Source organism: Halopelagius fulvigenes (assembly GCF_055398025.1).
This window is the reverse complement of record NZ_AP043846.1, coordinates 114,507-169,514: the sequence shown is the minus strand read 5'-3', so window position 1 is coordinate 169,514 and position 55,008 is coordinate 114,507. Positions and strand designations below refer to the sequence as shown.

At 66.7% G+C, this 55,008-nt stretch carries 55 protein-coding genes, 2 tRNA genes, 3 rRNA genes and 1 pseudogene (2 of these 61 running past the window's edge); 37 read left to right on the top strand and 24 right to left on the bottom strand.

Features of this window, described 5'->3' with window-relative positions; translation table 11 throughout:
* On the bottom strand, positions 1 to 640 hold the 5' portion of the coding sequence (locus tag ACZ522_RS05155) for an RNA methyltransferase (protein ID WP_379694389.1). It extends 173 nt beyond the left edge of the window; the window shows 640 of its 813 coding nt (coding positions 1-640); its start codon is at positions 638 to 640; its stop codon lies off the left edge, out of view.
* A complete protein-coding gene (locus ACZ522_RS05150) occupies positions 641 to 1,246 on the bottom strand; it encodes a hypothetical protein (protein ID WP_379694391.1) in 606 nt (201 codons plus the stop codon). It lies immediately after the preceding gene.
* 158 nt (positions 1,247 to 1,404) lie between these two features.
* Here ACZ522_RS05150 and folP point away from each other — a divergent pair, with 158 nt between their 5' ends.
* The gene (gene folP, locus ACZ522_RS05145; protein ID WP_379694393.1) at positions 1,405 to 2,547 is read left to right on the top strand and encodes a dihydropteroate synthase; all 1,143 of its coding nucleotides are present in this window, start codon (positions 1,405 to 1,407) and stop codon (positions 2,545 to 2,547) included.
* Positions 2,548 to 2,737: 190 nt separating this feature from the next.
* Positions 2,738 to 3,415 (top strand): 6-hydroxymethylpterin diphosphokinase MptE-like protein, encoded by a 678-nt coding sequence (locus ACZ522_RS05140; protein ID WP_379694395.1) that lies wholly within the window; start codon positions 2,738 to 2,740, stop codon positions 3,413 to 3,415.
* A 6-nt stretch (positions 3,416 to 3,421) separates the two neighbouring features.
* On the opposite strand, the gene ACZ522_RS05135 is transcribed toward ACZ522_RS05140, so the two are convergent.
* A complete protein-coding gene (locus tag ACZ522_RS05135) occupies positions 3,422 to 4,516 on the bottom strand; it encodes a DUF8054 domain-containing protein (protein WP_379694396.1) in 1,095 nt (364 codons plus the stop codon).
* 317 nt (positions 4,517 to 4,833) lie between these two features.
* Here ACZ522_RS05135 and ACZ522_RS05130 point away from each other — a divergent pair, with 317 nt between their 5' ends.
* From ACZ522_RS05130 to ACZ522_RS05115, 4 genes are all read left to right on the top strand, one after another.
* Positions 4,834 to 5,469: a DJ-1/PfpI family protein gene (locus ACZ522_RS05130; RefSeq protein ID WP_379694398.1), complete on the top strand. Its 636-nt coding sequence runs from the start codon at positions 4,834 to 4,836 to the stop codon at positions 5,467 to 5,469.
* Positions 5,470 to 5,539: 70 nt separating this feature from the next.
* Positions 5,540 to 6,187: a superoxide dismutase gene (locus ACZ522_RS05125; protein WP_379694400.1), complete on the top strand. Its 648-nt coding sequence runs from the start codon at positions 5,540 to 5,542 to the stop codon at positions 6,185 to 6,187.
* 244 nt (positions 6,188 to 6,431) lie between these two features.
* Positions 6,432 to 7,031 carry a superoxide dismutase gene (gene sod / locus ACZ522_RS05120; RefSeq protein ID WP_379699567.1) on the top strand — a complete coding sequence of 200 codons (600 nt, stop codon included), beginning with the start codon at positions 6,432 to 6,434 and terminating at the stop codon, positions 7,029 to 7,031.
* 203 nt (positions 7,032 to 7,234) lie between these two features.
* Complete coding sequence (locus ACZ522_RS05115; RefSeq protein WP_379694402.1) at positions 7,235 to 7,540, top strand: DUF5827 family protein; 306 nt, start codon at positions 7,235 to 7,237, stop codon at positions 7,538 to 7,540.
* Positions 7,541 to 7,546: 6 nt separating this feature from the next.
* Here ACZ522_RS05115 and ACZ522_RS05110 read toward each other — a convergent pair whose 3' ends face one another.
* Positions 7,547 to 8,125: an MBL fold metallo-hydrolase gene (locus ACZ522_RS05110; RefSeq protein WP_379694405.1), complete on the bottom strand. Its 579-nt coding sequence runs from the start codon at positions 8,123 to 8,125 to the stop codon at positions 7,547 to 7,549.
* A 112-nt stretch (positions 8,126 to 8,237) separates the two neighbouring features.
* Between ACZ522_RS05110 and thyA the strand changes: the two genes are divergently transcribed.
* From thyA to ACZ522_RS05085, 5 genes are all read left to right on the top strand, one after another.
* The gene (gene thyA / locus ACZ522_RS05105; RefSeq protein WP_379694407.1) at positions 8,238 to 9,239 is read left to right on the top strand and encodes a thymidylate synthase; all 1,002 of its coding nucleotides are present in this window, start codon (positions 8,238 to 8,240) and stop codon (positions 9,237 to 9,239) included.
* The gene (locus ACZ522_RS05100; protein ID WP_379694409.1) at positions 9,239 to 9,823 is read left to right on the top strand and encodes a dihydrofolate reductase; all 585 of its coding nucleotides are present in this window, start codon (positions 9,239 to 9,241) and stop codon (positions 9,821 to 9,823) included. Before thyA ends, ACZ522_RS05100 begins: the two co-directional genes overlap by 1 nt.
* Positions 9,820 to 10,017: a DUF4177 domain-containing protein gene (locus tag ACZ522_RS05095; protein ID WP_379694412.1), complete on the top strand. Its 198-nt coding sequence runs from the start codon at positions 9,820 to 9,822 to the stop codon at positions 10,015 to 10,017. The genes ACZ522_RS05100 and ACZ522_RS05095 overlap by 4 nt, the downstream gene beginning before the upstream one ends.
* 131 nt (positions 10,018 to 10,148) lie before the next feature.
* On the top strand, positions 10,149 to 10,475 hold the full coding sequence (locus ACZ522_RS05090; protein WP_379694415.1) for a DUF7344 domain-containing protein: 327 nt from the start codon (positions 10,149 to 10,151) through the stop codon (positions 10,473 to 10,475).
* A gap of 125 nt (positions 10,476 to 10,600) precedes the next feature.
* Positions 10,601 to 11,236, top strand: a complete 636-nt coding sequence (locus tag ACZ522_RS05085) for a class I SAM-dependent methyltransferase (RefSeq protein WP_379694417.1) — start codon at positions 10,601 to 10,603, stop codon at positions 11,234 to 11,236.
* A gap of 61 nt (positions 11,237 to 11,297) precedes the next feature.
* On the opposite strand, the gene ACZ522_RS05080 is transcribed toward ACZ522_RS05085, so the two are convergent.
* Complete coding sequence (locus tag ACZ522_RS05080; RefSeq protein ID WP_379694420.1) at positions 11,298 to 12,740, bottom strand: cation:proton antiporter; 1,443 nt, start codon at positions 12,738 to 12,740, stop codon at positions 11,298 to 11,300.
* 41 nt (positions 12,741 to 12,781) lie between these two features.
* On the opposite strand from ACZ522_RS05080, the gene ACZ522_RS05075 reads away from it, so the two are divergent.
* From ACZ522_RS05075 to ACZ522_RS05065, 3 genes are all read left to right on the top strand, one after another.
* On the top strand, positions 12,782 to 12,961 hold the full coding sequence (locus ACZ522_RS05075) for an HVO_2922 family protein (RefSeq protein WP_379694423.1): 180 nt from the start codon (positions 12,782 to 12,784) through the stop codon (positions 12,959 to 12,961).
* Positions 12,962 to 13,078: 117 nt separating this feature from the next.
* A complete protein-coding gene (gene psmA, locus ACZ522_RS05070; RefSeq protein WP_379694425.1) occupies positions 13,079 to 13,825 on the top strand; it encodes an archaeal proteasome endopeptidase complex subunit alpha in 747 nt (248 codons plus the stop codon).
* Positions 13,826 to 13,968: 143 nt separating this feature from the next.
* Positions 13,969 to 15,159 carry a metal-dependent hydrolase family protein gene (locus tag ACZ522_RS05065; protein WP_379694428.1) on the top strand — a complete coding sequence of 397 codons (1,191 nt, stop codon included), beginning with the start codon at positions 13,969 to 13,971 and terminating at the stop codon, positions 15,157 to 15,159.
* Between the two features lie 22 nt (positions 15,160 to 15,181).
* Here the strand turns inward: ACZ522_RS05065 and ACZ522_RS05060 are convergent, their stop codons facing one another.
* Positions 15,182 to 15,397 (bottom strand): hypothetical protein, encoded by a 216-nt coding sequence (locus ACZ522_RS05060; protein ID WP_379694431.1) that lies wholly within the window; start codon positions 15,395 to 15,397, stop codon positions 15,182 to 15,184.
* Positions 15,398 to 15,548: 151 nt separating this feature from the next.
* Positions 15,549 to 15,767 carry a hypothetical protein gene (locus ACZ522_RS05055; RefSeq protein ID WP_379694433.1) on the bottom strand — a complete coding sequence of 73 codons (219 nt, stop codon included), beginning with the start codon at positions 15,765 to 15,767 and terminating at the stop codon, positions 15,549 to 15,551.
* A gap of 119 nt (positions 15,768 to 15,886) precedes the next feature.
* Between ACZ522_RS05055 and ACZ522_RS05050 the strand changes: the two genes are divergently transcribed.
* Entirely contained in the window at positions 15,887 to 16,240 is a 354-nt protein-coding gene (locus ACZ522_RS05050) for a hypothetical protein (protein ID WP_379694436.1), read from the top strand.
* 25 nt (positions 16,241 to 16,265) lie between these two features.
* Here ACZ522_RS05050 and ACZ522_RS05045 read toward each other — a convergent pair whose 3' ends face one another.
* A complete protein-coding gene (locus ACZ522_RS05045; RefSeq protein ID WP_379694439.1) occupies positions 16,266 to 17,297 on the bottom strand; it encodes a DMT family transporter in 1,032 nt (343 codons plus the stop codon).
* Positions 17,298 to 17,520: 223 nt separating this feature from the next.
* On the opposite strand from ACZ522_RS05045, the gene ACZ522_RS05040 reads away from it, so the two are divergent.
* A complete protein-coding gene (locus ACZ522_RS05040; protein ID WP_379694442.1) occupies positions 17,521 to 18,315 on the top strand; it encodes a helix-turn-helix transcriptional regulator in 795 nt (264 codons plus the stop codon).
* Positions 18,316 to 18,428: 113 nt separating this feature from the next.
* Positions 18,429 to 18,503: transfer RNA gene (locus ACZ522_RS05035), tRNA-Glu, on the top strand.
* A 210-nt stretch (positions 18,504 to 18,713) separates the two neighbouring features.
* Here the strand turns inward: ACZ522_RS05035 and ACZ522_RS05030 are convergent.
* The 3 genes and pseudogenes from ACZ522_RS05030 to ACZ522_RS05020 all read right to left on the bottom strand — a co-directional run.
* Positions 18,714 to 18,949 (bottom strand): annotated as a pseudogene (locus ACZ522_RS05030) (AAA family ATPase); the annotation flags it as partial.
* 10 nt (positions 18,950 to 18,959) lie between these two features.
* Positions 18,960 to 19,373, bottom strand: coding sequence for a dCTP deaminase/dUTPase family protein (locus ACZ522_RS05025; protein WP_379694444.1), 414 nt, complete (start codon positions 19,371 to 19,373; stop codon positions 18,960 to 18,962).
* A gap of 102 nt (positions 19,374 to 19,475) precedes the next feature.
* Positions 19,476 to 20,291 carry a DUF7839 domain-containing protein gene (locus ACZ522_RS05020; RefSeq protein ID WP_379694447.1) on the bottom strand — a complete coding sequence of 272 codons (816 nt, stop codon included), beginning with the start codon at positions 20,289 to 20,291 and terminating at the stop codon, positions 19,476 to 19,478.
* A 147-nt stretch (positions 20,292 to 20,438) separates the two neighbouring features.
* On the opposite strand from ACZ522_RS05020, the gene cbiT reads away from it, so the two are divergent.
* The 11 genes from cbiT to ACZ522_RS04965 are packed head-to-tail and all read left to right on the top strand — an operon-like array spanning position 20,439 to position 29,464.
* Entirely contained in the window at positions 20,439 to 21,053 is a 615-nt protein-coding gene (cbiT, locus tag ACZ522_RS05015; protein WP_379694450.1) for a precorrin-6Y C5,15-methyltransferase (decarboxylating) subunit CbiT, read from the top strand.
* Complete coding sequence (locus tag ACZ522_RS05010) at positions 21,050 to 21,910, top strand: cobalt-factor II C(20)-methyltransferase (protein WP_379694453.1); 861 nt, start codon at positions 21,050 to 21,052, stop codon at positions 21,908 to 21,910. Before cbiT ends, ACZ522_RS05010 begins: the two co-directional genes overlap by 4 nt.
* A complete protein-coding gene (locus ACZ522_RS05005) occupies positions 21,907 to 22,773 on the top strand; it encodes a cobalt-precorrin-4/precorrin-4 C(11)-methyltransferase (RefSeq protein ID WP_379694455.1) in 867 nt (288 codons plus the stop codon). Before ACZ522_RS05010 ends, ACZ522_RS05005 begins: the two co-directional genes overlap by 4 nt.
* 9 nt (positions 22,774 to 22,782) lie before the next feature.
* Positions 22,783 to 23,763 carry a cobalt-precorrin 5A hydrolase gene (gene cbiG / locus ACZ522_RS05000; RefSeq protein ID WP_379694458.1) on the top strand — a complete coding sequence of 327 codons (981 nt, stop codon included), beginning with the start codon at positions 22,783 to 22,785 and terminating at the stop codon, positions 23,761 to 23,763.
* Position 23,764: 1 nt separating this feature from the next.
* Positions 23,765 to 24,682 carry a precorrin-3B C(17)-methyltransferase gene (locus ACZ522_RS04995; protein WP_379694460.1) on the top strand — a complete coding sequence of 306 codons (918 nt, stop codon included), beginning with the start codon at positions 23,765 to 23,767 and terminating at the stop codon, positions 24,680 to 24,682.
* A 2-nt stretch (positions 24,683 to 24,684) separates the two neighbouring features.
* Positions 24,685 to 25,665 (top strand): precorrin-3B C(17)-methyltransferase, encoded by a 981-nt coding sequence (cobJ, locus tag ACZ522_RS04990; RefSeq protein WP_379694463.1) that lies wholly within the window; start codon positions 24,685 to 24,687, stop codon positions 25,663 to 25,665.
* Positions 25,655 to 25,927, top strand: coding sequence for a ferredoxin (locus ACZ522_RS04985; protein WP_379694465.1), 273 nt, complete (start codon positions 25,655 to 25,657; stop codon positions 25,925 to 25,927). The genes cobJ and ACZ522_RS04985 overlap by 11 nt, the downstream gene beginning before the upstream one ends.
* Positions 25,920 to 26,636, top strand: a complete 717-nt coding sequence (locus ACZ522_RS04980; RefSeq protein WP_379694468.1) for a cobalamin biosynthesis protein — start codon at positions 25,920 to 25,922, stop codon at positions 26,634 to 26,636. Before ACZ522_RS04985 ends, ACZ522_RS04980 begins: the two co-directional genes overlap by 8 nt.
* A complete protein-coding gene (locus ACZ522_RS04975) occupies positions 26,633 to 27,859 on the top strand; it encodes a CbiX/SirB N-terminal domain-containing protein (RefSeq protein WP_379694470.1) in 1,227 nt (408 codons plus the stop codon). The genes ACZ522_RS04980 and ACZ522_RS04975 overlap by 4 nt, the downstream gene beginning before the upstream one ends.
* 5 nt (positions 27,860 to 27,864) lie before the next feature.
* Positions 27,865 to 28,236 carry a DUF3209 family protein gene (locus ACZ522_RS04970; protein ID WP_379694472.1) on the top strand — a complete coding sequence of 124 codons (372 nt, stop codon included), beginning with the start codon at positions 27,865 to 27,867 and terminating at the stop codon, positions 28,234 to 28,236.
* Positions 28,229 to 29,464 carry an outer membrane protein assembly factor BamB family protein gene (locus tag ACZ522_RS04965; RefSeq protein ID WP_379694474.1) on the top strand — a complete coding sequence of 412 codons (1,236 nt, stop codon included), beginning with the start codon at positions 28,229 to 28,231 and terminating at the stop codon, positions 29,462 to 29,464. Before ACZ522_RS04970 ends, ACZ522_RS04965 begins: the two co-directional genes overlap by 8 nt.
* Before the next feature lie 97 nt (positions 29,465 to 29,561).
* On the opposite strand, the gene ACZ522_RS04960 is transcribed toward ACZ522_RS04965, so the two are convergent.
* The 4 genes from ACZ522_RS04960 to ACZ522_RS04945 are packed head-to-tail and all read right to left on the bottom strand — an operon-like array spanning position 29,562 to position 33,187.
* Positions 29,562 to 29,921, bottom strand: coding sequence for a (2Fe-2S) ferredoxin domain-containing protein (locus ACZ522_RS04960; protein WP_379694476.1), 360 nt, complete (start codon positions 29,919 to 29,921; stop codon positions 29,562 to 29,564).
* Complete coding sequence (locus tag ACZ522_RS04955; RefSeq protein ID WP_379694478.1) at positions 29,921 to 30,685, bottom strand: CbtA family protein; 765 nt, start codon at positions 30,683 to 30,685, stop codon at positions 29,921 to 29,923. Before ACZ522_RS04955 ends, ACZ522_RS04960 begins: the two co-directional genes overlap by 1 nt.
* Before the next feature lie 2 nt (positions 30,686 to 30,687).
* On the bottom strand, positions 30,688 to 30,876 hold the full coding sequence (locus tag ACZ522_RS04950; protein WP_379694481.1) for a CbtB domain-containing protein: 189 nt from the start codon (positions 30,874 to 30,876) through the stop codon (positions 30,688 to 30,690).
* A 58-nt stretch (positions 30,877 to 30,934) separates the two neighbouring features.
* Complete coding sequence (locus ACZ522_RS04945; protein ID WP_379694483.1) at positions 30,935 to 33,187, bottom strand: ATP-binding protein; 2,253 nt, start codon at positions 33,185 to 33,187, stop codon at positions 30,935 to 30,937.
* 34 nt (positions 33,188 to 33,221) lie between these two features.
* Between ACZ522_RS04945 and cobN the strand changes: the two genes are divergently transcribed.
* The 4 genes from cobN to ACZ522_RS04925 all read left to right on the top strand — a co-directional run bounded on the left by cobN (position 33,222) and on the right by ACZ522_RS04925 (position 39,688).
* Positions 33,222 to 37,214: a cobaltochelatase subunit CobN gene (gene cobN / locus ACZ522_RS04940; protein WP_379694486.1), complete on the top strand. Its 3,993-nt coding sequence runs from the start codon at positions 33,222 to 33,224 to the stop codon at positions 37,212 to 37,214.
* Positions 37,204 to 37,938: a precorrin-8X methylmutase gene (locus tag ACZ522_RS04935; RefSeq protein WP_379694488.1), complete on the top strand. Its 735-nt coding sequence runs from the start codon at positions 37,204 to 37,206 to the stop codon at positions 37,936 to 37,938. Before cobN ends, ACZ522_RS04935 begins: the two co-directional genes overlap by 11 nt.
* On the top strand, positions 37,935 to 38,696 hold the full coding sequence (locus ACZ522_RS04930) for a cobalt-precorrin-7 (C(5))-methyltransferase (protein ID WP_379694490.1): 762 nt from the start codon (positions 37,935 to 37,937) through the stop codon (positions 38,694 to 38,696). The genes ACZ522_RS04935 and ACZ522_RS04930 overlap by 4 nt, the downstream gene beginning before the upstream one ends.
* Positions 38,697 to 38,899: 203 nt before the next feature.
* Entirely contained in the window at positions 38,900 to 39,688 is a 789-nt protein-coding gene (locus ACZ522_RS04925) for a CbiX/SirB N-terminal domain-containing protein (RefSeq protein WP_379694493.1), read from the top strand.
* 138 nt (positions 39,689 to 39,826) lie between these two features.
* Here ACZ522_RS04925 and ACZ522_RS04920 read toward each other — a convergent pair whose 3' ends face one another.
* Together ACZ522_RS04920 and ACZ522_RS04915 are read right to left on the bottom strand one after the other, a co-directional pair.
* Entirely contained in the window at positions 39,827 to 40,183 is a 357-nt protein-coding gene (locus ACZ522_RS04920) for a hypothetical protein (protein ID WP_379694496.1), read from the bottom strand.
* Positions 40,184 to 40,228: 45 nt separating this feature from the next.
* Positions 40,229 to 41,419, bottom strand: a complete 1,191-nt coding sequence (locus ACZ522_RS04915; protein WP_379694498.1) for a redox-regulated ATPase YchF — start codon at positions 41,417 to 41,419, stop codon at positions 40,229 to 40,231.
* Positions 41,420 to 41,535: 116 nt separating this feature from the next.
* Between ACZ522_RS04915 and ACZ522_RS04910 the strand changes: the two genes are divergently transcribed.
* Together ACZ522_RS04910 and ACZ522_RS04905 are read left to right on the top strand one after the other, a co-directional pair.
* Positions 41,536 to 41,877 (top strand): hypothetical protein, encoded by a 342-nt coding sequence (locus ACZ522_RS04910; RefSeq protein WP_379694500.1) that lies wholly within the window; start codon positions 41,536 to 41,538, stop codon positions 41,875 to 41,877.
* The gene (locus ACZ522_RS04905; RefSeq protein WP_379694503.1) at positions 41,874 to 42,377 is read left to right on the top strand and encodes a hypothetical protein; all 504 of its coding nucleotides are present in this window, start codon (positions 41,874 to 41,876) and stop codon (positions 42,375 to 42,377) included. Before ACZ522_RS04910 ends, ACZ522_RS04905 begins: the two co-directional genes overlap by 4 nt.
* A 48-nt stretch (positions 42,378 to 42,425) precedes the next feature.
* Here ACZ522_RS04905 and ACZ522_RS04900 read toward each other — a convergent pair whose 3' ends face one another.
* The 5 genes from ACZ522_RS04900 to ACZ522_RS04880 form a co-directional block, all read right to left on the bottom strand.
* Positions 42,426 to 43,640: a hypothetical protein gene (locus ACZ522_RS04900; protein WP_379694505.1), complete on the bottom strand. Its 1,215-nt coding sequence runs from the start codon at positions 43,638 to 43,640 to the stop codon at positions 42,426 to 42,428.
* 257 nt (positions 43,641 to 43,897) lie between these two features.
* A 5S ribosomal RNA gene (rrf, locus tag ACZ522_RS04895) occupies positions 43,898 to 44,019 on the bottom strand.
* A 125-nt stretch (positions 44,020 to 44,144) separates the two neighbouring features.
* Positions 44,145 to 47,064 (bottom strand): 23S ribosomal RNA (locus ACZ522_RS04890).
* Between the two features lie 211 nt (positions 47,065 to 47,275).
* Positions 47,276 to 47,347: transfer RNA gene (locus ACZ522_RS04885), tRNA-Ala, on the bottom strand.
* 103 nt (positions 47,348 to 47,450) lie between these two features.
* Positions 47,451 to 48,922 (bottom strand): 16S ribosomal RNA (locus tag ACZ522_RS04880).
* Together the 16S, 23S and 5S rRNA genes with 1 tRNA gene alongside form the textbook arrangement of a ribosomal RNA operon.
* 759 nt (positions 48,923 to 49,681) lie before the next feature.
* On the opposite strand from ACZ522_RS04880, the gene ACZ522_RS04875 reads away from it, so the two are divergent.
* Both ACZ522_RS04875 and ACZ522_RS04870 read left to right on the top strand, forming a co-directional pair.
* Entirely contained in the window at positions 49,682 to 50,242 is a 561-nt protein-coding gene (locus ACZ522_RS04875) for a TATA-box-binding protein (RefSeq protein ID WP_092534543.1), read from the top strand.
* A gap of 105 nt (positions 50,243 to 50,347) precedes the next feature.
* A complete protein-coding gene (locus ACZ522_RS04870) occupies positions 50,348 to 51,166 on the top strand; it encodes a helix-turn-helix transcriptional regulator (RefSeq protein ID WP_379695405.1) in 819 nt (272 codons plus the stop codon).
* Positions 51,167 to 51,423: 257 nt separating this feature from the next.
* Here the strand turns inward: ACZ522_RS04870 and ACZ522_RS04865 are convergent, their stop codons facing one another.
* Positions 51,424 to 52,644, bottom strand: coding sequence for an orc1/cdc6 family replication initiation protein (locus ACZ522_RS04865; protein ID WP_092534549.1), 1,221 nt, complete (start codon positions 52,642 to 52,644; stop codon positions 51,424 to 51,426).
* 1,368 nt (positions 52,645 to 54,012) lie between these two features.
* Between ACZ522_RS04865 and ACZ522_RS04860 the strand changes: the two genes are divergently transcribed.
* Positions 54,013 to 54,489, top strand: a complete 477-nt coding sequence (locus ACZ522_RS04860) for a hypothetical protein (RefSeq protein ID WP_464391830.1) — start codon at positions 54,013 to 54,015, stop codon at positions 54,487 to 54,489.
* Positions 54,490 to 54,525: 36 nt separating this feature from the next.
* On the opposite strand, the gene ACZ522_RS04855 is transcribed toward ACZ522_RS04860, so the two are convergent.
* A protein-coding gene (locus ACZ522_RS04855; protein WP_379695409.1) for a hypothetical protein crosses the window boundary here: on the bottom strand, positions 54,526 to 55,008 show its end. 489 nt of this gene lie beyond the right edge of the window; 483 of the gene's 972 nt are visible here — the last part of the coding sequence; its start codon lies beyond the right edge, outside the window; it ends in the stop codon at positions 54,526 to 54,528.

The following is a 55,008-nucleotide window of genomic DNA, read 5'->3' as shown; positions in this document are numbered from 1 at the left end:
GCATCATCCGCATCGTCTTCGGGCGCTTGTGGTCGCGGTGTTCCACGGAGTCGAGGAAGTCAGAGAAGAAGTCGTAGAACCGGTCGATGTCCGCCTCGTCGGCGCGTTCGCGTTCCACGTCGGGCAGTTGCGTCTCCTCGACGGTGAGGCTCCGGAGTTCGTACATGAGCACCGTCGCGGCCTGTCCGAGGTTCAAGACGGGGTACTCCGAACTCGCGGGGATGGAGCACACCTCGTCGAGTCGGGCCAGTTCCTCGTTGTTGAGGCCCTTCCCCTCCCGCCCGAAGACGAGCGCCGTCCTCGTCTCGACGGTTTCGAGGCTCTCGCGCACCTCGACGGGCGTCTTGTACGGGAAGCGGACGTGTCGGCGACTGTCCTCGTTCGTTATCGCCGTCGTGCCGATGGTGTGGTAGTTCTCGACGACTTCCTCGAAGGTCACCTCCTCGGCGTTCGGGAGGACGTCCTCGCGGGCGTGGCCGGCGAAGCCGTACGCCTCGCTGTCGCGGTCCATCTCCGGCGGGTTCACGAGTTTGAGGTCCGTGAGCCCGAAGTTCTTCATCGCGCGCGCGATGGTTCCGATGTTACCGGGCGTCTTCGGTTCGACGACGACGACGACGGGTTTGTGTTGGCGCGGCGGCATCTACTTCGTCGGGTACTCCTGGTCGAAGTCGATGTCGGAGTCGTCTAACTCCTCGACCGAGTCGTCCTCGTCCGTCTCCTCGCCGGGTTCCTCGTAGGTGACGGTTCCCGTCTTGAGGTTGATGCGCTTTCGCTTCCCGCCGTAGTTCTCGTTGAGTCGGCGGTTCAGTTCCTCGGGGTCCGGCGGCGACGGGAGTTCGCTCGGGTCCGTCTCGACGTGTTCGAGGCCGCCGTACCCCTCGGGGGCGCGGCCGCCGTCGGCGAACCACTCGTGGAACTCGTCGCGGAACTCCTCGGCGCCGCGGAACTCGCGGCCCCCCGCCTCGCGGTACCAGTAGAGGAAGTCCGCCTCGTGGTCGTCGCAGAGGAGTACCTCCTCCATCGGTTCGCCGTAGACGATGGCGGCCTGATTGCAGCGACGCTTCTCCTCCTCGCCGTGGACGAGATAGCAGGCGTCGCACGGTTTCCCCATGAGGTAGCTGAGGCGGATGAGTCGCCGCCGCACGTCCTCGGGAACCTCGTCGAGCGGTTTGAACTCCTCGCCCTCGGTGAACACCTCGGACTCCTCGAAGCGCCACCCGCGGAGTCCGATGCTGACCTTCGCCATGGACCGAACGTAACCGACGGACGGATAAAAAGAGCGTGACTTCCCCGCCTTGACGCGTTCGAGACGCCCCTCGCCGAGGCTTCGCGGTTCCCGGCCCGGCGGCCCGCGGAGCGACCGGGACCGTGCGGACTATGTAACCGCCGTCCTTCCGCCCGGGTATGCAGAACGTCGACGCGGCCGGACTCGGCATCGGCGACGACTACCCGCCCCGAATCATGGGCGTCCTGAACGTCTCCGAGGAGTCGCCGTACGACCCGAGCGTGTTCAACGACGCGGGCGAGGCCGCCGAGTACGTCGACGCCGAACTCGTCGCCGAGGGTGCGGACATCGTGGACGTGGGCCTCGAATCCGCGAACAAGCGGTTCGAGGTGCTGTCCGCCGAGGAGGAACTCGAACGACTCGACACGGCCCTCGACGTCGTAGAGAGCGTCTCCGGCGACGCCGTCTTCTCCATCGAGACGCGCTACCACGAAGTCGCGGAAGAAGCCCTCTCGCGGGGGTTCGACATGGTGAACGACATCTGCGGGTTCGCCGACCCGGAGATGCCGCGCGTCTGCGAGGAGTTCGACGCCGCGGTTGCGAAGATGGCGAGTCCGCCGGACCTCGAACGCCCGGGGGCCGTCGAGGACGTGGACGACATCTACGAGGCGTTGACGATGAACGGCCTCACGGACAAGACCATCGTGGACCCCGCCTTCGGCGGGTGGTCCGAGGGAAAGACGCTCGAAGACGACCGGGAGGCGTTCCGCCGCCTCCGGGAGTTCCGCGGACTCGACCGGCCGATTCTCGTCTCCATCAACCGGAAGAACTTCCTCCGGGAGTTCGCCGGGCGTTCGACCGAGGAGGCGTTGCCGGTGTCGCTGGCGGCCACGTCGATGGCCGTCGAACGCGGCGCGCACGTGATCCGGACCCACGACGTCCGGGAGACGCGCGACGCCGCCCTCATCGGCGAGGCGTTCGCCCGCGAGAGGGTGCGCGTCGGCGGCGACGTCGAAGTCGAGGAACTGGACGCGACGACGCCCCGAGAGGTCGAACGCCACCTCGAACGCCTCGGCGTCGAGGACGACATGGCGGGCGACGCCGTCGTCAGGGTCTTCGAACTCGACGGCCTCTCCGCCGCCGACGAACGGACCGTGGCCGCGGCGGCGTCCGACGGCGGCGCGACGTTCGTCCGCGGGAGCGACGGCGGCGCACTCCTGTTCGGGACGCCGGACGCCCTGCGGGCGACGCGCGCGGCGGCGGACTCGCCCTCGGACGCGGCGGATGCCGCACTCGACGCCGTCGTCTCGGAGGCGAGGTGAGTATCGTGCCAGAGAGTGCCGCGGAGAACCCCCGACAGACGGGCGTTCGTCCGGGGTACGGAGAGGTAGTTAAGAGAAAACTTATGCCGGACGGACGTAAAACGCACCACTGGACGCCGGAAGGGCATACGGGTAGGGGTACTTGGTGCCATTCCGGCCCACACCGTATTATACTCGGAGAGCGGTAGCCGTGCGGTTCGAAGCGTGGGAACCCGTCTACGAGTCGATTCTCGCGGAGTTCGGGTACCCCCGGAGCGGCGACGAACGCGCCAGAGACGTTCTCGCCGAGTACGCGACGCCGTTCGACGTCGAGAGGCTCGACTGCACCGGTCGGACCGTCGCCGTCGTCGGCGCGGCGCCCTCTCTCCCCGACGACGTCGAACGCGTCGGCGACGCCGACCGGGTGTTCGCCGCCTCCACCGCCGCGGACGCGGTTCGAGACGCCGGGTTCGACGTGGACCTGATGGTGACGGACTTGGACAAGAACCCCGAGACGGCGCGGGAACTCACCCGCGAGGGGACGCCCGTCGCGGCCCACGCCCACGGCGACAACGTGCCCGCGGTGCGGGAGTGGGTTCCGACGTTCGACCCCGCGCACGTCCTCGCGACGACGCAGGCGGCCCCGGTCGATTCCGTCTACAACTTCGGCGGGTTCACCGACGGCGACCGCGCCGCGTTCGCCGCCGACGCCTTCGGCGCGGACGAACTCCGGTTTGTCGGGTGGGCGTTCGACGACCCCTCCCTCTCGGCGTCGAAGGCGCGGAAACTGCGGTGGGCGGAGCGTCTGCTCCACCTGTTAGAGCGTCTCCGGGGGGAACGGTTCGCGGTTCTCGACGGTCGGCGCGACGCCATCGACCCCCTCCCGTGACCGTAGCTACAGTTCGACGTCCGCGTCGGCGGGGGCGGTCCGGGGGTCGATTTTCCCGTCGTCGAGTTCGGCCGCGAACACGTCCGCGCCGCAGGCTTGGCACGTCAAGGCGAGGACGGTGGCGCCGTCAGGCGAAGCCCGACTGCTTGCCGAACTCCGTTCGGCAACGTCATCGGACGCAGTCTGAGGGGCTGACGAGACGCGTCGCGTCTCGTCCGCGTCGCCGAGAGAATCTCGGCGGCCCGTCGGACGTTGTCTGTCCGCGTCGCCGGTTCGCGACGGTCGGCGGTCGATGCTGAGCGATCCGTCGCAGGCGGGACACCAGTCGAGACAGAGTCTGAGCGCCGCGAGGACGCGCGTCCGCATCGCCGGCGAGAGCGACCACCACTTCGGGAACGCCGACCGGAACTCCGCGACGGCGGTCACGTCGGCGACGAACGCCGCCCGCGACGGCCAGTTACCCGCGCGTTGGCCGCGGACGGAGGCGACGAGCGCGGGTCCTTCGGGGTCCCACTCCAACTCCACGTCCTCCTCGGGGACGCGGAGCAGAGACGCGAGGGCGGCGGCGTCGCCGTCCCGCCCGTCCATGTCGACGATTCGACGCCGCCACTCCGACTCGAAGTCGCGCGCGATACGGGGTAACTCGGCGGCGTCGTGTCCGCGAACTGCCGCCTCGTAGGCCGCGGCGTTCCGCACGCCGGCGTCGTCTGCGAGCAGTCCCGCCTCTTGGAGGAGTCGTTCGGCCGAGACGTCGCCAGCCTCCGATTCGCTGCGGGCGGCGGACTCGTCGGCCGTCCGACCGCCGGTCCGTCGCCGGAACGTCGCCGAGAACGCACGAATCTCCCCGCCCCGGAACGCCGGCGGGCCGGACGTCGCGTACACCGCCGCGAGCGTCGCCGTCAGGAGGAACGAGAGGACGACACCTTCGAGGGGCCACCGCGCGACGAGTCCCACGACGACGCCCGCGACGACGGCGAATGTCGCCACCGCGAGCACGATAACGCGAGGGTCTTTCCGACGCCTCACCGCCGTCGCTGTCGACCGAATCGACCCGAACAGGGACGCGGTGTGCCGCGCCACGTCGTCGATAGTTCTGTGCACTACGTCTACCCCAGAAGCGTTTCCCGCCGATAGGTATGAACTGCATACCCACGATTCCCGATACGTCACCCGATTTTTGTCGGTCCCTATCGGTTCTTAACGGCGACCGAACCGAGATACCGGCCGCTAATCCCGCGCTATCGGGGCGGTAAAGTTCATCCAACTTGATGGATGCTCGATACGAGCATCCGCGGCGCGGGGAGACTGCCGAGACGTTAAGAAGATACCGACTGTTTCAGGCGGGAGTGCGGTTCGAGGCGGCCCCTGGCGAGGGGGGTAGCCGAACCCGATTTACCCCTGCGGGACGATTCGGAGTCGTGTACAACGTTCGCATCCTGCTCTACGACGGGTTCGACGAACTGGACGCCGTGGGGCCGTACGAGGTGTTTCGGACCGCCGCCGGGTTCGGCGCGGACTGCGACGTGCGACTCGTCACCCTCGACGACCGGGAGACGGTCACCGCGAATCACGGACTCGAGGTGGCCGTCGACGGCCAACTGAACCCCGAAGCCTCGGTATCGACCGACCTCATCCTCGTGCCCGGGGGCGGGTGGAGCGACGCCACGGAACCCGGGGCGGGGATGGAGGCGAAGAAAGGGGACATTCCGGGGGCACTCGCGGCGTTCGCGGAGTTCGGGATGACCGTCGCCGGCGTCTGTACCGGCGGGATGCTCTTGGCCCGCGCGGGCCTCCTCGAGGACCGTCCGGCGATCACCCACCACTCCGCCCTCTCAGACCTCGAAGACGCCGGGGCCGAGGTTCGAGACGCCCGGTTCGTGGACGACGGCGACGTACTCACCGCCGGGGGCGTCACCTCCGGCATCGACCTGGCCCTCCACGTCGTCGAACGCGAGTTCGGGAGCGACATCGCCGCCAAAGTCGCCCGCGAGATAGAGTACGACCGCCGCAAGGAATCGTCGAGCGCGGTCGAAATCGAACGAACGGACGGCTGAAGCGACTGTTTATCGACCGTGAAAGTGACCCGAAAGTATAACTTGGCTAACATTTAACCGGGTGTCTGTCGTGGGTTCGTTCGAAGCACCCATGGCCACCTACGAACTTCCGGAACTCCCGTACGACTACGACGCGCTCGAACCGGTCATCGACGAGCGAATCATGGAACTGCACCACGACAAGCACCACCAAGGCTACGTGGACGGTGCCAACTCCGCGCTGGAGCAGCTCGAACAGATGCGCGAGAGCGGAGACATGGGGGACGTAAAGAGCGTAAAGCGGAGCCTCGCGTTCAACCTCTCGGGGCACGTCAACCACACCATCTTCTGGGAGAACATGAGTCCCGACGGCGGCGGCGAACCCGGCGGCGAACTCGCCGACGCCCTCGACGAGCAGTTCGGCGGGTTCGAGCAGTTCAAATCCGACTTCGCGGCCGCCTCGAAGGGCGTCGAAGGGTCGGGTTGGGGACAGCTCGTCTACGACCACGCCGCCGACCGACTGCTGGTCGTCGCGAACGAGAACCACCAGAACCAACAGGTGTCCGCTTCGACGCCGCTTCTCGTCCTCGACGTCTGGGAGCACGCCTACTACCTCCAGTACGAGAACAACCGCGGCGAGTACGTCGATAGCTTCTGGGACGTCGTCAACTGGGACGACGTGGCCCAACGGTACGACGAGGCGCGGAACGCCGACGTGGTCGGTCAGCACACGCACTGAGGCGGCCCGCCGATTTTTTCGGACTGGTCGGGAAACCGCTCCGAGTTTTACGTCGAGAACAGCGAGTCCGTCGGCGGTGCCCCTTTCGGTTCGACGGACCAGCGTACCCTCCGAGTCGCCGCGTCCCTCCCGCTACCGAACTGGACCGACCCCCGGTATCGATGCCCCCTCGTTGGTACTCGGTACCATACGGCTTCTCAAACTTTATCAGAATTGTCAACGTACAATCGGGCGAGGTCTTACTATGAGCTACGAACTCGATCCTCTCCCGTACGATTACGACGCGCTCGAACCGCACATCTCCGAGCAGGTGCTGACGTGGCACCACGACACCCACCACCAGGGCTACGTCAACGGCTGGAACTCCGCCGAGGAGACCCTCGAACAGAACCGCGAGGACGGCGACTTCTCCTCGTCGCCCGGTGCGATTCGCAACGTCACCCACAACGGGTCGGGGCACATCCTCCACGACCTGTTCTGGAACTCGATGTCGCCGGAGGGTGGCGACGAACCCTCGGGCGAACTCCGTGACCGCATCGAGGAGGACTTCGGCTCTTACGACGCCTGGAAGGGCGAGTTCGAGGCCGCTGCGGGCAACGCCGGCGGCTGGGCGCTTCTCGTCTACGACTCGTTCTCGAACCAACTGCGCAACATCGTCGTGGACAAACACGACCAGGGCGCGCTGTGGGGTTCGCACCCGATTCTGGCGCTGGACGTCTGGGAGCACTCGTACTACCACGATTACGGGCCGGCCCGCGGCGACTTCGTCTCGAACTTCTTCGAGGTCGTCGACTGGGACGAACCCTCCGCGCGCTACGAGCAAGCCGTCGAACTCTTCGAGTAGACGACTCCGTACACCCCGATTTTTCTTCGCACCCCGTCCGCTAGCGTCGGCTCTCTCGTCCGCTAGCCGTCGGAGACGGAGACCCAGACGAGGCGCTCTTTCGGACGAACCATGCCAACAGGGCTCTATCGACCCCTGTTAACGGTTGTGATTCCTCGGGGTGGAGCGGCGGGATTTTCCGCGCGGCCGGAGAAGGAGTGATCATGCCCAGACCGAAAGACGACTTCGAGACGCTCTACCCGTACCGCCTCTACGAACCCCGCGAGGTCCTCGACGAGGAGATGATGTACACGGTGTCCGAAATCGCCCGCCTGCTTCAGGGCCTCCCGGCGGACGCCGAGTTAGACGCCGACACCGAGGACCGCGTCGTGGCGTGGACGATTCCGTGGCTGATGAAGCACGCGGACGAACTCGTGATCAACGACCCCGTCGGCGACGAACCCGGCTACTTCGGCGTCGTCTCCGAGGACCGCGAACCCGACGAGATTCCCGAAGGCGCGGACGAGTAGTTACAGTCAGCCCATCCGCGCCGCCCGGCCCGCGAACTCGATGTCCTCGACGGCCCGGTCCTCGACGCTCGGGCCGTGGCCGGTGTGCATCACGTCGAGGTCGGAGCCGACCGTCTCGCGGACGCGGTCGATGCTCTCTATCAGCGTCGGGCGGTGTCCCTCCGCTAAGTCCGTCCGGCCGAAACTCCCGTTCGCGAATATCAGGTCGCCCGCGAACAGCGTCCGCGCCTCCCGCGAGTACAAGCAGAGGTGGTCGTCCTTGTGTCCCGGCGTGTGGAGGGCGAGGTAGTCGTCGTCGCCGATTTCGACCGTCTCTCCGTCCGCGATTTCGTTCTCGACGAGGGGGTGGTCGGGGTCGAATCCCCACGTCTCGACGCCGAACGCCTCGCGGACGGCCTCGACGTTGCCGACGTGATCGTCGTGCGTGTGGGTGAGATAGATTCGGTCGAGTTCGTCCGCGTGCTCTCGAATCGCGGCGACGACGTCGAAGTTCGCGCCGGTATCGACGAGCGCAGTCGTCTCGCCGGTGACGAGGAAGGCGTTGCTGGTGAAGGCGTTGACGCCGCGGGCGAGGTTGGTAATCACGTCCGTCGCTACGGGCGAGAGGGATTTCGGTGTTCTGTCTCTCGGACGCATCTCCGCTTCCTCGATTTTTAATAGGAGTGGGAGGTACCTCTCGACAGACCTTGGGGGCACCATGAGACAGTATCTCGACTTAGTGACGGACGTTCTCTCCGGCGGGCAGTACAAACCGAACCGAACGGGCGTGGACACCATCTCGGCGTTCAGCCAGCACTACGAAATCGACCTCGCGGAGGGCTTTCCGCTCCTGACGACGAAGGATCTCTCGGGCTTTCGCTGGAACTCGCTCATCCACGAGTTCGTCTGGTACCTCTCCGGCGAGGAGCACATCCGGACGCTCCGCGAGGAGACGGGCATCTGGGACGCGTGGGCCGACGAGGAGGGCCGCCTCGACACCGCCTACGGGCGGTTCTGGCGGCGCTTCCCCGTCCCCGAGGAGGGCCTGCCCGGCGAGGCGTGGCCCGAGGACGACCACCGCTGGATGAACGACGACGAACGCACGTTCGACCAGATCCAGTACGTCCTCGACCAACTGCGCGAGAACCCTAACTCCCGCCGCCTCGTCGTGAACGCGTGGCACCCCGCCAACGCCGCCGTCTCCACCCTGCCGCCGTGTCACTACTCGTTCGTGTTCAACGCGCAGGGCGACCGGTTGAACCTCCACCTCACCCAGCGTTCGGGCGACACCGCGCTCGGCATCCCGTTCAACATCGCCGCCTACTCGCTTCTCCTGACCGCCGTCGCCCAGCGAACCGGCTTCGAACCGGGGACGTTCGCCCACACCGTCGTGGACGCGCACGTCTACTGCGGCGAGGGCGAACGCGGCGCGTGGTACGCCGACCACCTCTCGGGCCTGCAGGCGCGTCTGGCCGACGTGTCGGACCGCTCCGAGTACCTCGACGTGCGGGACTGGTTGGTCGAGTCCGCCCCCGCGGAGCCCGACGATGCGCGAGACTACGACCACGTGCCCGGACTCCTCGAACAGTGCTCGCGGACGCCCCGCGAACGCCCGACTATCGAGGTGGCGGACAAGCCCCTCGACGAACTGACGTACGACGACATCGAACTCCGCGGCTACGACCCCGCGGAGGGCATCCGGTTCGCGGTGGCGGAGTGATGACCGCGGACGACTCCGGCGAGGCGGACGCCGGGAGGCCCGACGCCGGCGACGTCGAGTACGTCCTCGTCGCCGCGGTGGCGAACAACGGCGTCATCGGGCGCGACGGCGGCATGCCGTGGCACCTCCCCGAGGACATGGAGCACTTCAAGCGGACGACGACGGGCCATCCGGTCGTCCTCGGGCGGAAGACGTACGAGAACGTCGTCGAGGCCCTCGGCGAGCCGTTCCCCGGGCGGACGAGCGTCGTCCTCTCGACGCAGAATCTCGACTTACCGGACGGTGCGGTTCCGGCGAACTCCGTCGAGGAGGCGACGGCGCGCACGGAGTCGGCCGCCGCGGAGATGGGCGTCGAGACGGCGTACGTCGTCGGCGGCGCGGCCGTCTACGAGGCGTTCCTCCCGCGCGCGGACCGCATGGTGCTGACCGAACTCCGCGACGACTACAAGGGGGAGACGACGTTCCCCGAGTTCGACGAGAGCAGGTGGGAGGAAGTCGAACGCGACGAACGGGAGGCGTTCGACTTCGTCACCTACGAACGGGCGGACCGGTCCGACCGGACCGACGGGGGCGACGACCGATGAAGTGGGAGTACAAGATAATCAGAACGTCGGACGGCGGCCTGTTCAGCGGCGACACGGGACCGATGGAGGGGGCCCTCAACCAGTTAGGCGACGCGGAGTGGGAACTCGTCGCCACCCTCTCGGACGGCCGTTCGACGGCCGGGGCGAACGGCGCGACGGCGCTGGTGTTCAAGCGACCGAAACCGGACGCGTGACGCCGGATCGGGGCGAACCGACCGGGAGCGCGTCTCTTTCGTCCGTCGCACCGCGTTCGTCGCAGCGCGGCAGTCCCGGACCAAAGTATAGAGGCGCTACGTTCACGTCGGAGAACGGCGTCTCGGGCGGCATGTCCCGTTCGTCGTCCGTTCGAGACGTCGGTGAACCCCGGTACCGCCCCGCCACGCCGCGGCAACGAAACGTCCTCGCCGTCCTGCGCCGGGCGACGCCGCCGCTTTCGCTCGACGAACTCGCCTTCGGCGTCGCCGCCCTCGAAGGCGCGACGGCCGACGGACCGCTGAGCGAAGCCGACAGAACGGCGCTGGAGCTGTCGCTCCACTACGACCACCTCCCGCAACTGGACCGCGCGGGCGTCGTCGCGTACGACGCGGCGAACCGCGTCGTCACCGACCGACGGCGGGCGATGCCCGTCGGCGGGTGGGAGACGCGGAAGTAACCGTCCGAACCTCTGACGCTCCGCCCCTCCGGGTACCCTCCCCCGTTCGCGTTCTTCCGCCGTCCGCCGTCCAATCTCCACCGCCCAACGACGACACTTTACGTGTGGCGTCCGACCGAGTACGAATGGATGCCGACGACGTTCGGCGGCGGTGGGAAACGCTCTCCGGGGAGTACTCTCCGGACTACTACGCGTATTACGGCCCGAACGAGACGAGCGAACGCCTCCGCGAGGTGCTCGATTCGGCCGTCGGCCCCGAGGGGTCCGTCTTGGAACTCGGGTGTAGCGCGGGGCGACACCTCGCGCACCTCCGCGAGAGCGGGTACCGGAACCTCTCGGGCATCGACGTGAATGAGGACTCCTTCGACGTGATGGCCGAGGAGTACCCCGAACTCGAATCAGAGGGGTCGTTCTACGCCGACTCGATAGCCGAACGCGTCGGCGAGTTCGACGACGGGGAGTTCGACGCCGTCTACTCGGTGGAGACGCTCCAGCACGTCCACCCCGACGGGGAGTGGGTGTTCGAGGAGATAGCCCGAATCGCGGACGAACTCGTCGTCACCGTGGAGAACGAAGGCGGCGGAAGTGGAAGCGACGGCGCGTCGTCGGCCGGCGGCGACGGCCCGGCGGTGAACTACGTGGACGAGGAGATGCCGCTGTACTACCGGAACTGGCGAAAGATATTCACCGACCTCGGCCTCGCGGAGGTCGAAACCGTCGCGCTGGAGAGAGACACGTTCAGGGCGTTCCGACCGCAGTGAGGGGCTGACTCGGCGGCGCATTCCGCGACGCGTCCGGCCGAGCACCGGCGTTTCGAGGCCGTTACGGGTGTGCCTCGCCCTCGGCGACGGCGCTTTCGCCCCCTTCCGTCCACCGGTCGAACGCGTCCATCACCGGACTCGAACTCACCCCGTGCAGGACTATCGACAGGAGGACGACGAACCCCACCAACGCCCACAGTTCCTCGGCCGCGACGGCGAGTTCCCGTTCCCGGAACGACGCCTCGGCCAACGCGTGCGAGAGGTAGTAGAACGACCCGATGCCCCGGATGCCGAAGAAGGAGACGATGGCCCGTTCCGGCCACGAGGCGGGGGTCCCGACGAAGCTGAGAGCGCCGGCGAGCGGTCGGACGAGAAACAGGAGAGCCAGACCGACTAGCGCCTGCGGGACGGTCAGCGGCCAGAGCAGTCCGCCGGCGATGGCACCCCCGAACAGCAGGAGCACCGTCGCCATCAACACTCGCTCCGTGAGGACGGCGAAGTCGTGAAGCTCCACGTAGTAGTCGTGCTCCCACTCGAAGCGTCGAAGCGAGAGTGCGGCCACGAAGACGGCGATGAAGCCGTACCCCCCAAGCAGTTCGGTCGCCCCGTACGCGATGAACGTCGTCGCCAACGCTTCGACGCCCGCCATCACGTCCTGCCCGTGCAGCATCTCGGCGACGCTCTCCGGAATCGGCAGGCGGAACAGGAACCGGGCCATGACCTGTCCGATCACGTACCCGAGGACGAGCCCCGCGCCGATCTTGTAGAGGACGTCGACGAGGAACCACTCCAACAGCCACGAGTTCCCGTCAGCGAGCGATGCGCCTGCGACCGAAGCCCCGGCGACGGCGATAGCCAAGTTCGTGAGCGGGAACGCCAGCCCGTCGTTGAGGCCGGCTTCCGAGGTGAGCGCGAACCGGACCGACCCCCACCTGTAGCGCGGGTCAGCCTCCTCCTCTAACTCCGTCAGCGGTGCGCCGGCCTCGATTCCGGACGCGAGCACCGGGTCGGTCGGCGCCAGGACGGCCCCGAGCAGGATGGCCGTGGCCGGCAGGAGGCCGAGGAATCCCCACGCGAGAACCGCCACCGCAGCGGCCGTAAGCGGCAGTGCGACGCCGAGTAGCCGCCACGTCGCCGCCCACGACCACACGGAGAAGGGGCGGTCTATCTTCAACCCCGCACCCATGAGCGATATCAGGACGACGAGTTCGGTGAGCCGTTCGGTCAGATAGGAGTTCGCGACCGGGTCGAGGGCGGGCGCGCCGGGAACGGCTGCGAAGAGGAGCGTCCCCGAAGCGACGTACACGAGGGGAAACGACAGGGGTTGGTGTTCCAACAGCCGCGGCAGGACGGCGGTCCCTAACAGTGCGATGCCGACGAACAGGAGACCGATTTCGTACGCTGCCATGAGTTCTCTGAGGAGTCCGGCGACGGACGGGCAAAAGCCGTCGCCCTTGCATCTGAGGTACCGCGAGCGTCGTTCCGAGTCGTCTTGCGTCGTCACCGCCGCCGACGTTTTAGTTCGCCCGGGTCGAACGGCGAGGCGTGTCAGCGACGTTCGAGCTCTACGAGGACAAGGCCGGGCAGTACCGGTGGCGACTCGTCCACGACAACGGGAACGTAATCGCCGACAGCGGAGAGGGGTACGCCTCGAAGCAGAAGGCGAAACAGGGCATCCGGAGCGTGAAGTTGAACGCGCCGGAGGCGACCATCGAAGAGCTGTGACGACCGGTCGAGCGGGGAATCGCCGTGACGGTCGCTGCAGCGCCGATTCGCGGCGAGATGCGGTAATATCGTGTTCCGGTGGTGGCTTTATCAGTGCCCGGACCGGATAAGTAAGCGATGAACCGTAACGACCAGCAGGCGTACGACCGAGGGACGTCTCTGTTCTCCCCCGACGGACGTATCTATCAGGTCGAGTACGCCCGCGAGGCGGTCAAGCGTGGCGCATCGAGCGTCGGCGTGCGGACGACGGACGGCGTGGTCCTCGCCGCACAGCGACGGACGAGTTCGAGCCTCATGGAGACCGAGAGCATCGAGAAGTTGCACAAACTCGACGAGTACCTCGGCGCGGCGAGCGCGGGTCACGTCGCCGACGCCCGGCAACTCGTCGACGACGCCCGGACGGAGGCCCAGCGGAACCGACTCCGCTACGGCGAACCCCTCGGCGTCGAGACGCTGACGAAGTCGCTCTCGGACGACATCCAAGAGAGCACGCAGATCGGCGGGACGCGCCCGTTCGGCGCGTCGCTTCTCATCGGCGGCATGAACGGCGAGGGCGCGGACGCCGCGCCGCGCCTCTTCCAGACGGACCCCTCCGGCGCGCCCCAGGAGTGGAAGGCCGTCGCCATCGGCGCGAACCGCGGGGACATCCAGGAGTTCCTCGAAGACGAGTGGGACGACAACCTCTCCGTGGACGACGGCGTCACGCTGGCCATCCGCGCCCTCCTCGTCGGCGAGGAGGAACTGTCGGCCGACGAAATCGCCATCGCCACCATCTCCAACGAGGGGTACCACGAGGTCGAGGAGGACGACGTGGCGGCCATCGTCGAGGAGTTCGGCGGTTCCGACGAAGACGAAGACGAGTAATCGCGACGGACGGCGAACTCCGTGCGACAGGTGCGAACGCGGCTTTCGACCCGTCGGACCGGTCCGGCGACGCGCTCTCTTCTCCGACCCGCGCTACCGCTACCCGGAGGTTTACGCGGGGCGGTGGCGAACCGACGGCAGATATGACTAGCCTGTACGTACTCGCCGGCGGCCGCGTCGCGGACGCGAACGGAACGCGCGACGCCGACGTCGCTCTCTCGCCCGAGGAGGGTCGAATCGTCGCGGTCGGCGACGACGCCGACGACGCGGCCGACGACGCCGACGACGCGGAGACCGTCGACGTCTCGGGGAAGGTGGTCGCGCCCGGTCTGGTGGACGCGCACGTCCACCTGATGATGGACGGCCGCCCGGACGTGACGACGGCGAACGCCGAGAGCCGAGAACTCCTGAGTTACCGCGCCGCCGCGAACCTCCGCGCAAACGTCGAGGCGGGCGTCACCGCCGTCCGCGATTTGGGTGCGCCCGGAACGCTCGCACTCGACGCCGGAACCGCCGTCGAAACGGGCGTCTTGGACGGTCCCCGGGTCGTCGCCTGCGGCGAGAACGTGGTGATGACCGGCGGGCACGGCCACCGGTTCGGCCGGGAGGCCGACGGGGCGGACGAGGTGCGGAAGGCCGTCCGCGAGCAACTGAAACACGGCGCGGAGGTGGTCAAGTGCATGGCGACGGGCGGCGTCCTCACCGAGGGCGCACAGACCGGCGCGCCGGAACTCACGCCCGAGGAACTCGAAACGCTCGTCGAGACGGCGTCGGCGAAGAACGTCCCGACGGCGGCGCACGCCCACGGTCAGCGGGGGATTCAGAACGCCGTCCGCGCGGGGATAACGAGCGTCGAACACGCGACGTTCATGGACCGCGAGACGGCCGAGTTGCTGGCCGAGGAGGGGACGTACTGGGTGCCGACCGCCAGCGCCTTGGAGGGTATCGTCGAGAACGGCGTCGAAGGGGGAATCCCCGAGGAGGCCGTCGAGAAGGCCGAAGACGCCCGGGAGCGGTTCGAACGCGCGTGGGAACACGCCCTCGATGCGGGCGTCACCGTGGCGATGGGCACCGACGCGGGCACGCCGTTCAACTTCCACGGCGAGAACGCCCTCCGGGAGATGGAACTGATGTGCGAGTACGGCATGTCGCCGGAGGCGGCGTTGGAGGCGGCGACGGTGACCGGCGCGGAACTGCTCGGACTCGACGACGCCGGCCTCGTCGAACCGGGCTACCGCGCCGACGTGGTCGTCCTCGACGCCGACCCGACGGAAGACACCTCGGCGTGGCGCGAGTCCGAGGCCGTCTTCGTCGCGGGCGAACGAATCGTCTGAAAAAAGGAGCGCTCCGCGGCGTTCAGTACGTCGTGTCTCTCTCTCTGTCCGTCTCCTCTCGTCCGGTCCTCTGATCGCGGGTGCCGTACCATCCGGCCAACCACGCGACGGCGGCGACCAGAACCAGCACCATCCCCACGAACGACGTCGTCGGTTCGGGGAAGAAGAACAGCAACGCTCCGATGACTAGCAGTTCTGCGACGCCTACTGCACCCCAGTACCTCGTCCAGTCAACCATATTACAACTATCCCGACAGACGGTGAAAGGGATAGTGGCCGCTGAGTAGACTGTCAGCACGATCGATACGTACGGATGAGAACGAGTTCGAATCGGTTCGCCGAGCGTCGGTCGGCACCGCTTGACGTCGGCGATACGACGCGTGCGCCGCTCAGTAGGTCGTTTCGGTCTCCGCGTACTCGTCGTCGTACTCGTCGCCGTCGTTATCGTCGCCCCTGAGCCACCCCGCCAACCAGACGACGACGGCGGTCGCAATGAGGGCGATTCCGATGATCGACGTCGTCGGCTCCGGGAAGAAGAAGAGCAACGCGCCAATGACTATCAGTTCGCCAACGCCTATCGCAGCCCAGTATTTCTTCCAATCTACCATATCAGTATGTTAACGGGGCGACAGTAAAATGGCTAGTGGCCGCTGTAGAGAATGTGTCTCTGTGCGATAGTTCTCATTGATGCGTACGTTTTTTATCAACTGAAATAACATTCGAGGCGATGCGTCCCCGCTTTCCCTCCGGCGACGAGTTCGCCGTCTCCCTCGGCGTCCTCGTTCACTTCGCCTTCGACGATACGGTCACCACCGGGTCCGTTCTCGGCTCTCTCATCGCCTTCGCCAACGACCGGTCGTTCGAGGTGACGGTCATCGAGTCGGGACTCGTCGTCGGCCGGCGCGGTTCGAAGGGTAACTCCCTCGTCCCGTGGCGTCGCGTCCGCGCCGTCGACGTGGACGGCGACACCGTCCTCGTCCGTCGAACGTTCCCGCGGTTCACCGCGTACCGGTTCGACCGGTCGGTGGACGACGACGCGAGGGAGGTAGCGGACGTGCTCCGCCGGTGTCGTCGGCGGTGAGAAGAGAGTCGGGCGCGTACGGCGTTCAGTCCGAGTCGAAGACTCTGCCCCGGCGTTCCTCGGCCGCGTCCCGCCGTTCGTCCGACGGGGCGCGGTTGACGAACATCGCAGGGAGATGCCGCCGCGAGGAGACGGACACCGTTTGGCGCACCTTCGCGCGAAGGCCGTCCGCGTCCACGGACTCGCTTCCGAGCACCGCGAACCCCGCGAAGATGACGCCGAACCCGGCGAGCGCCGAGAGCGGGATGGCCTCGCCGAGGAACGCCGCCCCGCCGAGCGTCGCCACGACGGGCACGACGTAGAACACGAGGTTCGCCCGGATGGCCCCGGTTTCGTCGATGAGGCCGAAGTAGGTGATGTACGCCACCGCGCCGGCGAAGATGCCGACGTACGCGAGTGCGAGCACCGCCGTCGGCGTCCACGAGATGGCCGCCGCCGACTCGCCCGCCGACCAACTGAGGAGGTGACAGAGCACCGCGGCGAACGGGAGGCCCCACGCGGTGCGGACTGTACTCGACAGGCCGCCGTCGGCCCATCGGATGAGGACGCTCCCCAGCGCGCCGGCGACAGCGCCTGCGAGCAGGATCGCCTTGCCGAACCCGCCTGCGAGGAGGTTCGCCGGGTCGGGGTTGACGACGAGTCCGACGCCGACGAGGGCGAGAATCATCCCGGCGACGCCGCGCGCCGAGAGGCGTTCGTCCGAGAGGAGGGCCGCCGCGAACACCGGCGTCAGAACCGGGTTGAGGCTGAACACGATGGAGGCGACGGCGCTCGTGGCGTACTGCTGGCCGACGAACAGGAGCGCGTTCGTGAGGCCGATGGCGAGGACGCCCGTCGAGAGGATGCCCACCGCGTCGCCGCGCGTCCGGGGGAGCAGTCCGTCGCGCGAGGTGGTGAGAATCGCGTAGCTCGCGAGTGCGACGGCCGCCACGTCGAACCGGAGGGCGACGAACAGAAGCGGCGGGAAGTAACCGAGTCCGGCCTTCGCCGCGACGAACGTCCCGCCGAAGAGGAGACTCGTCAGGGCGAAGAAGGCGAGCGTGCGGCGGTCGGCCACTTACGCCCACCCCCCGTCGATTCCGAGTGCGTGCGCCGTACCCGCAGAGAGGGGCACGTGAGAGGGAAGAATCATCTTACTCTCCGATAGGGGCCTCACGCTTATAGTTTAATTCAGAAATCCTTTCACGGTAAGAAATATCGCGAGCCCGCGACAGCGGTTCGGGGGATGAAACGCTTTCACGGTGCGAAAGTGGTTTACCACGACGGGCACCAGGGGCCGTATGGAATCCGCGCTGGAGGAGATAGAGTTTCTCGCGCTCTCGTCGAACCGAGTCGAGGTACTGCGCCTGCTCTCCGACGGCCCGCGGACGCGGAACGAACTCGCGTCGGAGACCGGCGCGTCGCAGGCGACGCTCGGGCGGATCCTCGGCGACTTCGAGGAGCGGTCGTGGGTCCGACGCGAGGGGAGCAAGTACGAGGCGACGGCGACGGGACGACTCGTCTCGCGGGGGTTCACCGACCTCTTGGAGATTCTGGAGACGGAGGGAGAACTCCGCGGCATCGTCCGCTACCTGCCGACGCGGGCGATGGACTTCGACCTCAGACACCTCGCGGACGCCACCATCACCGTCCCGAGCGAGACGCGGCCGAACGCGCCGGTCCAGCGCGTCCTCGACCTGTTGGACGACGCCGACGAGGTGCGGGCGTTCTCGCACGCGTTCAACGAACAGAGCCTCACGGTCGTCCAAGAGCGGACCACCGCGGGCGAACAGACGTTCGAAGCCGTCCTCTCGCGGCACGCCGTTTCGGCCCTCGCGGAGGACTCGACGCTGCGACGGCGACTCGAATCGCTCCTCGACGCCGACGCCGCGGAGATTCGCACCCGAAACGAGGACATCCCGCTCGCCGTGACTATCGTCGACGATGTGGTTCACCTGCTGGTTCGCGACGGGAGCGGCGTCCTTCGCGCGTCGGTGGACACCGACGACGAGACGGTTCGCTCGTGGGCGCGGGACACCTTCGACGAGTACTGGGAGTCGGCGTCTCCGCTCGACCGAGACGAGTTCTCCTCGTAACCGCCTCCGGCCCTGTCCCGGCGCGTGCCGGTCCGTCGCTCGTCACGGTACGGCACGGTCGTCTCGAAACGGAACCGTTTTACACATCCCACCAATATCCAGAAGTGCAAGACGCTCCGTTGGTGTAGTCCGGCCAATCATCTTGCCCTCTCACGGCAAGGACCAGGGTTCGAATCCCTGACGGAGCATTTTCTGAACGTAGTGAAGAAAGGCGCACGGAAGGGATTCGAGCAGCGAGCAGCTCCGCTGCGAGCGAGTTCGAATCCCTGACGGAGCACTCCTTTCCCTTTCTCGTCGCGCGATTTGCTACCGCTGACTAACCAGAGGTACATCTGATGCGTCAGCACAATACGATTCGACGGAAAACTAGGGTCGCTGCTGTACTGCAATTAGTATCCTTCTAAGTAGTACGGGACGCCGCCGAACACCCCCATGTGAGAACTCGTTCATCCGCGGTATAGCCGTCGTCGAAGAACTCCATCGCGGCGTCGAACGGGAGCTGTCGAATGTCGAGCTTGAGCGACGAACGTCCGTACAGCGGGCTGTTTCCGAGCAGCGCGGCCTCTTCCATCATACTGATCGACGACCCGACGAGAACGAGCGTCGCAGCCGAGTGATCGAACATGGCCTGCAGCTGTTCCCCCCTATAGGGGCAGGAGCGCCGATATCCGCGCGTTCTCCTTGAGTCGGAGTCCCTCCCCGCCGACGGTCAGGGGAGTAACGGGTAGTTCCTCGATCCGAAGCGTCGGGTGGGATCCCCCGCGTTCGACGACCTCAGTCCGCGGTTGGAGAAGCGCCGCCCCAGACAGCGACTCGTTGTACTCGATCAGGTAGGTTCCCGAATCGAGGTGCCACCACTGGTAGTCGTCGTCTTCGTTGCGCCAGATCCGGCGGTGCGGTTCCCGATCAGCGGGTTCGAGTTCGCCTCCCCCGAAGTCGACCCGACCCGGCTTCCGGATCTCGTAAATCTCCGTCACTGTGAGATCGATCCCGCCGTCGTCGCGCACCTGTGTGGGCTCGTGAACGATACCCTCGACCGCGTCGACAAGGTCACTCATACCCCGAATTGGTTCCCCGACGACAAAAACGTCGATACCGCTGGACCCCGCAAATCTGCGCTCTCTCGAAGACGTTAGACGGTCGTTCGTCCCCCTCGAAACTCACTCTTCGGCGACGTCTACGACCTCGTAGCTGACGTTCTGTTCGCGGAGTTTGTCCGTGTGCGTCGAGAGCACGTCCGTCGCGGCCAACAAGAGGACGCTGAGTCCCTTCGCGGCCGCCTCCTGAACGGCGGCGGCGCTCCCGAATCGGACGTCGGGTTCGACGTTCGCAACTTCGGCCGCGGCGAGCGCTTCGACGCCGGCGACGGCGACCATATCGTGCTCGTCGGCCATCTCCGCGATTCGCTCGGGGGCGACCGCCGAGCTGCCTCCGTCTCGGACCTTCGGAATCGCGACCACCGTCACGGTCCCGAGGTCGTAGTCGACGACGCCGTCGAAGTTCGTAATCCCCACGTCCTGACCCGGGCCCGCGTCCGTCACCGCAACCGCGGTTGCGCTCCCGGTGTTGCCGGACACGGCGCGCAGGACCCCGTCTCGCATCGTCAGCGAGACGGTCTCGCCCTCCTCGATCTCCGTCGTGGCGAGCGCGGTCTCGATTTCGACCTGTCCGATGACGTCCTCGGAGACGTGCTGGACGAAGTGGCGCAGTTCGTCCGTCTGCGAGATCAACCAATCGACGCCCTCCTTGGTCACCTCGTAGCGGCCGCGGCCGTGTTTGTTGACGTACTTGTGTTCGATCAAGTCCTGCAGATAGTCGCTCACGGCCTGCGCGGTGATTCCGATAGCGTCGGCTATCTCCTTTTGGTTCACGGCGGGCTGCCGTTTCGCGATCTGTACCAGAATCTGATACCGGGTCGCGTTCCGTTTGCTCCGGAGAACGCCGAACTCCTCGGCGTCGTCTCCATTCTTCGGCATTGCCCCATCTCAGAGACGGAAACTAAAGTAATTTTGCCTTAGTTCGGCCTGAATTGAGGAGACGGGTTCGCTACGGCCAATTAAGCAAGTTAGTTTTCTCTAAAACAACCAAAATTGTTTTACGCTCCACGATAGTTGTGTCCGTCGATGGCGAACGTATCGCTTCCGCACGACGCGAAGGCGGGTCCGACGAAACCGGAGGTCAGGGCCGTCCTTCTGGACAAGCTCGACCTCGGTCCGACCGACCACTTCGCGGAGGTGGGCTCGTGTACCGGCGCCGTCACCATCGAGGCGGCGCGACGCGCCGGGCGGGTCACAGCGCTCGAACGAAAGCCGAACCGAATCGAAACCACCCGAAAAAACCTCGCCGCCAACGAGGTGACCGCGGACGTGGACCTGCGTGAGGCCGAGGCGCCGGAGGGGCTTCCGGAGGACGCGGACGTTCTGTTCCTCGGCGGGAGTCGGAACTACGAGGCGGTTCTCGACCGCGCGGTCGAGACGGGCGTCGGCCGCGTCGTGATGAACGTCTCGCGGCTCGAAGTCGCCGGGGCCGCCGCCGAGGCGTTCCGCGAACGGAACCTCCTCGAAGAGGTCGTCCAGTTTCAGGTGAGTCACGGCTACGAACTCGCCGGCGCGACGGGCTTCGATTCGGAGAACCCGGTGTACATGCTGGTCGGGGGGACGGACGACGTCGCGGCGGACGACAGGGAGCGACGCTCCGGTCCGCAGACGGCACGACGCCCCGACGGGAGAGGGCGATGACGCTCTACGGCGTCGGACTCGGCCCGGGCGACGCCGACCTCGTGACGGTGCGCGGGCGTCGCGTGCTTGAAGCGGCGGACGTCGTGTACTCGCCCGGACGCCTCTCTCGATCGGTGGCGGCCGAGTACGTCCCCGAGGACCGAATCGGCGACGTCGACTTCCCGATGACCCACGACGAGGACGAACTCCGGCGGGCGTGGAAGGAGGCCGCCGCGGAGATTGCACCGCGCGCGCGCGACGGGACCGCCGCGTTCGTCACGCTCGGCGACCCGAACGTCTACTCCACGTTCGGCCACCTGCGGCGGACGCTCTCGGCGTTCCACCCGGCGGTCGACGTCGACGTCGTTCCCGGCGTCAGCGCCGTGACCGCCTTCACGACCGCACTCGGCGTCGAGATAGCGTCCGGGGCGAGCGTCGCGCTTCGCGAGGCCGCCCGCGGTGCTGCCCCCACGGGTCCGGACCGGATGGTGCTGTTCAAAGTGACCGACGTTCCGACGACGCACGAACGACTCACCGACGCCGGGTACGACGTGGTGTACGGCCGGCGACTGTACATGGAGCAGGGCGAGACGGTCGTGACGGACGACCCCGAGACCCTGAGCGAACGCGACTACTACACGCTGGCCTACGCGGAGAGACGCGGCGTCGACTCGGAGCCTGCGACGGCGACGTTCGACGACCGAACGCGGGAGGGCCGGTCGGACGGGGGGACGGCGACGACGGACGGCGGACCGCGAGATGCGTCCGAACTGGAGCGAGGCCGAACCGCGAGTCGGCCGCCGACTGCCGTCGAACGGGAAGAGATCGCCGAAGGCGAGGCCTGCGGCGACGAGACGGCGGAGGGTCCGTCGCGATGACCGATCCCCAAGACGCCATCGACGCGGCGGCGGACGCCCGAGCGACGGAGCGGGACCCCCGAATCGACGAGCGAACCGCCGGCGAGGTGCAGGAGGGCGTTCCGTTTGTCGGTGCGGGACCGGGCGACCCCGGACTGCTCACCGTCACCGGCAAGGAGTTGGTCGAGTCGGCCGACCTCGTCGTCCACGCCGGGTCGCTGGTCAACGGCGAACTGCTCGACGAGTACTGCGCGGACGCGGAGCGGGTGTCGAGCGTCGGCAAGGACTTGGAGGAACTGGTACCGCTGATGCGGGACGCCTACGAGGCCGGACGGAGCGTCGTCCGCCTCCACAGCGGCGACCCGGCCATCTACGGGGCGGCGCTCGAACAGATGGACGCGCTGGAACACGAGGGCGTCCCGACGTACGTCGTGCCGGGCGTCACCTCGGCGTTCGCGGCCAGCGCGACGCTCCGGACGCAGCTCACGCTGAACGGCGTGGCCAACCACGTCGCGTTCACCCGTCCGCGGGGGAAGACGCTCGACCCCGAGGACGACCACATCGGCGAGTTCGTCGAGATGGGCGACGTGACGACCTGCATCTACCTCGGAACCCACGCGGTCGGCGAGACGATGGACCGCCTCCTCGACGACGGCCGCGACCCCGAGACGCCGGTCACCGTCGTCTATCACGCGTCGTGGCCGGACGAGGAGGTCATCGAGGGGACTATCGGAACCATCGGCGAGCGACTGGCGGAGGCGGGGTACCGCGCCTCCGCGCTCGTCATCATCGGCGACGCGGCGCGGAAGGCGGGGTACGAACGCTCCTACCTGTACGGGGACTGGGCGAATCGCGGTTCCGCGGAGACGGAAGCGGACGACTGATTCTCACTCATGAGTACAGACACGAACGACACGGAATCGGGCGAATCGGGCGGCCACTGTTCGACGCCAGACTCAGATGGAGAGGTGGCCGAAGAGATTGCGATAATCAGCTTCGAGCGCAAGCTCGACACCGCACGCGAGATACGGGAGGGAATCGGCGACGGCTACGAGCGGGTGGACGTCGTCGAGTACCACGGCGACGTGTTCGCCGAACACTGGGGCGAGTACGACTGCTTCGTCGGACTGATGGCCTCGGGTATCGCGATGCGCAAAACCGCGCCCCTCCTCGACGACAAGTGGGACGACCCCGCCATCGTGGTCGTAGACGAGGAACTCACGTGGGCCATCCCCATCACGGGCGGGCACCACGGCGCGAACCAAGTCGCCCACGACCTCTCGCAGTTGGGCGCGGTGCCGGCGATGACCACCGCGAGCGAAGCCGCGGGCAAACAGGGCGTCGAGAGCAAAGCGAAGGCGCTGGACGCCCACGTCGTCAACGGCGACTCGACGGTCGCGACGAACCTTGCCGTCCTGAACGACGAACTCGGGCCGGTGGCCCGCCTCGACGGACCCCGAGCGGTCCTCGTCGGCGACGACGTGACCGTCCTCAAGCGCAACGCGGACGACGGCGTCGTCCTCGGGACCGGAACCGTCTCGGGGGTGGAGAAGTCGCAGGTGCTCGACGCGTGGGAGGCCGCCCTCTCGGACCTCGGCTCGGACTTCTCGGACGTGGACTTCGTCGCCACCGGCACCCGAAAGGAGGGCGAAGGCGGGCTGTACGACGCCGCGCGGGAAATCGGCGCTGGCGTCGTCCTCTTCGAGAAGGCGACGCTGGAGGAGTTCGAGGGCCCCTCGCCCTCCCGGTCGAAAGAGCTCATCGGCTGGCCGGGCATCGCCGAGGCGTCGGCCATCGCCGGCGGCCGCGACCACGAACTCGCCCGCGAGAAAGAGCGGTTCGACGACGCCGTGACGGTCGCGGTGGGGCGGTAACATGAGCGGCACGGACGCCGCCGCGAACGACACCCCGGACGACGACGCGATGGGGACGCTCTACGTCGTCGGTATCGGCCCCGGCCTGCCCCACGCGATGACCCAGCGAGCCAAGGACGTCGTCGCCACCGCCGACTGCGTCGTCGCGTCGAACCTCTATCAGGAGTTCCTCCGGCGCGACGGGACGCTCCCGCCCGAGAGCGCCGAAGTGGACGCGGCACCCGACGGCGGGACGACTGCGAGCGGCGACCCCGGAACCGTCTTCGAACGGCGCGGCGGTACCCGGCAGACGGTCGTTCGCTCGACGATGGGGCGACAGATAGAGCTGGCCCGCGAGGCGTTCGACCGCGTCCGCGCGGGCGAGGACGTGGCCCACGTCTCGGGCGGCGACCCGAACGTCTACGGCAAGAGCGACCTCCTGTTCACGATGGCCGAGGAGGAGGAGGCGTACGACGTTCCCATCGAAGTCGTCCCCGGCGTCACCGCGGCGCTCGGCGGGGCGGCGAACCTCGGCGCACCGCTCTCGAACGACTTCTGTACCGTCTCGCTGTCCGACAAGTGGCGAGGCTGGGACGAAATCGAGGAGAAACTGCGCGCGGCCGCTATCAGCGGGTTCGTCATCGTCCTCTACAACTGCTGGCGCGACTACCAGCGCGCCATCGACGTGATCCGCGAGGAACGGGCCGACGACGTACCGGTCGGCATCTTCAACGACGCCGGACGGGGCGACGCGGGCCGGAATCTGGACGACGAGACGCACACCATCACCACCCTCGGCGAGGCGAACGACCACGAGGACGAAGTCGGCGGGATGGGCACCTCCATCCTCGTCGGCAACCACGAGACGGCGGTCTGGGAGAACGACCACGGAACGCACCTCGTCACCCCGCGCGGCGGGCGTGACGTCGACGACTTCTAACAATGAGCACCGACGACACCACAGAGCGGAGCACAGGCGCAGAGAGCGAATGCGGAGCGAACGACGGCGCGAGCGCGGCCGACGGCGCGACCGACGCCGGGTCGACTTCGAAATGCGGAGCCTCCGGGTCGTCCGCGTCCGGATGCGGCGGATCGAAGAGGGCGGCGACCGACGAGAAGGTCGGTTCGACCGTCGAAGACTTCGAGGCGGACCCCGGACGACTCGTCGCCGTCGGGTTGGGTCCCGGGCAACCGGACGGGATGACGCAACGCGCCCGCGGCGCACTGCTGGAGGCGGACCACATCGTCGGCTACACCACGTACATCGAACTCCTGCCGGAGGAGGTCACCGAGTCGGCCGAGGATCTGTACGACACGCCGATGTGCGGCGAGGTGTCCCGCACGGAGGAGGCGATAGACCGAGCGCTCGCCGGTCACGACGTCGCCATCGTCGGGAGCGGCGACCCGAACGTCTACGCGCTGGCCGGACTGGCGCTGGAGATCCTCGAATCGAAGGGCGCGACGGCGAGCGTGGTCGATTTCGAGGTGGTCCCGGGCGTACCGGCCGCCCAGTCCTGCGGCGCGCGGTTGGGCGCGCCCCTCGTGAACGACACGGTCAGCGTCTCGCTTTCCGACCACCTGACTCCGATGCCGACCATCGAGTCCCGACTCCACGCCGTCGCGGGCGAGGGGTTCACCATCGCCATCTACAACCCGTGGAGCCGCAAGCGCCGGGAGAACTTCGAGAAGTGCTGCGAGATTCTGCTGGAACACCGCGCGCCGGACACCCCGGTGGGAATCGTCCACGGCGCGGGCCGCGACGACGAGCGGGTCGAAATCGTCGAACTGCGGGAGTTGGAGGAACTCGGCGAGACAGACCTCGTGGACATGACCACGACCCTCTTGGTCGGCAACGAGGAGACGTACGTCTGGGACGACCGGATGGTGACGCCGCGGGGGTACGAGTCCAAGTATGACTACTGAGTACCGGATCCGCCTCGACCGGCGCGCCTGCGAGGGCGTCTTCGCCTGCCTCGTGCGAGACGGCCGATTCGCCGAGGCGTCGGACGGGCTGGCGACGATAGCGGGAGCGGAGCGAGACGCCGACGGGGACGGAGACGGCGACGGCGACGAGGTGGTCGTGGCGTTCGCGGACGACCGACTGGCGGACGCCCAACAGGCCGCCCGCGCCTGTCCCGTGGACGCCATCGACGTGGCCGAGGTGGCCGAGGTGGACGATGAGTGACTCGGGCCCCGAATCGCCGACGCCGGAACCGGTCGCGGACCTGCTCTCGGCGACGGCGGAGACGGCGTACTTCTGGGGGCGCGTGGTCGGCGACGGGGAGTTGACGCGGGACTGCGTGACCGTGCGAACCGAAGACGAGACGTCGGCCGACGCGTTGGCGGCTATCGCCGGCGCGGACCGAACCGACCACGAGCACCGGGTGGCCGCCCGCGAGTCCGCGCACGACGCCTCCGTCGTCCGCTTCGAGGACGAGTACGAGCTGCAGGTGTTCGGCGCGCCGGCCGAACGCGCCGGCGCCGCCCTCGGCCTGCCCATCGACGGGCAACCGGGCGGGTACCGGTTCGACGCGTTCTCCGAGCACCACGCGCAGCTCGTCCGGGGACTGCTCGAAGCCTGCGGCACCGTCTGCTTCCGCGAGTCCTCGGGGTCGGTCGGGGTGTCGTTCGTCCACGACGACGAGGCCCTGCTTCGGACCGTTCGGTCGCTCCTCGACGCCGCCGAACCGCGCGTTCCGACCGACGACCTCTCGGAGACGTCCTCGGGCGGCCACTGGTTCGGACTGGCCGACGACGCCGACGCCGCGGCGTTCGCGGAGTGGGCGTACGCCGGCAGCGACGAGACGGGACTGTACTCGGCGGAGAGACGGCAGAAGCTCCGCCGGAGCGTCGAACGCGCGACCGGAAGCGAGGTGGGAGCGCTCTCCCGATGACCGCGAACGCGAACGCGACCCCGGTCGGACTGGACGACGAAGCCGTGCTGTTGGTCGGCCACGGGTCCCGCCGGGAGAAGTCCAACGAGCAGGTTCGCACGCTCGCCGCCGAGTTGGAGGGCCGACTGGGCGTCCCGGTGGACGCCGGCTTTCTCGAACTGGCGAAGCCCGCGATACCGGACGCCATCGCGGGCCTCGCGGCGAGCGTGTCGCGGGTGACCGTCGTCCAACTCTCGCTGTTCGCGGCGAGTCACGTGAAAAACGACGTTCCGCTGGCGGTTCGGGAGGCCCGCTCGGACCACCCCGAACTCGCGATACGCGCCGGCGCGCACCTCGGCGTCCACCCCGCGCTCGTCGATATCCTCGACGACCGGGCCGCGGCCGTGGAAGCGGAGTTGGGCGCGAACCGCGAGGAGGACGACGTCGCCGTCGTGCTCTGCGCTCGCGGGTCCAGCGACCCAGATGCGAACGGCGACGCGCACAAACTCGCTCGGTTGCTGTACGAGGGGCGGGCGTTCGACCGCGTCGAGACGTCGTTCGTCGGCGTCACCGAACCCCGCCTCGACGAGACGCTGCACGCGGTGGCCAAGCACCGCCCGGACGCCGTCGTCGTGCTCCCGTACATGCTGGGCGACGGCATGCTCACCGGGCGCATCCGCGACGGTGCCGACGAGTTCGACGGCGCGTACCCGTACGTGGACGTCGCGGCCGGCGACCCGCTCGGAACCGACACGCGCCTGTTGGACGTCCTCGGCGACCGTTGGCAGGAGGCGCGCACGGACAGCGTGGACATGTCCTGCGACACCTGCAAGTACAAGGTCGAACTCGACGGCTACGAGGAGGACGTCGGCGGCGCGCGTGCGATGCTGCGGGCGCTGACGCACCGGGAGTCGCACGCGGACCGCGACGACGTGGACGAGGAGCCGCACGCCCACGACGCCCCGGAGAAACACGTCGCGGTGTGTACGAACCAGACCTGCGCCGCCGACGGGTCGCCGGCCGTGCTCGAACGGTTGCGCCAGAAGGCGCGCGACTCCGACGCCTGCGACGCCCGCATCACCCGTTCGTCCTGTCTCGGTCGCTGCGGCGACGGCCCCGTGGTCGCCGTCTATCCGGATGGCGTCTGGTACGGCGGCGTAGACGCGAGTGACGCGGAGCGAATCGTCTCGTCCCACCTCGATGGGGACCGCATCGTCTCGGACATCGTCGATCAGACGCTGTAACAACAATGAGCTGCTACGAAATCGAAGCGCTACGACTCGGACTGATGAACGTGCTCGGAACCGAAGACCGGAGCGTACGCGAACACGCCAAAACGGAACTCGACGGGCACCTCGACGGACCCGTCGAGGCCTTGGCGAACGCCGCGACGCTCTCGGAGGTCCAGCGCCACCTCGACGCGGCGCTGGTGGACCTCGAAGAGGAGATAGCCGCGACGGACGCGGACGACCCGGAGTACGACTACCTCCGCGGACGGCTGGTGGCCGTTCGAGACGCCGAACGCGCCGTTCACAGGCTGACCGACCACGGCGAGAGCGTCCTCGGCGGACTGGGCGAGGCGCACGACGTCCTCCACGAGACGTTCCCCGTCGATGAGTGACGCGGGAGAACCGCGTGCGGTCGAACTCGGCGAGGTGACGCCGGCCCGGTCACGCCACGCCGGCCGCCGGTCGGCGGTCGAACTGGTCGGCGAACTCGTCGTCACCGGGACGGCCGCCGGCGACGTCCTCGCGCACGACCGGTCCACGCTCGACGAGCGTTGGAGCGCCGAAACGTGGAGCGAGAGCGCGTCCGTCGTGTCGGCGGCGTCGTTCGGCGACGGCGTCGCGGTCGGCGAACGCGGCCCCGAGGGGACCGTCCGGCTCTACGACGCCGACGGCGGCGAACTCCGCTGGGCGTACGACACGGCGGCGGACGTGGGAACTCCGCAGAGAGCGTCCCGGTTCTTCCTCCCGTTCGTCGTCGATACCGCGTCCGACGGCGACCGACTGTACGTCGCCTCCCGCCGCTACGAACGCGACGGCGACCACCGGTCGTTCTCCAGCGCGGTCTACGCCTTCGACGAGGGAGGAGAGCCGATTTGGACGCACGAGACCGACGCCTCCCCGATCAGCATCGACGCCGACGGTCGCCGCCTCGGGGTCGCGTACAACCGCTGTCCGGGGACTCACCAGTACGGCCTCGTCGTCCTCAACGCGGAGACGGGCGCGGTACGGTGGGAGTGGGACCCCGGCACCGACGGTCAGCGACGCGTCGGCGACGTCTCCCTCGTCGGCGACGGCGCCGTCGTCGCCAGTCACGGCGACTACCGCGGGTACCGCCTCGGCCGAGGGGGGTCCGAGGAGTGGCGCGTCGATCTAGCGCCCCCGACGTCCGTCGGCGACGAAACGCTGTACGCGTATCCGAATCACGCGCACGCGACGGCCGACGGCGCGGTGTTCGTCACGGGGAACACGTACTCGACCGACGGTCGCGAGACCGAGTCGCTGCATCCGCGCGAACACACCGCCTTCGGCTACACCCCCGACGGCGAACGCGCGTGGACGGCCTCCGTCGGCGGGTTCGCCGGCGAACTTGGCACCGAGGGAGGACGCGTGGCCGTTCCCGGGGCGCAGCACTTCCGGACGCGCGACGCCGACGTCCACGGCCTGCGACTGTTCGGCGTCGGGGTCGGCCACGGGGCGAGCCTCGAAACCGACGGCGTCGTCACGGCGGTCGCACTCGACGGCGAGGCGTTCGCCGCCGTGGAGGAACCCGTCGTCTATCACGACGACGGCGAGGAACGCGGCACGTACCGGTTGCTGCTCGGAACCGAAGGCCGACGGTAGGCAGCGGCAGCGTAGTCGATTACTCGCCGAACACTGAGAGAACAGTTCTTCTGTGGGGCCTCGACGTTCCTCGGACGGCGGCAGAACGCGCGCGGCGCTACTCGTCCGCCGGAACCTCGTCGCCTCGGCCGTCACCTAACTCCGTCGCCTCCGGGCCGAACTCGCCTTCGAGCAGGTCCGGTACCTCCTCCGGAGTCACGTCCGAGTACCACCGGCCGCGAGGGTGGATGGCCACCGCGGTGCCCTCGGCGCTACACAGTCCGAGACAGCTCGTCTCGGCGACGTGGACGCGCGACCAGAAGACGCCTCGGTCGCGAAGCCACGACGTCACCGCGTCGTACACCGCCGCGCCGCGCGCGTCCGCACAGCAGGCGTACTCCGAGTCCCGCGCGTTCGTACAGACGAGCACGTGGTCGGAGAACCCCCTCTCGGCGACGTCCGCGGTTCGACGCCTCATCAGTCCGCCCCGACCGTCGCGTCCGTCCGCGGCGTCGCGCCCTCGGCCGTCCGACCGTCCGCCGAGCGGAGACGGAGGCGGGCGTGCGTCCCCGCGAGGACCAGCCAGAGCACCGCCTGTCCGAACACGACCATCCCGGTCAGCCCCGTCGCCAACTCGGCGGGAAGCGGACTCTCTGCGGGGTTCGCCGGCGCGAGCGCGACCGGAACCGCGAGCAGAGCGAAGGGAAGCACCGCGGCGATGGCGGCGGTGACTCGTCCGTGCGCGCCTCGGAGACGGTCGTACGCGAACCCCGAGAGCAGGCAGACGAGCCCGCCGGCGACCATCATCCCCCCGTAGAGGAGGATGCGGGTGTCCGTCGGGAGCGCCTGCTCTCCTCCGACCTGCGGCGGGAGCACGAGCCACGGCGCGCCCGAGACGGTGACGAAGCCCGCCGCGGCCACGAGGTAGCTCTTCGTTCCGCCGGTTCCCGGTATCGCGGGTTCGAGGAGGTAGTAGGCGACGCCGAAGACCACCCCGCCGAGGAGGACGCCCCACAGGACGCCGGAGACGACGCTCACTCCGTTCGTGACCGCCGTCGAAACGGCGCTGTCGTGGTGCGCGTCGCCCGCCTCGTGGTGGTGGCCCCCCGCGTGGTGACCGTCGCCGCCGAACTCGTCGGCGAGCGCGATGAACGGGTTGCCGACGAGGGCGACGAGCAGGCCGAACACCAGTCCGGCGACGATGCCCGCCTTCACGCCCCGCTTTACGTAGGTAAAGAGCATACTCAGTGGCAGGTGACGCCCGCCGCGTGCCGGAAGTTGTGCATCGAATCGTGCACCATCGGCTCCTGCACGAACAGCAGTGCGAAGCCGAGCGCGGCGACGAGAGCGAGTCCGACGGCCATCTGCGTCGGCGTCAGTTCCATTCGAGCCTGTTCGATACGACCGTGAACGGTGTTGTTGGCAGCCGCCATTCTAAACCACAGTTGCACAATAACAAGTGAACTTGTAAATCTTCCGAGTGGGCGAAACCTAACTTTCGTGGGCGGCGCCGACGGCGGCGTCTATCCGTCCGGCGGAGAGCGAGGAGAGCGGGACGCGCTCGCCGTCCGTCTCGTCCGCTATCACTCCCGTCAGTCCGGTCCTCTCGTCGTCGCCCGCGTCCACGACGACCACGTGAGCGCCGAACTCGGTCAACCGGCGCGCGGCCTCGCGCGTCTCCCGGACCGGACTGCCGTCCGCGACGTTCGCCCGCCCGTCGGTGACGAGGACGACGACGCCGGCGGCCGGGTCGGCCCGTTCGAGGACGTCGCCGGCGGTCCGGAGTCCGGCGGGCAGCGGCGTCCGGTCGCCGGTCGGCAGGTCCTTCAGGTGGCGAGCGGCGAGGGTGACGCTGTCCGTCGGCGGGAGGAGGACGCTCGCCTCGTCGCCGGCGAAGGCGACGAACGCGACTTCGTCGCGCTGTCGGTACGCGTCCTTCAGGAGTTCGAGCACGGTGCCCTTCGCCGCGCGCATCGCGGGCAGCATCGAGGCGCTGGCATCGACGACAAACAGCACGAGCGCGGAGGCGTCGCTCCGAGAGACGGACTGGCGCAGGTCGCGCGACTCGACGGACGACGCCCCGCGGGCGGTCGCCGCGCGAACCGACGCCGCGGCGTCGATGCGCCGGTTCGAGTCCGCGCGCTTACTCCGCACGCGGGCCCCGTCGTCGTCCGCGTGCGGCCGCGTCCGCGACCGGGTTCCGCTCCCCGCTCTCCCCCGCTCGACGGCCTCCGGCGCGGACAGTTCGGGGGCGGCCGACTCCCCGACGCCGGCGCGGGACTGCCCCGGCACCATCGGTGTTCCCTCCGTCCGCTCGTCGCTCTCGCCCGACTCACGGTCGCCGTCGCCGGTCCGCGCTTCGGCTCCGCCGTCCGCGCCGCCACTCCCGCCGTCGGACTCGTCGCCTTCGCCGTCGGACTCATCGCCTCTGCTGTCGGCGTCGCTCCCGCCGTCCGGTTCGGACGGGTCGGGCGTCGTCCGGCCGGAATCGTCCGTCCCGCCGGCGTCGTTCGGCCCGTCGGAGGACACCTCGTCGGGGTCGGAGCGGTCCCCTTCGTTACGCTCCTCCCCGTCCTCTCCGTCCTCCGCGCCCTCCCGGCCGTCATCGCCTCCGCCGTCGAAGTGGTCGTCGATGAGTTCGTCGGGGTCGGGGGCGTCCTCGAACGGGCGCGACCGAAGCCGGTGGGGGAGAGCGAGCTCCGCCGCCCGCCGAACGTCGGACTCGACCACCTTCGAGCGCCCGTCGAGGGCGGCGAACGTCGTGGCGGCGCGCGCCGCGGCGATGTCCCCGCGGTGTCCCTCGACGCCCGAGTCCCGGCAGAGTTCCGCGATGTCTCTGGCGAACTCCGTCGGAAGTACGACCTCGGGGAGCCGTTCTCGGGCCCGTCGCAGTCGGCTTCGGAGGGCCTCGTCGTCGCGTCCGTCGTCCGACGCCTCGGTCGCGTCGGCGTCATCGGACTGTGTCCGATGGGCAGTCGAGCTCTGCTCGACTACGTCGCCGAGGTTCCCTCGGCGGCTCGACGGACGTTGTCCGTCGGCGCCCGTCCGACCCATCGCCCGGTCGATGATGCTCACCCGCCGGTCGAGGTCCTCGCAGGCCGTGACCGTCGCTTGGAGCGCGAAGCGGTCGCGCAACTGCGGTCTGAGCTCTCCCTCCTCGGGGTTCATCGTCCCGACGAGCGTGAACTCGGCCGGGTGGGAGACGCTCACGCCGTCGCGTTCGACCGTGTTGACCCCGCTCGCCGCCGCGTCGAGCAGCACGTCCACGAGGTGGTCGTCGAGGAGGTTCACCTCGTCCACGTAGAGGATGCCGCGGTTCGCGCGGGCGAGCAGTCCGGGGTCGAACTCGCGGTCCCCGGCCAAGGCGTCCGCGACGGAGAGCGTCCCCACTACCCGTTCGCGCGTCGCCCCCAACGGCAGCGTCACGAGCGGTACCGGCCGCTCGGTCGTCGGCGGGTCCGACCGGTCGCGACAGTCCGTGCACTGCTCCGCCGGGGCGTTCGGCGGACAGCCGTAGGGGCAGCCCTCGACGACCTCCTGTCTCGGGAGGAGGTCCGTCAGCGCCCGGACCGCGGTGGATTTCGCCGTCCCCTTCTCGCCGCGTATCAGCAGCCCGTCCAACTCTTCGTTCGCCGCGACGGTTAGTAAAGCGCTCTTGAGTTCCTCCTGACCGACGATTTCCGAGAAAGAGAGCGACGTACCCCGGTCGTACGAAGCTTTTTTGGCTCTGCCGAAATCAACCATGGTTGTATTAGCGCAATGGAGGTTTAACAACGTTATGTCAACAATCGGCCTATACACCGCGACCGAAAACGAGCTCGGGGCCGTCCAGCGGGCCGCCGCGCGGACGGACGCGAATCTGGTCGTTCGCTCGGAGAGCGATTTCGACGGGCAGGCGGACGTCGACGCGTTCCTCGACGAGATAGAAGACGCGACGGCGGCGATCTTCTGGCTCCACGGCGCGGAGGAGAGCATGCCGGGGTACGACCACGCCGTCGGCCGTCTCGAAGACGCCGGCGTTCCGCTGGTCGTCAAATCGACCGGCGACGCGTACGCGCTGGAGGACACGTCCGTCGCCGCGTCGGACCGCGACCGGGTGTACGAGTACTTAGCGCGGGGCGGAACCAGCAACGTGGCGAACTGCGTCCGATTCCTCGCCGACGAGTACGGGGACGGCGACTACGAGTACGACGACCCCGTGACGCTCCCGACGGAGGGCGTCTACCACCCCGACCACCCGGGCGCGTCGTACGACGAACTCGTCGGCACGTTCGACCCGGAGACGCCGACGGTCGCCGTCTGGTTCTACGAGTCCCACTGGACCCACGAGAACACCCGCTACGTCGACGCGCAGGTGCGCGCCGTCGAGGCGCAGGGCGCGGACGCACTTCCGATATTCTGCAACCCCGCGACGGACGGCGACGAGCAGTGGGACGCCGAGCGAGTGACCGAGGCGTGGTTGCTCGACGAGGACGGCGAACCCGTCGTCGACGCCGTGCTCTCGTCGTTCATGTTCTCGCTGTCGATGGACGAACGGGGGCGGGCGGCGGACGACGAGGGCGACGGCGCGGAGGACGTGTTCCTCGACCGACTCGGCGTGCCCGTGATTCAGACCGTGACGACGATGCGCTCTCGCTCTCGGTACGAGAAGAGCGACACCGGGGTGATGGGCTTCGAACTCGCCCTCTCGGTCGCGCTCCCGGAGTTCGACGGCAACGTCGTCACCCACCCGATCAGCGGCAAGGAGCGAACCGACGACGAGGCGGGCATCGGAAGCGCGCCGAAGCAGCACTTCCCCATCGACGACCGGGTGGACCACGCCGCGCGCCTCGCGGTCAACTGGGCGACGCTCCAGCACACTCCCAACGAGGAGAAGAACGTCGCGGTCGTCCTCCACAACTACCCGCCGAGCGACGACGGCATCGGCACCGCCTTCGGACTTGACAGCCCGGAGAGCACCGTCAACCTCCTCGAAGAGTTGGCCGCCCGTGGATACGACCTCGGCGAGGCGCTATGCGACTCGGAACAGTCGAGCGGGGAGCGAATCGACCCGCGAGACGGCGGACGACTCCCGGAGAGCGGTCAGTCCCTCGTGGACCGGCTGACGGCGCAGTTGACCCTCGACGACCGCTGGGTCGCCCCCGAGGACGTGCGGGACCTGAGCGTCGACGTCGTCTCCCCGGAGCAGTACCGCGAGTGGTTCGAGGCCGCGGACGAGCGCTTCCGGGAGAACGTCGTCGAGGAGTGGGGAGAGCCCCCCGAGCGACCGTTCGCCGTCCCCGGCGTCGAGTTCGGGAACGTCCTCGTCACCGTCCAACCGCCGCGCGGGTTCGGGATGGACCCCTCGAAGGTGTACCACGACTCCGACCTCCAACCGCCGCACGACTACGTGGCGTTCTACGGGTGGCTTCGGAACGCCTTCGGCGCCGACGCCGTCGTCCACCTCGGCACCCACGGGAGTCTGGAGTGGCTCCCCGGCAAGACGGTGGGGCTGAACGGCGAGAGCGCCCCGGACCAGTTGGTCGGCGACCTACCGAACGTCTACCCGTACATCGTCAACAACCCGGGCGAGGGGACCCAAGCGAAGCGGCGTTCCTACGCGGCTATCGTCGACTACCTGACGCCGGTGATGCGCAACGCCGGCACCTACGACGAACTCGCCGAACTCGAAGAACTCGCCGACCAGTACCGCGAGGCGGGCATGGAGGACGCCCGCACCGACGACGGCGAACACCTCGAACGACTCCTCCGCGAGAGAGTCGAGGAACTGGACCTCGCCGTCGAACTCGGCATCGACGGGGAGATAGCCGAACGAGCGGACGTTCGCGGCCCCGAGGAGGCCGGTTCCACCCTCGCGGAAGGTGCAGTCGAGGGAGACGACGTGGACGTCGAGGAACTCGTCGAACGCGTCCACGCGTACCTCACGGACGTGAAGACGACGCAGATTCGGATGGGGCTCCACACGATGAGCGAACCCCCCGCCGACGAACGCCTCGTGGAGTACCTCGTCGCGCTCACCCGACTGGAGAACCCCGGCGGGCCGAGCCTCCGGGAGAGCGTGGCCGGCGTCCTCGGAATCGACTACCAGCGGATGCTCGACGAGCCGGGGGCGTACGACGAGGAGTTGGGGATGACGCTCTCGGAAGCCGCCGACGAGGTGTACGAGACGAGCCTCGACCTCGTTCGGACGCTCGCGGAGCACGACTTCGACGTGCCGGCCTCGGAGACGGGGGCCGGGCCGGACGACGTCTCGTCCAAGTACAGCGAGGACGAGGCTCGTCGGACGGAGTCCGACGGCGAGGTGAACATGAATCTGCTCGTGGTGGATATCGACCCCCTCGGGGACGCCCGGGCGAAGTCGGGCGCGCACGGCCGCCTCCGCGAGGCGCTCTCGTTCGTCTGCGAGGAGGCGGCCCCGCGCGTCCGGGGTGCGGAAGAGGAGATTCCGCGGACGGCGGACGCGCTGGCCGGCGAGTACGTCCCCCCCGGCGGAAGCGGCGCACCTACTCGGGGCGGCGTCGACCTGCTCCCGACGGCGCGGAATTTCTACACGCTGGACCCGCGGAAGGTACCCGCGAAGAGCGCGTGGCGGGTCGGGCGGGAAGTCGCCGACGGCATCGCGGAGCGTCACCGCGGGGAACAGGACGAGTACCCCGAGGAGGTAGGCGTCGTCGCGTGGGGGACGCCGACCGTCCGAACCCGCGGGGAGACCATCGCGCAGGTTCTCGCGCTGATGGGCGTCGAACCCGTCTGGACCGACGCCGGGCGCGTCGACGACGTGGAGCCGATACCCTTGGACGAACTCGGACGGCCCCGAATCGACGTCACCACGCGCGTCTCGGGACTGTTCCGCGACGCCTTCCCGCAGGCAGCGGGCGTCGTCCACGACGCCGTGGACGCGGTGGTCGAACTCGACGAACCCCACGAGATGAACTACGTCAAGAAGCACGTCGAGGAGGAGGCCGAGCGACTCGCCGACGAGGGCGTCGAGAACCCCGAGAAGGCCGCCAGACACCGCGTGTTCACGACCCGGCCCGGCGGGTACGGGGCCGGGACGAACAAGGCGGTGGACGAGGGGAACTGGGAGGGTCGTTCCGACCTCGCCGACGTGTACGTCCGGTGGGGCGGGTACGCGCTCGGAAGTCGAGGGCGCGTCTCCGAGGCGCACGACGCCTTCGAGCGTCGCCTCGGCAGCGTCGAGGCCACGGTCAAGATAGAGGACACCGCGGAACAGGACGAGTTCGACAGCTCCGACTGGTACGCGTTCCACGGCGGGTTCATCACCGCCGTCTCGGAAATCGCGGGCGAGGAACCCGCCTCCTACGTCGGCGACTCCAGCGACCCCGACAACGTCTCCGTGTACACGAACGAGGAGAAGGTCCGCAAGGCGATGCGCGCCCGGGTGCTCAACCCCGATTGGCTCGACAGCATGGAGGAACACGAGTACAAGGGCGCGGGCGACCTCTCGACCACCGTGGACGTCGTCCTCGGGTGGGACGCGACCACCGGCGTCGTCAGCGACGCCCTCTGGAGCGACGTCGCCGAGAAGTACGCCTTCGACGAGGAACGGCAGGAGTGGATGCGAGAGGTGAACCCGTGGGCCTTAGAGAGTATCAGCGACACGCTTCTGGAGGCCATCGAGCGCGGACTGTGGGACGCCGACGACGGGACGGCCGACCGACTCCGGGACGTCAACCTCCGGGTGGACGGCGACATCGAAGCGCGCGCCGGACGCGCGACGGCACCGGAGGTGCCCGGCGATGACGACTGAGGAGGGCCGACGGGACCGCGGCGGTGCCGACGCGGAGGACGGAGGCGGCTTCGAGGAGTACGCCGACCTCGGCGCGACCACCGAGAGCGCGATGGACATCGCCGAGACGAGCATGGACCGCGTGCGCGAACTCGTCCCCGACGAGACGCTGGCCGACCGAATCAGACAGAAGAGCGTCCACGCGACGGGCGACCCCGAGTTCCAACACCTCGTCCGGTTCACCGGCGAGACGGAGGACGACCCCGTCGTCGCCGGGGCGCGGGCGGTCCTCGACGAGCGTCCTATCGTCACGGACATCACCATGGTGAAGGCCGGTATCACCGGGCGCGGCCACGACTGCCCCGTGGAGAAGGCCATCGGGAACGGCGGCGAACTCGCGGCGCGGACGGGGATGACGCGGACGGCCGCGTCGGTGCTCGAACTCGACCGTCGAGGCACCTACGAGGGCGCTATCGCCGTCGTCGGGAATGCGCCGACCGCGGCGCTCGCACTCGCAGACTGCATCGAGGACGGGACGCGCCCCGCCGTCGTCGTCGCCACGCCGGTCGGGTTCGTCAAAGCGGCCGAGAGTCGGAGACGCCTCCGGGAGGTCGCGGGGGCGCACGGCGTCCCGGCGATCACGAGCGTCGGTCGCCGCGGCGGAAGCGGACTCGCGGCCGGCCTGACGAACGAACTCGTCCACGTGGCGAGCGACGCCCGGAACGGAGAGGTCGAACTCCCGTGAGCGACGGGTACGACTTAGACGCCGGCCCCGACCCGGCGGCACTCGCGGCGTCGGAACCCGAACCGGAGTCCCCCGCGGAGAGCCCCGTGTACGCCGTCGGCATCGGCCCCGGGAATCCGGAGTATCTGACCCCCCGCGGCGAACGCGCGATTCGCGACGCCGACGCGGTGGTGGGCTTCGAGACGGTGGTCGAGTTCGTCCGCGACCGGACGGACGCGGAACTGCTCACCTGCGGGTACCGCGACGAGGCCGAGACGCTGGCGGCGTTCGCCGACCGAGTCGCCGACGGGGCGTCCGGGACGGCCGTCCTGATGGGCGACCCGAACCACTCGGGCTACCAGTTCGTCGGGAAGGTGCAGGCGGCCGTCGAACCGCCCGTTCGCGTGATCCCGGGGATATCGTCGCTTCAGGTCGCCGCCGGCAGGGCGCGAACGCCGATGGAGGAGACGTCCTTCGTGACGCTTCACAAGAGCGGGGACGTCGAACCGGGCCTCCGGCGACTCCGCGACGACGCCGGCGAACGGAACCTGCTCGTCCTCCCGCGCCCCTACGACTGGATGCCCGAGGACATCGCCGCCGAGTTACTCGACTGCGGCGCGTCGCCGTCGCTGGACGCTCTCGTGTTGGAGCGGTTGACGCACGCCGACGAGGCGGTGACGAGGACGACGCTGGGCGAACTCCGGACGCTCTCGGCGGAGTCGGACGAGCACTCGTCGCCGTTCTCCGACCTCTCCGTGCTCGCCGTTCGCACCGAGTGAGTCGCGGAGTCGGGGACTTCATTTCCCGTCGATACCGCCGTTTTCGGCCGACACACCGACTCTAAGCGCGCGATGGGGCGACGGAAGCCCCACCCGGAGACGAACGTCACGGCCGTCACCAAAACTTATTTGAGAATCCATCTCGACGAATTAGGCAACCCAACTTGGGCTAACTAAAGTATAATTGTAAAAGGACGCCCCCCATGACATCCGAATCAATCCTCCTCATCGGCCGCGGTACGCGAAACGCCCACGAAGTGCTCGAAACCCACGCCGAACGACTCCGCCGGCGCGCTATCGCCGACGCCGTGGAGGTGGCGACGTACGAGAGCGAACCGATCCGCGAACTTCGCGGGCGGTTCGAGCGACTCTCCGCCGACGACGTGTACGCGGTTCCGATGTGTACCGCACACACCCACGAGACGATCAACGACATCCCGTCCGCGCTCTCGTCCGTCCCGGGGGACGTTCACTACTGCGAACCGCTCGGACAGAGCCCGGCCGTCACCGAGGTAATCGAGGAACGGGGGACGAACCTGATTCCGCCGTCCGACGACGTCTCTCTCATCCTCGTCGGGTTCGGGAGCAGTTCGAAACCCTACCACCGACAGACTATCGACTATCACGCGGCCCGACTCCGCGAGCAGTCGGCGTACGGGGAGGTTCTCACCTGCTATCTCATCCAGAACCCCACGGTGGAGTGCGTCCGGTACAACACGACGAGGACGCGGTCCGTGGCGGTTCCGCTCTTTCTCGCGCGGAGCGAGGCGACCGAGCGCCGAATCCCCGACGAACTCGAACTCGTCCGCGGCGGCATCGAGTACGCCGACCCCTACGGAGGGCACGCGCGGATTACGGACGCCGTCCACGCCGAAGTCGAGAAGCAACGCGCACTCGCCCTCGACGACTCCTCGCCGACCGCCTCGTTCGAGGGGCAACTGACCCGGACGCGACGTCCGGTCGCGACCGACGGAGAGGGGGTTTCGCGGTGACGGCCCGGTTCGGCCGACGAGGTTCGTTCTGACGGGCGGCGCGCGGAGACGGCCCGAATCGACGGCGTCTCTGCCGGGAGCGCGGGAGAACCGGACGTTGGCGCGGCCGTCGCCGACCGAGAAGAGCCGTTTCGGCCGTCAGCGTTCGTCGTCGAGGCGCCTCGCGTCGGGGTCGAACGACCCCGCGTCCGTCTCGGCGTCGAGGATGCGCGTCCGGACGTACGACTCGATGGCCGCGTTCAGCATCGCGCGCCAACTCTCGAACTCGGAGTTCGCGGCGACGTGGTCGTCCCACTCCTCGTCGGGAACCTCCTCGAACGACTCCTGGTCCGTCACGTCGAAGTCGCCCTCGGCGACGAACGCGCCGATGGACGGCGCGTCGGTGTGCTCTCTCATCCACTCCTCGGCGAAGAGGTCCTCTAAGGTCACGTCTCCCCCCAGACCGCCGATGTCCGCCGAGATTGCGGCCTCGACGGCGCGTCGTTCCTCCTGCATCGATTCTCTCTTACCGTCCGAACCAATGTATTTCATGGGATTCGTTCAGTTCGTCGTGACTATCTCGACCACGTCGCGGTGCGAGAGGACGTGGTCCGCGCCGACCTGTCGTTTCGTGTGACAGTCGATGCCGTGGAGCAAGCCGTCGCCGATGTCGGAGTGGAGGTGGTACGCGAAGTCCTCCGTCGTCGAGTCCTCCGGGAGGACGAAGCAGTCGCGGAAGACGCCCTGCGTGTCGGCCCGGCCGTTGGCGCTTCCGGGGAAGACGGCGATCGCGCCCATCTCCTCGAACAGGGCCGTCTCCAACGCCGCCTGCACGCCCGTCCCGTCGAACTCCTCGACGAACTCGCGTATCTGCTCTAAGCCCGTCTCCTGTTCCTCGGAGATATCGCCGACGATCTCGAAGTCGTCGTCGCCGGCGCGGTAGTCGACGACGCCGCTCTCGTCGGCCTTCTTCAACGCCTTCTCCGCGTGCGCACTCGCGGGGACGAACGAGAGGTGGTCGTAGTCGGGGTCCGAGGCTATCTCCTCGAAGTTCTCCTGCGCGACCGGTTTGTCCATCTTGTTCGCCGCGATGACCATCGGCTTCGTCCGCTTGCGAATCTCGCGGGCGACGGCCTCCTTGTCGTCGCCGTCCCACGCTTCGGGGTCCAACCCGAGACCCGATCCGAGTATCACCTGCTTTATCTCGTCTTTGTTCGTCTTGAACGCCGACATCTGCTCGGCGAGGTCCTCCTCGACGTTCTTCTCCTCGCCGTTGTAGCCCGACCGGTAGCGGTCGAGGCCCTTCTCCAGGATGTCGAGGTACCACATGTCGAGTTCGTCTTCGAGGAAGTCGATGTCCTCGCGGGGGTCGTGGCCCTCCGTGGGTTCGCCCTCGATGTCCGTCTCGCCGGAGAAGTCGACGACGTGGACGAGGACGTCCGCCTCGTTGAGGTCCGTCAGGAACTGGTTGCCGAGGCCCTTCCCCTCGTGCGCGCCGGGGATGAGGCCCGCCACGTCCACCAACTTCACCGGGACGAACCGCACGCCGTCGTCGCAAAAGCCCACCGAGGGCGTACACGACTCGTCGAACTCGGGGGCCGCACACTCGACGCGGACGTACGCCTCGCCGACCGAGGGGTCGATGGTCGTGAAGGGGTACGCGCCCTCCGGCACGTCGTTCATCGTCGCCGCGTTGAAGAAAGAGGACTTGCCGACGGAGGGTTTGCCGACGAGTCCGATCTTGTGACTCATTAGGTGCGGATGAACTCTCGGACGGCAAAAGGGACTCTATCCGGAACCGTCCGCGCCACGCCGTACCACGGTCCGCCACCAGCGAATATTTGTCTCCGGGGATCCGACACCGGACAATGACCGAGTCCGACGACGCCGACGCCACGGACGCGCCGACAGGAGACACCTTCGGCGTCGGCATCCACGTCACGGAGACCGACCTGCAGTTCGTCGTCCACGTCCCCTCCGACATCGACTCCGGGTGGACCGACCCCGACGAGTTCCAGCGACTCGTCGAACGCGTCGTCTGGGACCGACTCGACCGGGAGTCCACCCTCCGCGGCGTCGCCCGCACCGCCGACACCGGCGACACGGTGACGCTGGGGCGCGTCAGCCTTCGCCCGGACGGTACCGTCGTCGAGACGACGCTCGACGCGCCGACGGACGCCTCCGAGAACGACGCCCGCACCGACTCGTGACGACGGACGACGGGACGGCGGACGCCCTGAGGGCGGTTCGAGACGCGGCCGCCGAACGCGCGGTTCTCGACGGCGACGACGCCCGACGGTACCTCGCACTCGCCGGGACGGTCGAACGCGTCCGCGAGGACCGGTCGTCGTCTCCCGGCGGAACGCTGGCCGCCGCGTTGGCGTGTACGCTCGCCGTCGCTCGCCTCTCCGACCTCCCGCCGACGGCGTTCGGGGGCGACGACGGATCGGGTTCGGCGACCCGCCTCGCGGAGTCGGACGACGGTACCGAGACGGGGACGGGCGACGCCGCCGCGTCACCTCCGTCGCCGCCGAGTCCGGGATCCGCGGTTCCCGCGTCGCCGTGGTCCACCGCCACATCGACGCGGGAACTCGTCGCCGACGGTGCCGTCGTCGCGGTTCGGCGATTCGACGCGGACACGGACACCGTCGCCGCGCGCGCCGGACTCTCCCGCGCCGACCTCGAATCGAGGCTCGAACGGGAGTCGTAGGCGTCGCATCGAACCGGAAGAGAAAGAGACCGTTACCGCGAATCGCGTCTACCTGCCGCCTTTCGCGTGGTCCGGCGGGCCCCGGTTGCCGCCGTCGTCGGAGCCAGAGTCGTCGGAGTCGTCCTCCTTGTCGTCCTTGGCGTTGCCCTTCTTGCCGTTACCTTTCTTCTCGTCGTCGCCCTTCTCTTTGCCCTTCTTCTGAGCCTTCTCGGGCGGTCCGCGCTCGTCATCTTTCGACTCATTGGCCGCCGCGTCGTTCTTCTTCTCGTGACCCGGCGCATCGTCGGCGTTACCGGGGTTGTTCGACGTCACGAAGTCGGAGATTATCTGGCCCGGCGGTCCGTTGAATCCCGCCGCGCGGAGCGCCTCGATGAACCGCGTCACGGACTGCCCGAAGTTCTTCTGCTCGGCGACGTACTCGGTGGTCAGCGTCGCGGTGTCCGTCGCCTCGTCTCCCTCACTGCTCGCGGTGACGGTGACCGTCACGTTCTCGGTGGGGGCCGGGAGGGCGACTTCCCCGTCGGCGTCCGTCCGGTACGTCCCCGCGCCGGAGTAGTTGCCGTCGGCGCTGACTTCGACGGTGGCGTTCTCGACTGCAGTGTCGTTACGGGTCACTTCGACCGTCGCGCCGTCCGACCCCCGTTCGACGCTGACGGCGAGTTCCGACGCCGCGCCGGCGAGTTCGGTGGTGAACTCGGCGTCGAGTCCGTCGTACGTCGCGGTGACGGTGACGTTCTGCGTCTCCTCGGGTTGCGAGAGCGAGACGGTGCCGTTCGCGTCGGTGGTGTAGTTGCCCGTCTCGGAGTAGTTGCCGTCGGCGCTGACTTCGACGGACGCGTTCTCGACGACGTCACCGTACTGCGTCACGGTGACCGTCGCGGTTCCGTCCTCGGCCTGTTCAACGTAGGTGTCGAGGGAGTCCTCGCGCGGGTAGAGTTCCGCGCTACTCGTCGCGGATTCGCCGTCCACCGTCACGGTCAGGTTCACGGCGACTGTCTCGTTGGGTTCGGGGAGCGCCACCGTCCCGTTCGCGTCGGTGGTGTAGTTGCCGGTCCCGGAGTAGTTCCCCTCCGTCGTCACCTCGACTGTGGCGTTCTCAACTGCCGTGCCGTTCTGGACGACGGTCACGACTGCCGTTCCGGTGTCGGGGTCCTGTTCTACGTCCGTCTCTACGGTCGGCGCTGCGCTGACCGCCGCGGGGACGACTGCGGCGGCGAGCAACACGACTGCCAACAGCGTCACGATCGGTTTTGTCTTTCGCATTACAGTCAATCTTTCTAACCAGTAGGGATAAATCGGGTACTCGCTCAGCCCGTCTTTCCTCCCGATTTGGCCGGATTAACGCCGATTTAATCGACTGACGACGGCGGTTTGCGCTGTTGTGACTAGTCGCCGGGGACAGAACAAGGGTCGGTCGGGTGAGGGTGATCTCCGCGACGCTCTCGTGTCTCTGTATCGTCCCGTTCGAAATGACCGAGGCCCACTCTCAGAGAGAGTGGGCCTCGGTATGGAAGTATGAGTGGAGGCGGCGAATCGGATTTCCCAGAGGCTCGCGCACTCCAGTACTGACCGAAACGCGAGTGGGCTTAACTTCCGTGTTCGGGATGGGTACGGGTGTAGCCCCACTGCTGTGGCCGCCTTAACGCCGAGCAACGGAGTCGAACCGTTGTTCACCAATCTCGGTGGTTCTTCTTCGACCGTATGTTCGTGCAATCCAGTTAACGCCTGAACCCGCTTCATCGGGACTGTGGTGGGTCCGATGCAGTATGAGTATGGCTTGGTCTGTTAGTGCTCGCGGGCTGAACGTCTCGTTGCCTCGACGCGTACACCCCGAGTCTATCGAACTCATCTTCTATGAGTGACCTCGGTGGAATCTCTTTTTCATGTGGGTTTCGAGCTTAGATGCGTTCAGCTCTTACCCCGTGTCGCGTAGCTGCCCGGCAACTGCCCTCTCGGACAACCGGTACACCAGCGGCGACCAGACGTAGTTCCTCTCGTACTATACGTCCGTTCACGTCAGATTCCTTAACACCCCCAATAGATAGCAGCCGACCTGTCTCACGACGGTCTAAACCCAGCTCACGACCTCCTTTAATAGGCGAACAACCTCACCCTTGCCTGCTTCTGCACAGGCAGGATGGAGGGAACCGACATCGAGGTAGCAAGCCACCGGGTCGATATGTGCTCTTGCCGGTGACGACTCTGTTATCCCTAAGGTAGCTTTTCTGTCATCTACGGGTCCCATTGAGGAACCTCGTAGGTTCGCTAGACCACGCTTTCGCGTCAGCGACACTCGTTGGGAATGTCACTGTCAGACTTCCGTGTGCTCTTGCGCTCTTCCACGGGTTTCCGACCCGCGTGAGGAAATCTTTGGGCGCGCTCGATATCTTTTCGAGCGCGTACCGCCCCAGTCAAACTGCCCGGCTACCGGTGTCCTCCTCCCGGAGTGAGAGTCGCAGTCGCCGACGGGTAGTATTTCAATGATGACTCGGCGGCCCGCTAGCGCGGGTGCCTGCGTAACGTCTCCTACCTATGCTGCACATCGGAGACCACGTCTCAGCGACAGCCTGCAGTAAAGCTCTATAGGGTCTTCGCTTCCCCTTGGGGGACTCCAGACTCCGCACTGGAACGTACAGTTCACCGGGCCCAACGTTGGGACAGCGACGCTCTCATTGATCCATTCATGCAAGCCGCTACTGAAGCGGCAAGGTACTACGCTACCTTAAGAGGGTCATAGTTACCCCCGCCGTTGACGGGTCCTTCGTCCTCTTGTACGAGGTGTTCAGATACCCGCACTGGGCAGGATTCAGTGACCGTACGAGTCCTTGCGGATTTGCGGTCACCTGTGTTGTTACTAGACAGTTGGAGCGTCCGAGTCACTGCGACCTGCTCGGTCAGGAGCAGGCATCCCTTATCGCGAACTTACGGGACTAATTTGCCGAATTCCCTAACGTCGGTTGATCCCGACAGGCCTTGGCTTTCTCCGCCTGAGCACCTGTGTCGGATCTCGGTACGAATACCATGCTCGTCTTTTCACGGGCTCTAGGTACCGTCAACTTGCGCTATCCCGCGCTTCGTTCGCTTCGTGCCGTTACGGCATCCACGAACTTCCGCGGTTCGACCGGGCGAAGGCCCGGCTTGACGTTTCCCAAAGCGTCGACTTTCACTGCATGGTAGCACTGGAATATTAACCAGTTTCCCTTTTGTCCTGCTCGAATTACGACAGGACTTAGGATCGGCTAACCCTCGGCTGAGTGGCAGTGCCGAGGAACCCTTGCTCTTGAGGCCGTCGGGGTTCACACCCGACTATCGCTGCTACTGTGACCAGGATTTTCGTTACTGCGCGGTCCACTCGAACTCTCGCCCGAGCTTCCACCCGCACAGAATGCCAGCCTACTAGGTCAGACGTATTGTCTGCTGCTAGGTCTCGGTGGTGGATTTGAGCCCCGATCATTTTCGGCGCCCCGAACCTCGGCCGGTAAGCTGTTACGCTTTTCTTAGAGGGTAGCTGCTTCTAAGCTCACCTCCCGGCTGTTTAGGGCTCGGGACAACCTTCGGTCGCACTTAATCCACACTTGGGGACCTTAACCCAGCTCTGGGTTGTCTCCCTCACGGACCACAAGCTTACCCCGCAGTCCGGACTCCCAGCTTCGACGGCGTGTGTAGGTTCGGAGTTCGACAGGAAGGCCGACTCCTCTCGGAGGCGGGTCTTCCAATCGGTCGCTCTACCCCACACACTACCTCTGCTGAGGTCATGCTTCGACATGTTTCGGCTGGAACCAGCTGTTGCCGAGTTCGATGGGCCTTTCACCCCTACGCGCAGGTCACGGGAGGGTATTGTAGGACACCAACCCTAACGGACCTCCACGCACCTTTCGGCACGCTTCGTCCTGCCCCCGCGTAGATCACTCGGTTTCGGGTCGCACCCGATTGACTCCCCGCCTTTGAGGACGGCGGCCCTCATCTTCAGAAGAAGACTGCGGCCATGTCGGTTTCCCTGTGCCTTCCCGGATGATCCGGTTAGACTTGCCAATCAAGTGCACTCCCTGGTTCGTTTTTCAAAACGTACGACGGGACACCGGCTTCCCTCAGTTCCTACTGCACTCTCGCAAGTGGGTCGTTTTCTGAGGGACCTTGTATGCCTCGTCGCTCTATCGCCAGCTGATTTCAGGCCCTATTGCACCGCCCTGTTCGGGGTGCTTTTCAGCGTTCGCTCACGCTACTTGTTCGCTATCGGTCTCGAGGAGTGTTTAGTCTTCGCAGTCGATGCCTGCGAGATTCACAAGGGATATCCAACCCCTGCTACTCTGGAGCAACCTCGGGCTTTCGCGGACACGATACGGGGTTGTCACCCTGTATCACGCTCTGTTCCAAGAGACTTCTCGTGTCGTTGAAAGCCGTTATAGGATGTCCGTACACCACATGTCCTTGCGGATTCGGTTTGGACTGTGTCGCGTTCACTCGCCGTTAGTAACGACATCGCGGATTGCTTTCTGTTCCTGCTCCTACTAAGATGTTTCAATTCGGAGCGTTCCCCATTGCGCGCGGCAATTGCGGTGGAGATTCTCATTCGGAGATCCTCAGTTCTTTCCCTCCATGCGGGTCCCTGAGGCTTATCGCAGCTTGGCACGTCCTTCGTCGGCTCTCGAGCCGAGCCATTCACCAGCTGGCACAGTAGCCAGTTGTGTTTCGGACGTCCACTATCCCGATGAAACGGGTTCAGTGGGCGTCTGGATTGCACGTACATACGGTCGTCATCGAACTCCTCCAGGTGCGGCCCGGAGGGCTCGTCGAACCCTTCCTATCCGCGCTCTCGCGGGATAGTGCATCAGTTCTTTCGGGATTAGTCCTAACCGATGACCCCATATAAGGGACACGGATTGGAACTAACCCTGAGATGGACCCACGGGGATTCGAACCCCGGGCATCCTCCTTGCAAAGGAGGCACTCTACCACTGAGCTATGGGCCCTGTTAGCCTTGGTAGTTCTAAGGTGCCCGTTCGGCGAGTGTCGAATGGCCACGGTGGACCAAGCGGGGTGTGGGCCAGGCGCGACGGCCTGGTCCCGTGCGTTAGGAGGTGATCCAGCCGCAGATTCCCCTACGGCTACCTTGTTACGACTTAAGCCCCCTTGCGAAGCCCAGATTCGACCATCTTGCGATGGCCTCATCCGGACCTCACTCGGGTGCTTTGACGGGCGGTGTGTGCAAGGAGCAGGGACGTATTCACCGCACTCTTGTGAAGTGCGATTACTACCGAATCCAGCTTCATGAGGGCGAGTTTCAGCCCTCAATCCGAACTACGACCGAGTTTAGGAGATTAGCGTCCTCTTTCGAGGTAGCAACCCATTGTCTCGACCATTGTAGCCCGCGTGTAGCCCAGCCCATTCGGGGCATACTGACCTACCGTTGCCCGTTCCTTCCTCCGCTTTGGCAGCGGCAGTCCTCCTAATGTACCCAACCAGTCGAAACTGTTGCTGGCAATTAGGAGTGCGGGTCTCGCTCGTTGCCTGACTTAACAGGACGCCTCACGGTACGAGCTGACGGCGGCCATGCACCTCCTCTCTACAGCTCGTGACAAGGTCATCAACCTGGTCGTCATTACTGTAGTCGGGGCTGGTGAGATGTCCGGCGTTGAGTCCAATTAAACCGCAGGCTCCTCCGGTTGTAGTGCTCCCCCGCCAATTCCTTTAAGTTTCATCCTTGCGGACGTACTTCCCAGGCGGCTTGCTTCTCGGCTTCCCTACGGCACAGCACAGGCTCGTAGCCTGTGCCACACCTAGCAAGCATCGTTTACAGCTAGGACTACCCGGGTATCTAATCCGGTTCGAGACCCTAGCTTTCGTCCCTCACTGTCGGATCCGTCTTCTCGAGGTGCTTTCGCCATCGGTGGTCCGTCCAGGATTACAGGATTTCACTCCTACCCCAGACGTACCCCTCGAGCCTTCCGGTCCCAAGCCAAGGAGTTTCCGCCGGACGCCCATCCGTTGAGCGGATGGATTTCCCGACAGACTTGCTTGGCCAGCTACGGACGCTTTAGGCCCAATAAAATCGGTCATCACTCGGGCTGCCGGTATTACCGCGGCGGCTGGCACCGGTCTTGCCCAGCCCTTATTCCTGTACCTTCCTACGGTACAGAAAAGCGAGGACTATATGCCCTCGCACTCGGAGTCCCCTTATCGCACTTGCGTGCAGTGTAAAGGTTTCGCGCCTGCTGCGCCCCGTAGGGCCCGGAATCTTGTCTCAGATTCCGTCTCCGGGCTCTTGCTCTCACAACCCGTACCGATTATCGGCACGGTGGGCCGTTACCCCACCGTCTACCTAATCGACCGCAGCCGCATCCTGCAGCGTCGGAACCTTTCCAGTTCCCGGCACTCCAGCCTGGGAACCTTATGAAGTATTGGCCTCAGTTTCCCGAGGATATCCTTCTCTGCAGGGTAGCTTGACCACGTGTTACTGAGCTATTTGCCGCGAGTCTGAACTCGCACGACTAGCATGGCTAAATCGGACTCCGATAGCAATGACCTCCGGCAGGATCAACCGGAATGTTCCCGGCCCAGAGGGCCGGGGGGTGGCGGGATTTCGCTCTCAGAGAGAGCGGAATCACCAATATTGCTTGGTCCGTTGTGGTATTCGACGACACCGAACGGGTGTCACCGAACTACCAAGGCTAACATCAGATTCCATCTGTACGGCGGACCGCAGGGGTGGAATCCTCATGTCTTTCGGACTTCAGGGTAGGACGTTCGAGGCCTTAAGGGCCTCGGTTCGTCCTGGGTTCCCGGCCGAAGCCGGGAGGGTGGTGAAGTCCGATTGCGGACGGGGTTGAACCGCCCGCGATCGCGGTGTGTCGTTCGCATTATTCCGAAATGCCTTCGACCACTTAAGGCCGTCGTCTCGGATTGTCCGTGAGTGCGAGTCGCACTCGGGAGGCCCGAGTTGGGGCCGTGGTGGGTTGGGCGTTCGGACGGTGGCGGCCCGGGGGCGTCCCGGGCTGCCTCTGCGTATTTCTACGAATGCCCCGGTTACATAAAAGGTCGTTGATTTCGGACGGATTTCGAAAAATCATCCGAGAGAGGTGGGAACTTCTGACAAAGAGGCTGTATCTCGAAACGAGTTGAATATTCGCCCAATATACGTACGACTCCGGAGACGGCTATATCGATAACTCTCGCGTGCGCGCGCAAACAAGAAAGAAATAATTGAGGATGTCACGGCCATCCGGATATAAACACCCCTCCGTCGGTCGGTACCAATTTATAACGGGGCGCTTTATAAGGCAGGAGAGAGGAATTCTGACCGAACTATGAGTGGGCCGGCAGACTCCATCGAAATTCAGAACGTGGTCGCATCGACGGGTATCGGGCAGGAGCTTGATCTCGAAGCACTCGCGGACGACTTGCCCGGTGCGGACTTCAACCCGGACAACTTCCCCGGGTTGGTCTACCGAACGCAGGACCCGAAGGCAGCGGCGCTCATCTTCCGTTCGGGGAAGATAGTCTGCACGGGGGCCAAGAGCATCGACGATGTGCACGAAGCGCTCGGCATCATCTTCGACAAGCTCCGGGGACTCAGCATCCCGGTGGACGAAGCGCCCGAAATCACCGTCCAGAACATCGTCTCCAGCGCCGACTTGGGGCACAACCTCAACCTCAACGCGTTGGCCATCGGACTCGGTCTCGAAGACGTCGAGTACGAGCCCGAACAGTTCCCCGGACTCGTCTACCGGATGGACGAACCGAAGGTCGTCATCCTCCTGTTCGGGTCGGGGAAGATAGTCATCACGGGCGGAAAGCGCACCGACGACGCAGAGACGGCGGTCGAAGAGATCGTAAAGCGCATCGACAATCTCGGTCTCCTGGACTGAGAACCGACGCTCGTTCGACCGGGAGTCGTTCGGTACGAGACGACGCCGTGCGGTCCGTCTCCGAGACCAGAACGGTGATACCGCTTCCGGAAGTAGTGTGCGTCCATGACCGTTCGTGAGGACGTAGCGTTTCTCGTCGGCTCTGAGAGCAGGGTAGCGATACTCCGCTCCCTCCGCGATGCATCGCGACGCCCCACGGAGTTGGCGGACTCCTGTTCCTGCGCGCGAGAGACGGCACAGCGGACCGTCTCGGCGTTCGTCGAGCGAGGGTGGGCCGAGAAGGTGACCGACGACGGCGAGTACGGACTCACGCCCGCGGGGACGATGGTCGCAAACGGCTACGACGACTTCGAGTCCACGGTGGCCGTCGCCGGCGACCTCTCTGTCTTTCTCTCCCACGTCGGCGACGTGGCCGTCGATTTAGGCCCCGACGTACTGCGAGGGCTGAACGCGACGACGGCGACGAAGGGTGACCCCCACGCCGCGGTGAACCGACTGCTGGAGGTGATGGGGACGGAGCCTCCGGAGTCGTTCTACGGCATCGCGCCGATAGTCAGCGGCATCATCAACGAGGGGGCCGAGCGGATAATCGGTCCGGAGTCGACGGTCGAACTGATAATCGACGAGTCGGTTCTCGAGGTTTCGGCGTCGGAGTACCCCGAAGCCCTCGAGGCGGCGTACGAACTGGACCAGTTCGAGTTGTACGTCTCTCCGGAGGAACTCGACTTCGGACTACTCATGGTGGACAACCACGTCATCTTCGGTGCCTACGACGAGATGGGGAACCTCGTCGCCTGCGTCGACGGTACGGACGAACGGTTCGTCTCGTGGGCCGAAGACGTCTACGCTCGCTACCGCGCGGAATCGCGGCGGGCCGCCGAAGAGACGTCCGTGTCCGACTCCGCCGCCGGCGACGACGCCTAATCCGCGAGCGGAGTGATTGACCCGCTCACCAGTGATCGTTTCAGTCACCACCTGGTGGAAAAAAGTATAACCTCCGGTCGCCAACGGAGAGGTGCGGCGGTAACGCCCGAGCGTCGGAGTTCGCGGACGTGTATTTCGACGGTTGGTCCCTCTACCTTCGGCCCCGGGGAGGGGGAACTCGCGGCGGGCCGGGTCGGGACGCGAAGGTGGGTGCCTCGCTCCGTCCCGCCGTTCGCCCGCGGTTCTTCCGCCTCGTACTACGATTCGACCGAGTTCCGCTCGACGTTCTCGGTGAGGACGTCCTTCACGACGGAGGGGTCCTCCAGCAGTTGGTGTTTCGTGTAACTCCCCTCGGCGCTACCGCCGCTGTGTTTCGACTGTTCGATGATGTCGAGGAAGGCGTGCTCCTTCAGGAGATCCCTCACGCGCCGGAGCGACAGGCTATCGGATCCCTGTCCCGCGCAGATGTTCTCGTACACCTCGTAGACGCGACTCGTGCGGAAGCCGTCCTTCCGTTCGTTCGACAGCGAGAGGATAGCCAACGCCTGCAGGACGTATCGGGAGTGCGGCGTGGACCCGCGGATGAGTTCGCGGAAGCGGTCGGTCTCGGCCCGTTGGCGCGCCTGCGTGACGAACTCCTCGCGGACGATGGACGCGCCGGTCGACTGCGCTATCTCGCCGGCGTACCGGAGGATGTCGATGGCCTTCCGGGCGTCCCCGTGTTCGCGGGCGGCGAGTGCGGCGGCCCGCGGGATGGTCGAGGCGTCGAGAACGTCGTCGCGGAAGGCGTCGCTTCGGGCCTCCATGATGTCGCGGAGTTGGTTCGCGTCGTACGGCGGGAAGACGAACTCGCGTTCGCAGAGGCTCGATTTCACGCGTTCGTCCATCCGGTCTTTGTACTGTATCTTGTTGCTGATGCCGATGACGCCGAGTTTACACTTGTCAATCTTCCCCGCCTCTCCGGCGCGGGACAGTTGCATCAGGATGTCGTCGTCGCTCAGCTTGTCTATCTCGTCGAGGATGATGAGGACCACGTCGTACCGCGCGTCGAGGATGCGCCAGAGGCGCTTGTAATACGTCGAAGTGCTGAGTCCCTTGTCGGGCACCTTGATGCCAGTCACTTCGGGTTGGTTCACGCTGTCGGCGATAGTCTGGACGGCCTGCGTCTCGGTGGTGTCCTGTGCGCAGTCGACGTAGGCGAACGTCGCCTTCACATCTTCTTCGCTCGCCGTCTCGACGAGGCGTTGGGAGACGTACTTCGCACAGAGGGACTTCCCGGTCCCGGTCTTCCCGTAGATGAGGACGTTGCTCGGACTCTGTCCGAAGATGGCCGGGTTGACCGCGGTGGCGAGGTCTGATATCTCGTCGTCGCGCCCGACGATTCGGCCCTCGCCCGGGAGGTGGTTGATTTCGAGGAGTTCCTTGTTGGCGAAGATGGGGTCCTCCCGAGTGAAGAGGTCGTCGCTGGCGTTCGGCATAGTACAGCACACCGGGTTTCCGGTGAAATGGCTTGTCATTTGGCTCTCGACACACACACCGCATTTCCGGTGAACCCCCGTTTCGGCGGGGGTCTCGTCCACCCGAAACGGGGGTTCGAGTTCACCGGAAACACGGTGTCCGGGCGTCTGAACGACGCACCGAACCGGTCGGCCGTTCCCGATAGTACCGATTTCGAGACTCGGATTCGGACGAACGAAATCGGGCACAGAGGAGTGAACGGCCTCGAAACGGTCGGTGTCGGAGTACACCCTCGCTCGACTCCTCTGACCCCGCCGAACGTATCGCTCGCGAGAACGACGGATCGTGCGCGGAGAACGTCGAGAGAGGGAGAAGTCGATTTTCCCGGGAGGAACGGTCGGTTTCCCGTCCGACCAGTCCGAGCGTCGGACTACCACTAGCGTGCGAGTGTATCGGTGAACGGTTAAACAGTACCACCGTTTAAATGTTGTTGTTCGGTTCGACGTTGGGCCGCGGTTCGTCCGTCGTCGGTTGGAGTACTCCCGAGTTCGCGGGGCGCAGTGGAACTCGAACGACCCTCGAATCGCGGCCGGAACCGAAACGACCGACAGCTTCGACGGGTATCCGTACCGTTTTCACCGGAAACGTGGTGTGTCTAGGGAACCGTTCGCACGGTACGTCTAACCCCGTGGTGAGGACAGAGACGGGCGAACGAGACGCTCTCTCACCTCACCGACGCGTCGGACGTTCACCGGAAACGCGGTGTGTGGGCCGCAACGCGTCTGCCTCCGGGACTCCCCCGTCTCACCGGAAACGTGGTGTGTCTCAGCGCGCGGAGTCGCCCGGCGTTCGCCCGCGGAGTGGGGGGAGGAACCGACAGCTATCGACGCCGACATTTCACCGGAAACCCGGTGTGATTCGCTCTCTTTCCCGCGTTCGGAAGTACAGTCCCACGCGACGTCGCCACGGAGAACCGGGCGTTTCACCGGAAATCCGGTGTGAAGGGCGTCTCGGGACGAACGCGCGGGAATCGGCGAGAGGGAGGAAAGAACGGATGGTGAATTGGGTGGTGTGACGACTCCTACCGAGATCGAGTCACCCCCGCCGCGGACGTTCGGTCGGGGGGTGCGTTTCGAGCCCGTTCACCGGAAACGTGGTGTGAGCGGGCCTCTCCGTCCCGCCTCGATTCGTCAGACGTCTCGTCGTGCGTTGCGAACGACGCGCACGCCGTCAGTTCAATAACGTCTGCCTGCGAACGGCCGACGATGACGTCCTCGGTGGCCGAACGAGCTGTCCGCGGGGGGAAGAAAATCGCGCGACGCGGACTTGCCCCGGTCGAACGAGCGTTCGCGGCGTCGCGGCGCGCCCTGAAATCCCTCCGGCGGGGCGTGTCGGCGTGGGCGACGGAGTCGGACGACTCCGAGGCGGAGTGGACGCTGGAGCACTCCCGGCGCACCGAGTCGAAGTGGGTACGCGACGACGAGACGGTCCGGTGTTTCCGGTTCGACGACGGGTACGTCTCGACGGTGGAGTACGAGTCGCGGGACGTGACGTGGCAGTTGACGCCCGGGCAGGTGCCGTTGGCGAACGCTCTCGCCATGGCGACGCTGTTTCTCCAACACGAGGTCACCCCGCAGATAGACCCCGAGGGCCGTCCGTTCGTCGGCGTGAGCAACTCGGGCCCGCGACACGTGTTCGAGGAGATCGCGGACGAACCGGTCGAGTACGTCTACCTCGACGAACATCGGACGCTGGAGGAGTTCCCCTCGTTTCTCGACGCGACGGACCAACTCCGACTCGTCTACGACCGGATGTCGCCCGAACGGTACCGGACCCTCGACGACGAACAGGGGTCGGTCGGGTGACCGGCGGAGTCGAAGCCCGCGCCGGGGCCGAGACACCTACCTGACGACGCTCGCCGCCGGGCCGAGTAGTCGGGGCGACCCCTCCCCGCCGTCCGCGTGGCCCTCGTCGGCGACGAGAATCGCCCACTCCCGACGGGCCGACCCCGCCCCCGCGAAGAGGTGTTCGGGGACGAGAGGCATCGGAACGGGGACGTACGCGTCGCGCCGCATCGCGGCGAATCCGGAGTACGCGCCCGCCTCTCGCCCGTCCGCGGTGCGAACGCGGATTCGCTTGTCCGCCTCGCGCGCGTAGGAGTACCGGAACGTCCCGGCGTCCGGCGCGCGGAGTGCATCCACGTTCGGCAGGACGGCGACCACCTCGTCGTCGCCGCCTTCTCCGTCGCCCGTGTCCCCGCCATCTTCTCCGTCGCCGCCGTCCCCGCCGCTTCCTCCCCGGCCCGAATCACGGAGGACGAGACGCTTCTCGTCGTCGGTCCCCTCCTCGGTCCACCGGAGGTTCGGGTCGTCGCTGCGGTGGAG

Excerpts from the sequence above, each read along its gene's own strand:
- thyA (WP_379694407.1), top strand. The coding sequence starts at position 8,238 with ATGAGACAGTATCTCGACTTAGTGACGGACGTTCTCTCCGGCGGGCAG.
- ACZ522_RS04870 (WP_379695405.1), top strand. The coding sequence starts at position 50,348 with ATGACCGTTCGTGAGGACGTAGCGTTTCTCGTCGGCTCTGAGAGCAGG.
- ACZ522_RS05095 (WP_379694412.1), top strand. The coding sequence starts at position 9,820 with ATGAAGTGGGAGTACAAGATAATCAGAACGTCGGACGGCGGCCTGTTC.
- ACZ522_RS05040 (WP_379694442.1), top strand. The coding sequence starts at position 17,521 with ATGGAATCCGCGCTGGAGGAGATAGAGTTTCTCGCGCTCTCGTCGAAC.
- ACZ522_RS05050 (WP_379694436.1), top strand. The coding sequence starts at position 15,887 with ATGCGTCCCCGCTTTCCCTCCGGCGACGAGTTCGCCGTCTCCCTCGGC.
- ACZ522_RS04935 (WP_379694488.1), top strand. The coding sequence starts at position 37,204 with ATGACGACTGAGGAGGGCCGACGGGACCGCGGCGGTGCCGACGCGGAG.
- ACZ522_RS04865 (WP_092534549.1), bottom strand. The coding sequence starts at position 52,644 with ATGCCGAACGCCAGCGACGACCTCTTCACTCGGGAGGACCCCATCTTC.
- ACZ522_RS05010 (WP_379694453.1), top strand. The coding sequence starts at position 21,050 with ATGACGCTCTACGGCGTCGGACTCGGCCCGGGCGACGCCGACCTCGTG.
- ACZ522_RS05020 (WP_379694447.1), bottom strand. The coding sequence starts at position 20,291 with ATGCCGAAGAATGGAGACGACGCCGAGGAGTTCGGCGTTCTCCGGAGC.
- ACZ522_RS04985 (WP_379694465.1), top strand. The coding sequence starts at position 25,655 with ATGACTACTGAGTACCGGATCCGCCTCGACCGGCGCGCCTGCGAGGGC.
- ACZ522_RS04975 (WP_379694470.1), top strand. The coding sequence starts at position 26,633 with ATGACCGCGAACGCGAACGCGACCCCGGTCGGACTGGACGACGAAGCC.
- sod (WP_379699567.1), top strand. The coding sequence starts at position 6,432 with ATGAGCTACGAACTCGATCCTCTCCCGTACGATTACGACGCGCTCGAA.
- ACZ522_RS04945 (WP_379694483.1), bottom strand. The coding sequence starts at position 33,187 with ATGGTTGATTTCGGCAGAGCCAAAAAAGCTTCGTACGACCGGGGTACG.
- ACZ522_RS05025 (WP_379694444.1), bottom strand. The coding sequence starts at position 19,373 with ATGAGTGACCTTGTCGACGCGGTCGAGGGTATCGTTCACGAGCCCACA.
- ACZ522_RS05090 (WP_379694415.1), top strand. The coding sequence starts at position 10,149 with ATGTCCCGTTCGTCGTCCGTTCGAGACGTCGGTGAACCCCGGTACCGC.
- cbiT (WP_379694450.1), top strand. The coding sequence starts at position 20,439 with ATGGCGAACGTATCGCTTCCGCACGACGCGAAGGCGGGTCCGACGAAA.
- ACZ522_RS04955 (WP_379694478.1), bottom strand. The coding sequence starts at position 30,685 with ATGCTCTTTACCTACGTAAAGCGGGGCGTGAAGGCGGGCATCGTCGCC.
- ACZ522_RS05150 (WP_379694391.1), bottom strand. The coding sequence starts at position 1,246 with ATGGCGAAGGTCAGCATCGGACTCCGCGGGTGGCGCTTCGAGGAGTCC.
- ACZ522_RS04980 (WP_379694468.1), top strand. The coding sequence starts at position 25,920 with ATGAGTGACTCGGGCCCCGAATCGCCGACGCCGGAACCGGTCGCGGAC.
- ACZ522_RS04900 (WP_379694505.1), bottom strand. The coding sequence starts at position 43,640 with ATGCGAAAGACAAAACCGATCGTGACGCTGTTGGCAGTCGTGTTGCTC.
- ACZ522_RS05115 (WP_379694402.1), top strand. The coding sequence starts at position 7,235 with ATGCCCAGACCGAAAGACGACTTCGAGACGCTCTACCCGTACCGCCTC.
- ACZ522_RS04995 (WP_379694460.1), top strand. The coding sequence starts at position 23,765 with ATGAGCGGCACGGACGCCGCCGCGAACGACACCCCGGACGACGACGCG.
- ACZ522_RS05065 (WP_379694428.1), top strand. The coding sequence starts at position 13,969 with ATGACTAGCCTGTACGTACTCGCCGGCGGCCGCGTCGCGGACGCGAAC.
- ACZ522_RS04970 (WP_379694472.1), top strand. The coding sequence starts at position 27,865 with ATGAGCTGCTACGAAATCGAAGCGCTACGACTCGGACTGATGAACGTG.
- ACZ522_RS05085 (WP_379694417.1), top strand. The coding sequence starts at position 10,601 with ATGGATGCCGACGACGTTCGGCGGCGGTGGGAAACGCTCTCCGGGGAG.
- psmA (WP_379694425.1), top strand. The coding sequence starts at position 13,079 with ATGAACCGTAACGACCAGCAGGCGTACGACCGAGGGACGTCTCTGTTC.
- ACZ522_RS05100 (WP_379694409.1), top strand. The coding sequence starts at position 9,239 with ATGACCGCGGACGACTCCGGCGAGGCGGACGCCGGGAGGCCCGACGCC.
- ACZ522_RS05055 (WP_379694433.1), bottom strand. The coding sequence starts at position 15,767 with ATGGTAGATTGGAAGAAATACTGGGCTGCGATAGGCGTTGGCGAACTG.
- ACZ522_RS04950 (WP_379694481.1), bottom strand. The coding sequence starts at position 30,876 with ATGGCGGCTGCCAACAACACCGTTCACGGTCGTATCGAACAGGCTCGA.
- ACZ522_RS04915 (WP_379694498.1), bottom strand. The coding sequence starts at position 41,419 with ATGAGTCACAAGATCGGACTCGTCGGCAAACCCTCCGTCGGCAAGTCC.
- cobJ (WP_379694463.1), top strand. The coding sequence starts at position 24,685 with ATGAGCACCGACGACACCACAGAGCGGAGCACAGGCGCAGAGAGCGAA.
- cobN (WP_379694486.1), top strand. The coding sequence starts at position 33,222 with ATGTCAACAATCGGCCTATACACCGCGACCGAAAACGAGCTCGGGGCC.
- ACZ522_RS04925 (WP_379694493.1), top strand. The coding sequence starts at position 38,900 with ATGACATCCGAATCAATCCTCCTCATCGGCCGCGGTACGCGAAACGCC.
- cbiG (WP_379694458.1), top strand. The coding sequence starts at position 22,783 with ATGAGTACAGACACGAACGACACGGAATCGGGCGAATCGGGCGGCCAC.
- ACZ522_RS05060 (WP_379694431.1), bottom strand. The coding sequence starts at position 15,397 with ATGGTTGACTGGACGAGGTACTGGGGTGCAGTAGGCGTCGCAGAACTG.
- ACZ522_RS04875 (WP_092534543.1), top strand. The coding sequence starts at position 49,682 with ATGAGTGGGCCGGCAGACTCCATCGAAATTCAGAACGTGGTCGCATCG.
- ACZ522_RS04965 (WP_379694474.1), top strand. The coding sequence starts at position 28,229 with ATGAGTGACGCGGGAGAACCGCGTGCGGTCGAACTCGGCGAGGTGACG.
- ACZ522_RS04920 (WP_379694496.1), bottom strand. The coding sequence starts at position 40,183 with ATGCAGGAGGAACGACGCGCCGTCGAGGCCGCAATCTCGGCGGACATC.
- ACZ522_RS04960 (WP_379694476.1), bottom strand. The coding sequence starts at position 29,921 with ATGAGGCGTCGAACCGCGGACGTCGCCGAGAGGGGGTTCTCCGACCAC.
- folP (WP_379694393.1), top strand. The coding sequence starts at position 1,405 with ATGCAGAACGTCGACGCGGCCGGACTCGGCATCGGCGACGACTACCCG.
- ACZ522_RS05005 (WP_379694455.1), top strand. The coding sequence starts at position 21,907 with ATGACCGATCCCCAAGACGCCATCGACGCGGCGGCGGACGCCCGAGCG.
- ACZ522_RS04910 (WP_379694500.1), top strand. The coding sequence starts at position 41,536 with ATGACCGAGTCCGACGACGCCGACGCCACGGACGCGCCGACAGGAGAC.